Here is a 55,208-nt window from a genome sequence, read left to right as displayed (position 1 = left end):
CTCGGCGAGCGCGGCGTCGATCGCCGCCTGCCGGGCGGCGTCGAGCCCGCCCTCCGCCGGGGCCGAAGCCGGCGCCGCGGGCGGGCACGCGTCGCGCGCCGCCGGCGGAAGCAGGTCCGGGCCGACCGTCTCGCCCGGCTCCGACAGCGCGATCATCGCCCGCATCGCGCCCACGATCTCGCGGTGGTTGCCGGGCCAGGCGAAGGCCGCCATGCGCTCGACCGTCTCGGGCGCCAGCCGGCGCCCGCCGGTCGGCAGCGTCGCCCAGAGCGCGGCGAGCGCGGCGCGGCGGTCGGGCAGCTGGCGGAAGGCCGGCAGCTCGAAGGCGTATTGCGCGATCCGGTAATAGAGGTCGGCCCGGAACCGGCCGTCCGCGACCATCGCCGCGAGGTCCTGATGCGTCGCCGAGACCAGCCGCACGTCGATCGGGTGCGGCCGGCTCCCGCCGAGCGGCGTGACCGCGCGCTCCTGCAGCGCGCGCAGCAGGCGCGCCTGCAGCCCGAGCGGCATGTCCCCGATCTCGTCCAGCAGCAGAACGCCGCCGTCGGCTTCGCGCAGCAGGCCCTTGGAGCCGGCCCGGCGCGCGCCGGTGAAGGCGCCCTCCTCGTAGCCGAACAGCTCGGCCTCGATCAGCGTCTCCGGCAGGGCGGCGCAGTTCACGGCGACGAACGCCCTGTCGGCCCTGCGGCTCAGCGCGTGGACGGCGCGCGCGAACACCTCCTTGCCGGCGCCGGTCTCGCCGCGGATCAGCACGGGCACGTCGCCGTCGACCAGCCGCGCCGCGCGGGCGAGGTCGGCGCGGGTCGCCGCGTCGAAGGCGGGGCCCGCCTCGGCCCGCGCGGGCTCGGGCGTCGCGGCCGGGGCCGGCTTCGGCGGCGCGTCGAGCGTGACCCCGCCGACCGGCTTCGGGCCCGGCCGCAGCCGCGCGTGCAGCTCGACGCCCTCGCGCGACCGCAGCCGGGAGACCTGATCGAAGCGCTGGGGCGCGCCGTCGAACAGGTCGCGGAACGAGCGCGCGCCGAGCGCGTACCAGTCGATGCCGAGCAGCCGCAGCGCATGGCGGTTGGCGGCCACCAGCCGCGAGCCGCGGAAGGCGAGCAGCCCCTCCTGCGCGGTGCCGAGCAGCGCCGGATCGGCGTGCAGGCGGATCACCTCGGCGTCGGCGAGGCTCTCCTCGAACATGCGCCGTTCGATCTGGTCCACGGCGAGGCGCGTGAGCTCCAGCGCGTGGGCCGGCGGCGCCGCGGCGGGACCGGACAGGTCGATCGCCCCCAGCAGCGCGCCGTAGGGGTCGAAGATCGGGGTGGCCGCGCAGGTGAGGATGCGGTGCGGCTCGAAGTAATGCTCCGCCCCGCGCACCTCGATCGGGCGGCGCTCCAAGAGCGCGGCGCCGATGGCGTTGGTGCCGGTGGCGGCCTCGCTCCAGGCGACGCCCGGCCTGAGCGCGACGCCGGCGGCCTTGCCCGCGAAGCCGGCGTCGCCGGCGGCGTCCAGCACCACGCCGGCGGCGTCGGTCAGGATCGCGATCGCGCCGCTGTCGCGCGCCTCCCGCCTGAGCGCCGCGAGCTCCGGCCGGCTGGCGCGCAGCAGCCGCTCGTTGCGCTCGCGGTGTTCTTTCAGCCGCTCCATCGGCTCCGGCTCGATCAGGGGCCCGTGATGGCTGTCGAAGCCCCGCTCGGCGCAGCGCTGCCACGACTTGAGGATCGCGGGCGGCACGAGCCCGGACGGGGTGGCGCGGCGGCCGAAGAAGGCGTGGCGCGCGGCGAGCACGTCGGCGCGCGGAGCGTCGGACTCCATGGACGTCTGCTCTCCCTTGCGACGCAGGATGCGACAGGCGCCGCGTCCCGTTCTGTTGCTTTTCGCGACAGTTTTCCACAGGCCGCCGCCGTCCGTCCATCCCACCTTCGGGCGGTCGGGGCTCCCCGCGGGAATCCATGGGCCCGCTCAGGCGCTTGCCGCGACCGCGCTGGCGTGCTGCGGCGCAGCGCGGGCGGCTGGCACGGTCCCTGCGTCGAGGCCGGCGGCGACAAGACCACCTCTTCAGGGAGAGACGACGTGAACAAGCCGGAACGCCTGGAAGCCTTCACCAAGCACCCGTTCAAGGAGCGCTACGACAACTTCATCGGCGGCCGCTTCGTCGCGCCCGTCGGCGGGCGCTACTTCGAGAACACCAGTCCGATCACGGGGGCTAAGATCTGCGAGATCGCCCGCTCGCAGAAGGAAGACGTCGAGCTCGCCCTCGACGCCGCCCACAAGGCCAAGGACGCCTGGGGCCGCACCTCTCCGGCCGAGCGCGCCTCGCTGCTGCTCAAGATCGCCGACGTGATGGAGGAGAACCTCGACCTCATCGCGCTGGCCGAGACCTGGGACAACGGCAAGCCGATCCGCGAGACCACGGCGGCCGACATTCCGCTGGCGATCGACCACTGGCGCTACTTCGCGGGCTGCGTGCGCGCGCAGGAAGGCGCGCTGTCGGAGATCGACCACGACACCGTCGCCTACCACTTCCACGAGCCGCTCGGCGTCGTCGGCCAGATCATCCCGTGGAACTTCCCGATCCTGATGGCGGTGTGGAAGCTCGCGCCCGCGCTCGCCGCCGGCAACTGCGTGGTGCTGAAGCCGGCCGAGCAGACCCCCGCCTCCATCATGGTGGTGGCCGAGCTGATCGCCGACATCCTGCCGCCCGGCGTGCTGAACATCGTCAACGGCTTCGGCCTCGAGGCCGGCAAGCCGCTGGCCTCCTCCAACCGGATCGCCAAGATCGCCTTCACCGGCGAGACCACGACCGGCCGGCTGATCATGCAGTACGCCAGCCAGAACCTGATCCCGGTGACGCTGGAGCTCGGCGGCAAGTCGCCGAACATCTTCTTCTCGGACGTGACCGCGGAGGACGACGACTTCTTCGACAAGGCGATCGAGGGCTTCGTCATGTTCGCCCTCAACCAGGGCGAGGTCTGCACCTGCCCGAGCCGCGCGCTGGTGCATGAGAAGATCTACGACCGCTTCATCGAGCGGGCGATCCAGCGCGTGAATGCGATCAAGCTCGGCTCGCCGCTCGACCCCTCCACCATGGTGGGCGCGCAGGCCTCGTCGGAGCAGCTCGAGAAGATCCTGAGCTACATCGACATCGGCAAGCAGGAGGGCGCCGAGCTGCTGGCCGGCGGCGGCCGCAGCGAGCTCGGCGGCGACCTCGCCGGCGGCTACTACGTCAAGCCGACGGTGTTCAAGGGCCACAACAAGATGCGGATCTTCCAGGAGGAGATCTTCGGCCCGGTGCTCTCGGTCACGACCTTCAAGGACGACGACGAGGCGCTCTCGATCGCCAACGACACGCTCTACGGCCTCGGCGCCGGCGTCTGGACCCGCGACGGGACCCGCGCCTACCGCTTCGGCCGCGCGATCCAGGCCGGCCGCGTGTGGACCAACTGCTACCACGCCTACCCCGCCCACGCGGCCTTCGGCGGCTACAAGCAGTCCGGCATCGGCCGCGAGACCCACAAGATGATGCTCGACCACTACCAGCAGACCAAGAACATGCTGGTCAGCTACAACCCGAAGAAGCTCGGCTTCTTCTGATCCTCGACGCGCTCACGGCGAGACGACGGGAAAGGGCGGCTCCGGCCGCCCTTTTTCATGCCGATCACCGCCCCTTCACGAAGTCCACGAACGCCCGCAGCGGCGGGGGCATGTGGCGGCGGCCATGGTAGTAGAGCTGCGGGCCTGAAAACTCCTGCCACCAGTCCTCGAGCACGGGCGCGAGCGCGCCGCTCGCGAACGGGGCGGCCAGCGCCTCTCCAAAGTGCCCGACGATCCCGAGGCCCGCGACCGCCGCGGCGATCTGCAGCTCCAGGTTCGAGGCGACCAGCGGCCCCTCGGGCGGCACGAGAATGGGGCCTTCCTCGCTCTCGAACTCCCAGATCGCCAGCGCCTTGCTGCCGGGAAAGCGGTGTCCGATCCGGGCGTGCCCAAGCAGGTCGCGGGGATGGGCCGGGGCCCCGCGCGCCGCGAGATAGGCGGGGGCCGCGCCGAGTTCGAAGCGCTGGCGGCGCGGACCGATCGGAACCGCGATCATGTCGAGCGCCAGCCTCTCCTCGTAGCGGACGCCCGCGTCGCAGCCCTGCGCGAGCACGTCGACGAAGCTGTCGTCGGCGATCACCTCCATCCGCACCCCCGGGTGGCGCTTCAGGAACGCGGCCGCGATCGGCGGCAGGATGTGGCTCGCAAAAATCGTCGGCACGTTGAGCCGCAACGTCCCGGTCGGGCGGGCGGGATCCCCGGGGGCGCCGTCGAGCGCGGCCGCGATTTCGGCGAGAGCCGGACGAACCCGCTCCACGAGCCGGGCCCCGGCCTCGGTCAGCGTCACGCTGCGGGTGGTCCGGTTGAACAGGCGCGCGCCGAGCGCCTCCTCCAGCCGCCGGACGGCCTCGCTCAGGCTGGAGGCCGACGCCGCGCGGCTCTGGGCCGCCGCGCGGAAGCCGCCGGCGTCCGCCACGGCCACCAGACAGGCGGCGTCGTTCAGGTCGATCCGGGGCATCGTTCGAAATCCCGCACAGTCTGTCTGATAGAGACGGGATTATCGCACAGCTTCACCCGGTCCACATCGCCTCCGTCGCAACCGAACGGAGACGACCCGATGAAGACCCGCACACTCGGAACCGCTGGACCGGAGGTCTCGGCGATCGGCCTCGGCTGCATGAGCATGTCCGGCGCCTACGGCCCCGCCGACCGGCGGGAGAGCGTCGCCACCGTCCACGCCGCGCTCGACGCCGGCGTCACCCTCATCGACACCGGCGACTTCTATGGCATGGGGCACAACGAACTGCTGCTCGCCGAGGCCCTTCAAGGGCGACCGCGCGACGGCTACCAGCTCAGCGTCAAATTCGGGGCGCAGGTCGGACCGGACGGACGCTGGCTCGGCTTCGACGGGCGGCCGGAAGCGGCGAAGACGTCTCTGGCCTATTCGCTGAAGCGCCTCGGCGTCGATCACGTCGACATCTACCGGCCCGCGCGGCTCGACCCCCACGTTCCGATCGAGGAGACCGTCGGCGCGATCGCCGACATGGCGGCGGCGGGCTATGTCCGCCATATCGGCCTCTCCGAGGTCGGCGCCGAAACGCTTCGGCGCGCCTCGAAGGTTCACCCCATCGCCGACGTCCAGCTCGAGTACTCGCTGATCTCGCGCGGGATCGAGGACAAGGTCCTGCCCGCGGCGCGCGAGCTCGGCGTCGCCGTGACGGCCTACGGCGTGCTGGCGCGCGGACTGATCAGCGGCCACTACGACCGGGCGAAGCTCGGCCGGGCGGGCGACTTCCGCGGCATGAGCCCACGCTTCCAGGGCGAGAACCTCGACCGCAACCTCGCGCTCGTCGAGGCGCTTCGTGCGGTCGCGGACGAGCGCGGCGCGAGCGTCGCGCAGGTCGCGATCGCCTGGGCGCTGGCGCAGGGCGGCGACATCGTCCCGGTGATCGGCGCCCGCACGCGCGACCGGCTCGCCGAAGCGCTGGGGGCCGGCGATCTCGCCCTGTCGGCGGACGACCTCACGGCGATCGAGCGCGCCGTCCCTAAGGGCTCCGCCGCCGGCGAGCGCTATCCGGCCCAGCACATGGCGGCGCTCGACAGCGAGCGGTGACGCGTCGGAACGGCCGGGTGCGAACGCCTTCGCGTGCGGCCGTTCCCGCGCTATCTTCCCTCGCGGAGGAACCGCCCATGACCCAGAACGCGCCCCTGCGGATCACCGCGACCGACGCCGCGCTCGCGCTGATCGCGACGCTTCAGGCCGAGCATGGCGAGGTGCTGTTCCACCAGTCCGGCGGCTGCTGCGACGGCTCCTCGCCCATGTGCTACGCGGTCGGGGACTACATGCTCTCCGACGCCGACGTGAAGCTCGGGGAGGTCGGCGGCGCGGGCTTCTATATGAGTCCGTCGCAGTTCGAGTACTGGCGGCACACGGCGCTGACGCTCGACGTGGTGCCCGGCCGCGGCGGCATGTTCAGCCTGGAGAACGGCCGCGAGGTGCGGTTCCACATCCGCTCGCGCATCTTCTCCGACGCCGAGGTCGCGGCGCTGGAGGCGGCGGAGGCGCAGGCGGCCTGAGCCGCCGTCAGCCCAGCACCACCAGGCCGCCGTGGGCGGCGAGCGCCACGATCAGCGCCCCGAAGGCGAGCGTGACGAAGCGGTATTTCAGCCGGCAGAGGGCCGCGAGGTTCTGGGCGTTGTCGGCGTAGCTCGCGGCGATCGCGGCGCGGTCGGCGGCGGCCGTGATGCGCTCGACCTCCGGGCGGACGTCGGGCCAGGCGCCCCAGAACAGCGCCGCGCCCCCTCGGCGCCGGCGCGGCGTCACCACCGCGAGCGCGGAGGCCAGCGCCGTCAGCAGCGCCGCCACCAGCGCGAGCGACAGCAGCGAAGCGGCGCTCAGCTCCACCGCATGGCCGCGCCAGAAGAACAGCTTGCGCACGTCCGGCGACCACACCAGCAGGAAGACGATGATCGTCATGATGTAGGTCGCCTTCTGGTCGGCGACCTTGAGCTGGTCGTAGAAGACGTCGTTGATCTTCTGGAGATAGGCGAGATCGGCGGCGGGCTCTTTGGCGGTCTGGTCGGGCGTCATGCGTCTGTCCGGAGGGGGCCGGGCGGCCCGGCCGGCGGGCGGGCCATGCGGCGGCGCACTCTTTACGCCAAAACGCGGCGAACCACATCTCAGGACGACCACACGCCCTCAACGCCGCAGCGCCGGACGCGCCGGCGGCCGGCCCAAGGACCACGCCGATGCGCATCGACCTCACGGGCAAGACCGCCCTCGTCACCGGCTCCACGCTCGGCATCGGGCGGGCGATCGCGCTCGGCCTCGCCCGGACCGGCGCCACGGTGGTGGTGAACGGCCGCCGCCAGGAGGCGGTCGACACGGCCGTCGCCGCCATCCGCGCCGAGGTTCCGGACGCGAAGGTCGAGGGGATCGCCGCCGATCTCAGAACCGCCGAGGGCGTGGCGGAGCTGGTCGCGGCGCTGCCCTCCGTCGACGTGCTCGTCAACAATGTCGGCATCTTCAACCCGCAGGACTTCTTCGAGGTCCCGGACGAGGAGTGGTTCCGGTTCTACGAGGTCAACGTCATGTCCGGCGTCCGGCTGTCGCGCGCCTACGCGCCCGCCATGGCCGAGCGCGGCTGGGGCCGGATCGTGTTCATCTCGTCGGAGTCCGGGCTCAACATCCCAGTGGAGATGGTCCACTACGGCATGACCAAGACCGCCCAGCTCGCTATCGCGCGCGGGCTCGCCAAGCGGCTCGCCGGCACGGGCGTCACGGTGAACTCCGTGCTGCCCGGCCCGACGCTGTCGGAGGGCGTCTCCGAGATGCTGAAGGACGAGGTGGCGAAGACCGGCCAGAGCCTCGAGGAGGCCGGGGCGGCGTTCGTGCGGGCGCATCGCCCGTCCTCGATCATCCAGCGCGCGGCCACCGTTGAGGAGGTCGCCAACATGGTGGTCTACGCCTGCTCGAAGGAGGCCTCCGCCACCACGGGCGCCGCGCTGCGCGTCGACGGCGGCACGGTCGACACGATCTGAGGCCGGGGACTGGCGCAGCGGGGGGGCGGCTCTGCTATGAGGGAGGGATTCCTCCACCGCAGACCGCAGGATGGCACCAGTGTCCGGACCTCACCGCCCCCCGCTTGACGACGACGCCCTCGACACGCTGTTCCGCACGGCGCGGACCCACAACAGCTTCCGGCCCGAGCCGGTCTCGGAAGTGACGCTGCGGGCGCTGTTCGAGCTGCTCAAAATGGGCCCGACGAGCGCGAACGGCCTGCCGGGCCGCTTCCTGTTCGTCACCTCGGAGGAGGGCAAGGCCAAGCTGCTGCCGACGCTCTCCGAGAGCAACCGCGCCAAGACCGCGGCCGCGCCGGTGACGGCGATCGTGGCCCACGACCTGCGCTGGATCGACCACCTGCCGCGCTTCTTCCCGCATGTCGACGCGAAGGCCTGGTTCGAGGGCAACGAGGCCGCGATCGAAAGCGGCGCCCGGCTCAACGGCACCCTGATGGGCGCCTATCTCATCCTCGCCGCCCGGGCGCTAGGCCTCGACACCGGCGCGATGGCGGGCTTCGACCCCAAGGCGGTGGACGAGGCCTTCTTCGCCGGCACGACCTGGCGCTCGAACTTCCTCGTCAATATCGGCTACGGCGACGGCGAGAAGCTGTTCGAGCGCCTGCCGCGACCGGAATTCGACGAGTTCTGCCGGATCGTCTGACGGTCCCGCCATGCGCGTCCTAGCGATCGACACCGCCCTCGGCGCGGCGTCGGCCGCCGTCGTCGAGACCGGCGACGGGGCCGCGCCGGCGCTCGTGTTCTCCCGCGACATGGCGCGCGGCCACGCCGAGGCGCTGATGCCGCTGGTGGCGCAGGCGCTCGAAAGCGCCGGCGGGCTCGGCGCGATCGACCGCATCGCGGTGACGGTCGGGCCCGGCAGCTTCACGGGCCTCAGGGTCGGCCTCGCCTGCGCGCGGGCGCTCGCGCTCGCAGGCCCGACGCCGATCGTCGGCGTCTCGACGCTCGAGGCGCTGGCGGCGCCGTCGTTCGGGCGCGGAGCGGCGGTCGCGGCGGCGGTCGACGCGCGCCACGGCCGGGTGTTCGCCCAGGCCTTCGACGCCGGCGGCGCGCCGCTCGCGGCTCCGGCGCTGCTGCCGGCGGAGGAGTTCGCCCGCGCGCTGCCGGCGAATGCGCTGGTGGTCGGCTCCGGCGCGGACGCGGTGATCGCGGCCGTGGACGGCCTCCCGCTGCGAAAGGCTGACGCGCCGCACCACGCGCCGGACCCGATCGTTGTCGCGCGGCGGGGCGCGGCGTGCGATCCTGGCGACGCGACGCCGCGGCCGCTCTACCTCAAAGCCGCGGACGCGCATCCCCAGACGGGCGGACGCATCGCGCGCCGCCCGGACGAGAGCTGAAGAAGGCGGAGCGGCCTGACGCTCCGTAAGGCCTGCGCGCGATGTACTGGTATCTGTTCTGGCCCTGGAACGTGTGGGCGGCCCGTGAGCGGATTTGGGCCTGCGAACCGGCCGACGCGGGCCTCGCCGACGAGCTCGCGGCGATCCACGCCTCCTGCTTCGCCCGCGGCTGGAGCGTGGAGGAGATGGACCAGCTCCTCAGCGACGACGCCGTGGTCGCCTGCGCGCTCCACATGGAGGGCCGCGGACGGCCGGTGGGCTTCGCCGCGTCCCGGATCGCCGCGGACGAGGCCGAGGTGCTGTCGGTCGCGATCCGCCCGCGCTTCCGACAGGGCGGCGGCGGCTCCGCCCTGTTCGGCCACCACCTCGGACGGCTCGCGGCCAGGGGCGTGCGACGCGTGGTGCTGGAGGTCGACGAGGAAAACGCCTCCGCCATCGCGCTCTACGCGCGCTTCGGCTTCGTGCAGGTGGGCAAGCGAAAAGCCTATTACGCCCGCGCGGACGGCGGCCGCGGGTCCGCGAAGGTGCTGGCGCTCGAGATGCGCTGAGCCGTCCCGTGGATCGTTTACGGCCGGGCGGCGCGCTCCTATAAGCGGTCGAACACCGTCGCGCCGCGACCGGAGACCTCGGGAACGTGACAGACCTCAAGGCCGAACCGCTCGAACGCCTGTGCGCCGCCAAGGGCATGCGCATGACCGAGCAGCGCCGCGTCATCGCGCGCGTCGTCGAGAGCGCGGACGACCATCCCGACGTGGAGGAGCTCTACCGGCGCGCCTCGGCGGTCGATCCCCGCATATCGATCTCGACCGTCTACCGCACGGTGAAGCTGTTCGAGGACGCCGGCGTCATCGCCCGCGTCGACTTCCGCGACGGCCGCTCGCGCTACGAACCGGCGCCGGACGAGCATCACGATCATCTGATCGACCTGCGCTCGGGCAAGGTCATCGAGTTCCGGGACGAGGAGATCGAACGGCTGCAGGCCGAGATCGCGCGGCGGCTCGGCTACCGGCTGGTGGATCACCGGCTGGAGCTCTACGCCGTCCCCCTCGACGATCGCGAGAACTGACTTGGCGCTGAAAGCGATGCGGGCGGCGGTGAGCGTGGCGGCGCTGGTCGGCGCCGCCGCCGTCGGCGTTCCGGCGCAGCTCCTCGCGCTGAAGGCCGGCTTCGGCAAGGGCGGCGTGATTCCGCTGCTGTTCCACCGCTATGCGCTCGGGGTGGTCGGCGTCCGCCGGCGCGTCATCGGGCGTCCGGCCGCCGCCCGGCCGCTGCTGATCACCGCGAACCACGCCTCCTGGCTCGACATCGTGGTGCTGGGGGCCATCGCGCCGGTGTCGTTCGTGGCGAAATCCGAGATCGCGGACTGGCCGCTGTTCGGCCTGCTCTCGAAGCTGCAGCGCTCGATCTTCGTCGACCGCTCGCGCCGCACCGCGACGCGGGCGGTGAGCCGCGAGATGGCGGAGCGCATGACCTCGGGCCATCCGGTGGTGCTGTTCGGCGAGGGCACCTCCAGCGACGGCAACCGCGTGCTGCCGTTCCGCTCGGCGCTGCTCGGGGCCGCGGGCAAGGCGATCGCGGAGGGCGGCGCCGAGGCGGTCTACGTGCAGCCGGTCTCGATCGCCTACACCCACCGCAACGGCCTGCCGCTCGGGCTGCGGACGCGGCCCGCGATCGCCTGGTACGGCGACATCGAGATCCTGCCGCACATGTGGTCGATCCTGCGCGACGGCGCGATCGACGTGACCGTGACCTTCGGCGAGCCGATCCGGGTCGACGGCGCCACGGACCGCAAGGCGGTGGCGCGCCAGGCCGAGCGCGAGGTCCGGCGCATGACGGCGGAGGCGCTCAGAGGTGGAGCGCGCGAGATCGCGCAGCCGGAGCCCGCGCCCGAGGACCCGGACGTGGCGCTGGCGACCCAGCCGTCGCCCTCGGCTTAAAAGACGGGCCGCCTACTCCGCCAGCGCCGCGTCGATCAGCTTCAGCGCGTCGGGGCTCGCCCATTCCGCGGGACCCGGCAGATAGGCGATCTCGCAGCCCGCCTTGTCGATCAGCAGCGTGGTCGGCAGCCCGGCGCCGCGGCCGACCGCGCGCAGGTCACGGAACGCCTTGTTGGTGGGGTCGGCGTAGAAGGCCAGCCGTTCGACCCCGGTTTCCTTCAGGAAGGCCTTGGGCTTGTCGGCCGAGCCGAGGTCCATCGACACCGCCACCACGTCGAAACGGTCGCCGCCGCGCACGCCCTTCAGCTCGTCGAGCGCGGGCATCTCCTTGCGGCAGGGCGCGCACCAGGTGGCCCAGAGGTTGAGCAGCACAACCTTGCCCCGGAAACGGTCGAGCCCGACCTCGGCGCCGTCGGCGTCCCTGAAGGCGAGCGCCGGCAGGGGGCGCGGCCGGTCCGGCGTGACCACCGCGGCGACCTCGCCGGTCGCCGCCTGCTTCAGCGCGCGAAGCGTCGCGGGCGAGGCCGCGCAGGCGGCTTCAGCCTTGTCGCCGCCGCCGATCCCGTATAGGGCGAGCGCGGCGACGCCCGCGAGCGCCAGAACGCCGGGAACGCCGAAGCGGAGCCAGGATCGGCGCGGAGCGGGCGACGGTTCGGACATGCTTCTCGACCTTGCAGGACGCCGCGACGGGCGCGGCCTTGGGATTGGACCGACGGAATGAGCAATTCGATGTGGGGCGGGCGCTTCGCCGAAGGGCCCGACGCGGTGCTTGAGGCCATCAACGCCTCGATCGATTTCGACCGCCGCTTCTACGCCCAGGACATCCGCGGGTCCAAGGTCCACATCGCCATGCTCGCCGCCACCGGCATCGTGGCGAAGGAGGACGCGGCGGCGATCTTCAAGGGGTTGAACGACATCCTGGCCGAGATCGAGTCCGGACGCTTCACCTTCTCGCGAGCGCTCGAGGACATCCATCTCAACGTCGAGAGCAGGCTCGCCGAGCTGATCGGCCCCGTGGCGGGGCGGCTGCACACTGCGCGCTCGCGCAACGACCAGGTCGCGACCGACTTCAAGATGTTCGTGCGCGACGCCCTCGACGGCATCGACGTCAGCCTGCTCGCGCTGCAGCACGTGCTGGTGGAGAAGGCCGGCGCGCACGCCAAGACCATCATGCCGGGCTTCACCCACCTGCAGAGCGCGCAGCCCGTGATCCTGGGCCACCACCTGCTCGCCTATGTGGAGATGGTCGCCCGCGACCGCGGCCGGCTCGCGGACGCGCGCAAGCGGCTGAACGAGTGCCCGCTCGGCGCCGCCGCGCTCGCCGGCACCTCGTTCCCGATCGACCGCGACATGACCGCCCGCGGGCTCGGCTTCGACCGCCCGACCGCGAACTCGATCGACAGCGTCTCCGACCGCGACTTCGTGCTGGAGACGCTCGCCTTCGCCTCGATCTGCGCGGGGCACCTGTCGCGCTTCGCGGAGGAGATCGTGCTGTGGTCGACGCCGCAGTTCGGCTTCGTCCGGCTGTCCGACCGGTTCTCGACCGGCTCCTCGATCATGCCGCAGAAGCGCAATCCGGACGCCGCGGAGCTGGTGCGCGGCAAGACCGGCCGCGTGATCGGCGCCTTCGTCGCGCTGATGACGGTCATGAAGGGCCTTCCGCTCGCCTATTCCAAGGACATGCAGGAGGACAAGGAGGGCCTGTTCGACGCGCTCGACACGCTCGACCTCTGCATCGCCGCCATGACCGGCATGGTCCAGGACATGACCTTCGACGAGAAGGCGATGCGTCAGGCGGCGAGCTCCGGCTACGCCACCGCGACCGACCTCGCCGACTGGCTGGTGCGGGTGCTCGGCATGCCGTTCCGCGAGGCGCACCATGTCACCGGACGGATCGTCGCCGTCGCGGCCGAGAAGGGGCAGCCGCTCGAGGCGCTGCCGCTCGCCGACATGCAGGCGGTCGAGCCGCGGATCACCGACGAGGTGTTCGGAGTGCTCGGCGTCAACAAGTCGGTGGCGAGCCGCAACAGCTACGGCGGCACCTCGCCGCGTCAGGTCGCCGGCCAGACCTCGCGCTGGCGGAAGAGGCTTGCCAAGGAAGCCGCGGCCCTCGACAACAGCTCGACGCCCGACGCCTGAGACATCGACCGGGCCGCGGCGCCCGCGCCAGAGCTTGAGGAAACCGCATCCGTGCCGAGCCCGATCCGCGCCGCCGCCATCGCCGCCACGCTCGTCCTGGCGGTCGGCCTCTCCGCCTGCGGCCGTCGCGGGCCGCTGGAGCCGCCGCCGGGCGCGCCCACGACCACGGTGACCAAGTCGGACGGCACGACCGAGAAGAAGGTGGTGAAGCCCAACCGCCCCTTCGTCCTCGACGGCCTGCTGAACTGAGCTTGAGCGCCGCCTTCGCGGCGGCGGAGTCCCGATGCACCATTTCGCCTACGCCGACGGCGCGCTCCACGCCGAGGATGTTCCGCTCGCCGAGATCGCGGCCGAGGTCGGCACGCCGGTCTACGTCTATTCGACCGCGACGCTGACGCGCCACGTCCGGGTGTTCTCCGCCGCCTTCGCCGGCGTGGACCACCTCGTCTGCTACGCGCTGAAGGCCAACTCCAACCAGGCGGTGCTGACCACGCTGGCGCGGCTCGGCGTCGGCATGGACGTGGTGTCCGGCGGCGAGCTGCACCGCGCGCTGAAGGCCGGCGTGCCGGGCGAGCGCATCACGTTCTCCGGCGTCGGCAAGACGGAAGCGGAGCTCGCGGCCGGGATCGAGGCCGGCATCCTCGCCTTCAACGTGGAGAGCGAGCCGGAGCTTCGGCTTCTGTCGCAGGTGGCGGCCGACAAGGGCGCGACCGCCCACATCGCGCTGCGCGTCAACCCGGACGTCGACGCCAAGAGCCACGCCAAGATCTCCACCGGCTCGTCCGAGACCAAGTTCGGCGTGCCGATCGCCGACGCGCGCCGCGTCTACGCCGAGGCGGCGACGCTGCCGGGCCTGAAGGTGGCCGGCGTCGACATGCACATCGGCAGCCAGATCACCGAGCTCGACCCGTTCGACAGCGCGATCACCCGGCTCGTGTCCTTCGTGGGCGAGCTGCGCGCCGACGGCCACGCCATCGACCATGTGGACCTCGGCGGCGGGCTCGGCATCCCGTATCGCGACGACAACGAGCCCCCGCCCCACCCCGACGCCTACGCCGCGGTGGTGAAGCGCCTCACCGCCGACCTCAGGGCCAAGCTGGTGTTCGAGCCCGGCCGGCTGATCGTCGGCAACGCCGGGATCCTGCTCACCCGCGTGATCTACGTGAAGCAGGGCGCCGCCAAGACCTTCGTCATCGTCGACGCCGGCATGAACGACCTGATCCGGCCGACGCTCTACGACGCCCATCACGAGATCCGGCCGGTGGCGGAAGCCGGCGCGGACGCGCCGCGCCTGAGGGCCGACGTGGTGGGGCCGGTGTGCGAGACCGGCGACTATCTCGCGCTCGACCGCGACATGCCGGCGCCTGCGGCGGGCGACCTGCTGGCGGTGATGTCGGCGGGCGCCTATGGCGCGGTGCAGGCGACCACCTACAACAGCCGCCCGCTGGTTCCGGAAGTGCTGGTCGACGGCTCCCGCTACGCCGTGGTGCGCCCCCGGCCGAGCCTCGACGACCTCGTCGCGCTCGACCGCGTCCCGGACTGGCTCACGGCCGAGTGACGCGGCGGGGCCTGCGGAGGCTGGCCAAGCCGGCGCCGCGTGGTAGTCTCATGCTCTGACGCGCGAAAGGCGGGGGCCTGGACCACGCTGGAGACCGGCGTTTGAACGATGCTCCGACCGATCCGCGCGGCCAGCGCGGGCCTCTGATCGACCGTCTCGCCCGCAGGGCGGGCCTCGCGCTCGCCTGGGAAAGCGCCTGGCCGCCGCTCGCCGCCGCGCTCTGCGTCGCGCTTCTCTTCCTCAGCGTATCCTGGTTCGGCCTGTGGGACGCGCTGCCGCCGCTCGGGCGCATGGCCGGCGTGGCGCTGTTCGGCCTCGCCTTCCTCGCCGCGCTCACCCCGCTGCTGCGCGTCGGCGCGCCCGACCGTCGCGCCTCGCTCGCGCGCATCGACCGTGCGACCGGCCTCGCCCACCGGCCGGCCACCAGCCTCGACGACCGGCTGGCGCCGCTCGGCGACGATCCCTTCACGCAGGCGCTGTGGCGCGCGCATCGCGAACGCGCCGACGCCGACGCCCGCAAGCTGAAGGTCGGCGCGCCGGCGCCCCGGCTCGCGGCGCGCGATCCCTTCGCGCTCCGCTTCCTGGTCGGCCTCGTGCTGGTGGTCGCCTTCGCCGTCGCAGGCTCCGACCGCGGCGCCCGCGTCTCGGCCGCCTTCGACTGGACGACGCCGGCGGCCGAAACCGCCCCGGCCCGGATCGACGCCTGGGTGACGCCTCCGGCCTACACCGGCCGCCCGCCCGTCTTCCTGACCGCCGGCCGGCCCGGCGGCGCGAGCCCAGCCGACGCGCGGGCCGCGGCCGTTCCCCCGGCCGCGGAGGCCAGCGAGACGCTGCGCGCGCCCACGGGCTCGATCGTGGTGGTGCGCGGCTCCGGCGGCGCGGTCGAGGTCTCGGCCGTGGGCGCGCTCGAGCCGGTGGAGCTGACGGGCCGACCCGCCGACGGCGTGACCGAACGCCGGTACCGCCTCACCGGCGACGCCGAGCTCAAGGCCGGACCCGCCGGCGAGGCCGGACGAAGCTGGCGCTTTTCCGCGATTCCTGACGCTGCGCCCTCGATCACGCTCGACGGCCCGCCGCAGCGCAACGCGCGCGGCAGCGCGACCATTTCCTACGAGGTGAAGGACGATTACGGCGTCGCGTCCGCCGAGGCGCGCTTCGCGCTGAAGGAGAGCGCGCCGGCGAAGACGGCCGAGGGTGAGGAGCCGGCCGAGCGCCGCCCGCTCTACGAGGCGCCGAAGCCGCGGCTCGCGCTGCCGAAGGCGCGCGCCCGCGAGGGCAAGGCGCAGACCTCGCTCGACCTTGCCGAGCACCCCTGGGCCGGGGCCGAGGCGGTGATGACCCTCTACGCCCGAGACGAGGCGGGCCAGGAGGGCGCGAGCGCGCCGCAGCCGCTGCGGATCCCGTCGCGCGTCTTCACCAATCCGCTCGCCCGCGCGCTGGTCGAGCAGCGCCGCGAACTCGCGCTCGACGCCAACGCCAAGCCGCGCGTCGGCGAGGCGCTGCAGGCGCTGATGCTGTTCCCCGAGGAGTTCACGCCGCAGTCCTCGGTCTATCTCGGGCTGCGCACCGCCTACCGCCGGCTCGACATCGCCCGCAGCGACGACGAGCTGCGCGACGTCGCCGACTATCTCTGGGAGATGGCGCTCCGGCTCGAGGACGGCGACCTGCCGCAGGCCGAGAAGGAGCTGCGTCAGGCCGAGGAGGCGCTGCGCAAGGCGCTTGAGGACGGCGCCTCCGAGCAGGAGATCGCCAAGCTCACGCAGGACCTCAGGCAGGCGCTCGACAAGTTCATGAAGGAGCTCGCCCAGCGGGCGCAGCAGCAGCCGAACCAACAGGCCCAGCGCAGCCCGAACGGCGCGCAGGCGATCCGGCCGGACGACCTGCGCAAGATGATCGACCGCATGGAGCAGATGGCGAAGAGCGGCTCCCGCGAGGCCGCGCAGCAGGCGCTGAACGAGCTGCGGCAGATGCTCGACAACCTCCAGACCGCGCAGCGTCAGCAGGCCGACCCCAACGCGCAGGCGCAGCAGCAGCAGATGGACAAGCTGCAGGAGATGATCCGCGAGCAGAACAAGCTCAGGGACAAGACCTACCAGCAGTATCGCCAGCAGGAGCGGGCCCAGCAGAACCAGCGCCAGCCCGGCCGCCGCCAGCAGCAGCAGAACCAGCAGGGCCAGAACAGCGAGGAGATGCAGGCTCTCGCCGAGCAGCAGCGCGAGCTGCGCGAACGGCTCGACCAGATGATGCGCGACATGCCCCAGCAGGGCGAAGGCGAACAGGGCGCCGAGCAGCCCGGCCAACAGGGGCAGAGCGGCAAACAGCCGGGGCAGCAGGGTCAGGGCCAGCAGGGACGCCAGGGCCAAGGCCAGCAGGGTCAGCAAGGCCAGCAGGGACAGGGCCAAGGTCAGGGCGAGAACGCGCTGGGCGAGGCCGGGCGCAGCATGGGCGACGCCCGCGGGGCGCTCGGCCAGGGCCAGACCGGCCAGGCGCTCGACGATCAGGGCCGCGCGCTGGAGCAGCTCCGCAAGGGCGCGCAGGCGCTCGCCGAACAGATGCAGCAGCAGGGCCAGCAGGGCGGCCAGCCCGGGCAGCAGGGCCAGCCGGGACAGCAGGGCGCCGAAAACGGCGAGGACGGCCGCGACGACCCGCTCGGCCGCCCGGTGCGCCGCCGCGAGAGCGACGGGACCACCACCAAGGTGCCCGGCGAGATCGAAGCCCAGCGCGCGCGCCGCGTGCTGGAGGAGCTCCGCCGCCGGCTCGGCGAAAGCGAGCGCCCCCGCGACGAGCTCGACTATCTCGAGCGCCTGCTGACGCCGTAGCGCGGGGTTTGGCGGCCGGGGAGGCCGGTCGAAGTCTTGTTCGCGCGCCGTATGGTCCGGCTTGACCGGACCATCCATGTCAGACATGGCGCTCGACGCCGCAGCTGGGGTCCTCCGGTCGAGCCGTAGGACGACGGGCGGGAGGCGCTTCAAGCGGCTCTGGACGCGTTCTCCCCCTCGCCCCGCTTGGTTCGGGTGCTCCCGAACCAAGCCACCCGGGATGGCGAAGTCGGAAACATCCGACTTCGCCGGAGAGATGACCAGGCGGCGACGTGACGCCTATCGAAGGAGCGCGGAGCGGGCGCGAAGACGGCTCCGCCCCCGCCTCACTCCGCGGCGCGCAGCCTCGGGGGCGCTGCGGCGGCCTCGTCGCCGGGCTCGTCCTTCGGGCCGACGAAGCGGCCGAAGATCCGGACGAAGAGCCGGCGAAGGTCGTCCATGATGGTGAAGACGGCCGGCACGAACACGAGGCTGAGCACGGTCGAGGCCAGCAGGCCGCCGATCACGGCGATCGCCATCGGCGCGCGGAACGCGCCGCCCTCGCCGAGCGCCAGCGCCGAGGGCACCATGCCCGCGGCCATCGCGACCGTGGTCATCACGATCGGCCGGGCGCGCTTGCGGCCGGCGTCGACCAGCGCCGCGGTTCGGTCCACGCCGCGCGCGATCTCCTCGATCGCGAAGTCCACCAGCAGGATGGCGTTCTTGGTGACGATGCCCATCAGCATCAGGAAGCCGATGACGACCGGCAGGCTGACCGAATTGCCGGTGATCAGCAGCGCGATCAGCGCGCCGCCGATCGACAGCGGCAGCGACATCAGGATCGTCACCGGCTGCACCACGTCGGCGAACAGCAGCACCAGCACCGCGAACACCAGCAGCACGCCGGCGGCCATGGCGATCGCGAAGCCGGAAAACACCTCGTTCATGATCTCGACGTCGCCGAACTCCTTCAGCGTCACGCCCTCGGGCAGATTCTTGGCGGCCGGCAGCGCCTTCACCGCCTCGAGCGCGGTTCCGAGCGCGACGCCCGGCGCGAGGTCGCCCTCGAGCGCGACGCGGCGGTCGCGGTCGTAGCGGTCGAGGCTGGTCGGGCCCTTGCCGAAGCTCACCTCCGCCACCGCGGAGAGCGGCACGCTGCCGCCGGCGTCGCGCCGCACCCGCAGGTTCTCGAAGGTCGAGATGTCCGTGCGGGCGGCCTCGTCGAGCTGCACCCGGATCGGAATCTGCCGGTCGACGGCCGAGAACTTGGCGAGGTTCTGCTCGATGTCGCCGATGGTGGCGATGCGCACCGTCTCCGCGATCTGCGCCACGGAGACGCCGAGCTCCGCCGCCTCGTCGAGCTTGGGGACGATGCGGATCTCGGGCCGGTCGATCGCCGCGGTCGAGACCACGTTGAGCAGGCCGGGCACGGACGCCCGCGTCTGCTTCTCGAGCTCGACCGCCGCCTTCTCCACCGCCTCGCCGTCAGCGCCGGACACGATCAGCGAGAACTCGCGCTGGCCGCCGTCGTTGCCGAAATTGGTGCGGATGTCGGGGATCTTCGCGAGGTCGTCGCGGATCTCGGCCTCGAACCGCTTCTGGGTCAGGGCGCGCTCGGAGCGGGGCTTGAGGTTGATGATCAGCACGCCCTTGCGCACCTCGCCGGTCGCGACGACCATACCGCCGGCCGCGTCCGAGCCGATCGCGGCGTAGACCGAGGCGACCTCGGGCCGCGCCTTCAGCAGGGCGGTGATGCGCTGGCCGACCTCCTCCGACTGGGCGAGGGTCGAGCCCGGCGGCAGCTCGATCTTCAGGATCGAGCGCGAGGTGTCGTTCTCCGGCAGGAAGCCCGAGGGCAGCAGGCCCGCCAGCATGATCGAGCCCACGAACAGCGCCACGCCGGCCCCGACCGTCACGAAGCGCCACCGCACCGACCAGGCCAGCAGCCGCGTGTAGAAGCGCATGATCAGCCCGTCGCGCTCCTCCTGCGCGCCGTGGTCGCGCAGGAAATAGGCCGCGAGCAGCGGCGTGATGAGCCGCGCGACCAGCAGCGAGAACGCGACCGCCACCGCGACGGTGATGCCGAACTGCTTGAAGTACTGCCCCGCGATGCCGCCCATGAAGCTCACGGGCATGAACACCGCGATGATGGTGGCGGTGGTCGCGACCACGGCGAGGCCGATCTCGTCCGCGGCCTCGATCGAGGCGCGGTAGGCGGATTTGCCCGTGCGCATGTGGCGGACGATGTTCTCGATCTCCACGATCGCGTCGTCGACCAGGATGCCGGTGACGAGCGTGATCGCGAGCAGGCTGACGCCGTTGAGCGAGAAGCCCAGCGCCTCCATCACCCAGAAGGTCGGCAGGATCGACAGCGGGATCGCGAGCGCGGAGATCAGGGTCGCCCGGAAGTCGCGCAGGAACAGGAACACGACCACGACCGCGAGCGCCGCGCCCTCGATCAGCGTGTGCATGGCGCTCTCGTAGTCCGCCTTGGTGTAGCGGACCGTGGTGTCGATCAGCGTGAGCGCCACCTCGGGATGGGCGGCGGAAAACTCGTCGAGCTTCTTCTGCGCCGCTTCCGCCACCACCACGTCCGAGAAGCCCTTGGCGCGGTAGATGCCAAAGGAGACGATCGGCTTGCCGTCGAGGCGGGCCGCAGCGCGGGGCTCGGCGGCGCCGTCGCGCACCGTGCCGAGGTCGGAGAGCCGCACCTCGCGCCCGCCGGGGAGCGAGATCCGCGTGGCGGCGAGCCGCTCCACCGTCAGCGCGCCGGCGAGCGTGCGCACGGTCTGCTCCTGCGTGCCGACCTGCCCGCGGCCGCCCGCGAGATCGACGTTGGTGGCGCGGAGCTGCGCGTTGACGTCCGCCGAGGTGACGCCGAGCGCCTGAAGCCGAGCCGGATCGAGCGCGACCCGGATCTCGCGGTCGACGCCGCCCTCGCGCCTCACCTGAGAGACGCCGCGCACGCCCTGCAGCGCGCGGACGATGCGGTCGTCCACGAACCAGCTCAGCTCCTCGGGCGTCATCGCCGGCGCATAGGCGGCGTAGGTCGCGATCGCCATGCCTTCGACGTCGATGCGCTGGATCAGCGGCTCCTCGATCGACTGCGGCAGCTCGCTCCGTATCTTGGTGACGGCGTCGCGCACGTCGTTGACCGCGCGGTCGACCTCGGTCTCGAGCTGGAACTCGACCATCGTCATCGAGACGCCGTCGCTGATCGACGAGGTGATGTGCTTGACGCCCGCGAGCCCCGCGACGGTGGTCTCGACGCGCTTCGTCACCTGCAGCTCGAGCTCGGTCGGCGCCGCGCCGGTCTGGGTGATCGTGACGGAGACCAGCGGCAGGTCGATGTTCGGCATGCGCGTCACCGGCAGCGACGCGAACGAGAACAGGCCGATCGCCGTCAGCACCACGAACAGCACCAGCGGCGGGATCGGCTTGCGGATCGACCACGCGGAAACGTTGAGCGCCATCGCCGTCAGTTCCTCGCCGAGGCCGACACGGCTTGCGCCTCGACCGGCGCCACGCGGTCGCCGTCGCGCAGGAAGCCGCCCGCGCGGGCGATGACGGCCTCGCCGGCGGAGACGCCTTCGAGAATCTCGACGCCGTCGGTGTCCTGCAGGCCGAGCGTGACCCGGCGCTCGGACACCACGCCGTCCGTCACCACCTGCACGATCTCGCTGTCGGCGCCGTAGAGCACGGCGGATTGCGGCACGGTCACGCCCTGGCGGCGCGCGGTCTCGATCCGGCCGCGCGCGAACAGGCCCGGCCGCAGCGCGCCGTCGACCGGCAGCGCGACGCGGACGACGCCGAGTCGCGTCGCCGCGTCGACGGTCGGCTCCACCAGCCGCACCCGGCCCTCGAACGGTTTCGGCGATCCCGCCGCCGTCACCCAGGCCGGCTGGCCGGCGTTGATCGCGTGGAGGCGCGACTCCGTCGCCTCCGCCTTCAGCTCGATCTCGCCGTCGCGCACGATCTGGAACAGCGGCTCGCCGCCCATGCCGACGATCTGGCCGACGCGCGCGGTGCGGCTCGCCACCACCCCGGCCGTCGGCGCCCTCACCTCGGTGCGCGCGAGCCTGAGCGCGATCTCGCGCCCCTGCGCCTCGGCCAGCGCCTTGTCGGCCTGCGCCGCCTTGAGGTTCTGCCCCTGCGCGCGCACCCGCGCCGCGGCCACCTCGGACGCGGTCTGGCGCGCCTGCAGCGTCTCGCCGGTGACGTTGCCCGAGCTCCGAAGCTGCTCGGCGCGCTTCAGCGCGGCAATCGCCTCCACCTGCGAGGCCTCGGCCTCGGCGATAGCGGCCTCCACCTGCGCGATGGCGGCTTCGGCCTTGGCGATCGCGGAGGCGTTCTGCAGGGCCTGCGTCTCCAGCATGTCACGGTCGAGCCGCGCCAGCACCTGGCCCTGGGCGACCTGGTCGCCGACGTCGACGAGATACTCGTCGAGCCTAAGGCCGTCGATCTGCGGGCTCACCAGCACGTCGTCGCGGGCGACGAGCGTGCCGGTGACGGTCTCGATCTGCGCGATCTCGCGCCGCGTGGCGATGGCGACCGTTACGGAGATCGGCTTCGCCGCCGGCGCGGCGGGCTCGGCAGCCTGCGAGGGCGTCTGCCGTTCGGCGGCGTAGCGGGCGAACTCGTCCTTGAACAGGAAGGCCGCTCCCAGCGCCACGGCGAGGCCGAGCACGAGCCACGGCCATCGCCGCCGCCGTCGGACGGGCGGAGCGGCGTGCGCCGTCTCTGACACCGGCTGGCCGGCCGGGCGCTGGCGCATCGGGGCGTTCATCGTTCGGACCTCGCCGGAGCGGCGAGGAAGCTGCGCACCGCGCGCTCGAACATGCCCAGCAGATCGTCCACGCCGGCGATCCCCTCCAGTCCCATGCGCAGAAGGAGGCCGTCCGCGAGCGAAGACAGCAGGCGCACGGCCGCCGCCGCGTCGAGGGCGGGATCGATCTGCCCGAGCGTCTGGCCGCGCTGGATCACCCGGACGAGCAGGTCGTGGATCTCGCCTTCGCAGCGCTGCGTGATGGCGTTCACCTGCGGATTGCGCGCGGCTTCCGCGCAGAGCTCGATGAAGATCGGCATGCCGCCGGTCTGCAGGTTGCCGGTGAGGAAGTTCCTGCCCGCCTGCACCAGCGCGCCGACCACGTCGTCGGCTTCCAGCAGCGGGGCCAGCATCGCCGGCGCTTCGGCGCGGTCGCGCTCGACGATCGCCTCGATGATGGCTTCCTTCGACGGGAAGTAGCGGTAGAGCGCGCCCGGGCTCATGCCGGCCTCGGCGCAGATCGCCTGCATGCCGGTGGCGTGGAAGCCGCCTTGCGCGAAGCACGTCACCGCCGCGTCGAGAATCCGCCGCCGCTGGTCCTGCTGCCGGCGCGCGCGGGGGCCGATCACCGGGCTCATGTCGTTCACGGCGGATGTCCTGAAGAGAGCGAACGTTCGTTCGCATTTCATAGCGGAAGCGCGCCGCGCCGTAAAGGCGTGACCCGGCGGCGGTCGGACGTTGCGCTCGCCGAGGCCCGCCGAACGGAAAATCTCGCTGAATGGGAAGCGCGCCGAACGAGCCTCGTCGTCCTCCGGCTTGGCCGAAAGTTCCATCTTCGGCGCCGAGCTCCACGCCGGACATGGATGGTCTGGTCAAGCCGGACCATGACGAAGGATCAGGGAGCTAGTACGGCGCCTGCCGGAGCGGGGAGCGCTTCCGGGCCACGGGCCGCCGTCCGCGTCGGAATGAAGATGTGGAGACGCCGGCGGCGTCAGCGGACGATCGGTTCGTCCGGCAGCTCGTCGCCGACGCCGGGCTGCGGCGGCAGGGCGTCGGCGAGCGCCTCGCCGCAGCGCGCGACCGCCGCGACGATTCCGTCCGCGAGCCGCCCTTCCCGCGCCGCCTCGACCACCAGCGCCACTTCCTCGCGCCATGTCTCCGGCGCGACGGCGTCGTGCACGCCGAAATCGGCGATGACCTCGACCCGGCGGTCGGCGGCCGCGACATGGAGCAGGACGCCGGTGCGCCCCAGCGTGCGGCCGAGGCCGAGATCGTCGAAAGCCTGCTCGGCGGCGCGATGGGCCGCCCGGTGGGCGGCGATGCGTCCGACGCGGAGCGCGCGGCGGACATGGGAGGACGAGGCCAGCGCCGCGAGCAGCGCGAACACGAGCGCCTGACCAATCACGATCGCCTCGAGCCGCAGGCCCAGCCAGTCGAGAGGACCGGCCGCCGCGATCGCGACGCCGCCTGCCGCGATCAGCGCGATGGTGGCGTCGGCCTCCTCGCAGCTCGCGGTCTCGACCACCACGACGATCTCGGCGGAGGTGCGCGCTTCCGCGGCGCGCACGGCCGCCGTGATCCGGTCACGGTCGGAAGGGGACAGGACCGGCGTCACCATCCGCCCGAGGCCCCGCCGCCGCCCGAAGAGCCGCCTCCCCCGCCGGAGAACCCGCCGCCCGACGACGATCCGCCGGACCAGGAGCCGCCGCCCATCGGCGGTCCGCCGATGATCCACGGCGCGGCGCGCCGTCGACGGCCGACGCCGCTTCCGCCGCTCCGGATCGCGCGCCAGAACACGTAGAGGAAGAAGAGGATGAAGCAGAGGGTGATCGCCGACGAGATCAGCGACGCGGTCTCGTCCTCGCGTTCGAGCGCGGCGGCGCGGGCCTTGTAGTCGTTGGAATGGCCGGAGAACACCGCCATGACGTCGTCCGCGCCGCGCATGACGCCGCCGGGAAAATCGCCGGCGCGGAAGCGCGGCAGGATGGCGTTCTCGATGATGAGGCGGGAGACCGCGTCGGTGAGTTCGCCCTCGAGCCCGTAACCGACCTCGATGCGGACCCTGCGGTCGTTCGGCGCCACCAGCAGCAGCGCGCCGTCGTTGCGCGCCTTGTCGCCGAGGCCCCAGGCGCGGAACAGCCGGTTGGCGAAGTCCTCGACCGACGTCCCCTGCAGAGACGGCACGGTCGCGACCGCGAGCTGGCGGCCGGTCGTGTCCTGAAATGTCTTGAGTTTCTGGGTGAGCGCCGCCTCGGCCTCGGGCGGCAGGATGTCGGCCTGGTCGACGACGTAGCCGGAAAAGGGCGGGAACGAGAGTTCAGCCCACGCAGCGGTCGAGATGACCGCGCCGAGCGCGATCAGGACCGCCGCAACTAGCCGACCGGGAACGCGCGCAACCGCCATGGCGGCATTGGGACCACGCGAAAGCGGCGACGGCAAGGGCCGTCGCCCCAGCGTCAGGTGTTCATGGACTCGAAGAAGTCGGCGTTGGTCTTCGTCGACCGCAGCTTGTCCAGCAGGAACTCCATCGCGTCGACGGTGCCCATCGGGTTCAGGATGCGGCGGAGCACATACATCTTCTTGAGGGTGTCGGCCGGAACGATGAGCTCTTCCTTGCGCGTGCCCGAACGGGTGATGTCCATCGCCGGGAAGGTGCGCTTGTCCGAGACCTTGCGGTCCAGGATGATCTCGGAGTTACCGGTGCCCTTGAACTCCTCGAAGATCACCTCGTCCATGCGGCTGCCGGTGTCGATCAGGGCGGACGCGATGATCGTCAGCGAGCCGCCTTCCTCGATGTTGCGCGCCGCGCCGAAGAAGCGCTTCGGGCGCTGCAGCGCGTTGGCGTCGACGCCGCCGGTCAGCACCTTGCCGGACGAGGGCACCACGGTGTTGTAAGCCCGGCCGAGGCGGGTGATCGAGTCCAGCAGGATGACGACGTCGCGGCCATGCTCGACCAGGCGCTTGGCCTTCTCGATCACCATCTCGGCGACCTGCACATGGCGCTGGGCCGGCTCGTCGAAGGTGGAGGAGATGACCTCGCCCTTCACCGAGCGCTGCATGTCGGTGACCTCTTCGGGCCGCTCGTCGATCAGCAGCACGATCAGGTAGCACTCGGGATGGTTGGCGGCGATCGCGGTCGCGATGTTCTGCATCATGACCGTCTTGCCGGTGCGCGGCGGCGCCACGATCAGAGCGCGCTGGCCCTTGCCGAGCGGCGCGACGATGTCGATCACGCGGGTCGACATGTCCTTCTTGGTCGGATTGTCGATCTCCATCTTCAGCCGCTCGTCCGGGTAGAGCGGCGTCAGATTGTCGAAATGGACCTTGTGCCGGACCTTCTCCGGGTCGTCGAAATTGATCGTGTTGACCTTGAGCAGCGCGAAGTAGCGTTCGCCGTCCTTCGGGCTGCGGATCTGGCCCTCGACCGTGTCGCCCGTGCGAAGCGAGAAGCGGCGGATCTGGGAGGGCGAGATGTAGATGTCGTCGGGGCCGGGCAGATAGTTGGCGTCCGGCGAGCGCAGGAAGCCGAAGCCGTCCTGCAGCACCTCCACCACGCCGACGCCGATGATGTCGGTCTCGCGCGCGGCGAGCTGCTTCAGGATGGCGAACAGCAGCTCCTGCTTGCGCAGCGTGCTGGCGTTCTCGACCTCCAGCTCCTCGGCCTGGACGAGGATTTCGGTCGGCGACTTGGCCTTGAGATCGGAAAGCCTGACTTCGGGCATCGTGAGCCTTCGGGAGATTGAATCCGACGGGAAGCGGTGGTCGGAGAGCAGTCGCGTTGAGGAGGGGATTGGAGTTCAGGCGCTTCCGGCGCGCGGCGCCGAAACGTCGTCGCTTATTCGCCGTCATGCCGTTCGCCGAATGGCGGGCATGTATCCGCAGGCGGGTTTGTCCGGCCGCTGGACTGGACCGAACGCCTAGACTCTGCGTGGGAACGTCACCGTCTTAACCCATTCGCGGCGGCCGCGACAAGAGGCGGCCGCCCGAAATCGGCCGGACCGCGCGAGATTAGAACGGCTTCACGATCACAAGCACGACGATCGCGATCATGAGCAGCGTCGGAACCTCGTTCGCGACGCGGTAGAAGCGCGTCGAGCGTCGGTTGCGGTCGGCGGCGAAATCCTTGACCCAGCGCGACATCGCGCCGTGGAAGCCGGACAGCGCCAGCACCAGCGCGATCTTGCCGTGCAGCCAGCCCGAGCCGCCCCATCCGCCGAGCCACAGCAGCGCGAGGCCCGCGAGCCAGGTCACGATCATGGCGGGGGTCGCGATCGCCTTCAGCAGGCGGCGCTCCATCACCTTGAAGGTCTCGGAGGTCGGCGACCCGACAGGCTCCATCGAGTGATAGACGAACAGCCGCGGCAGATAGAGGCTCGCCGCCATCCACGCGATCACCGCGACGACGTGGAGCGCCTTGATCCAGGGGTAAAGGTCCATCGCCACGTCCTAGGCCTTCGGCGACCGCGCGTCGAGGGTCACCCCCGCCGCACCCGCGCGACCATTTGGGCGACATGCTCTGGCGGGGTCTCCTGCCGCACGCCGTGGCCGAGGTTCACGATCAGCGGCCCGTGGCCGAGATCGGCCAGGACGCCGTCCACGGCCGCGTCGAGCGCCGCGCCGCCCGCGACCAGAGCGATCGGGTCCACGTTGCCCTGCAGCGCGACGCCCGCCGGCACGGCGGCGCGCGCAGCGGTCCGGTTCTCAGCGGTGGCGAGCCCGAAGGCGTCGGCCGGGACGGCGGCGGCGAAATCGGCGAGCTTCGCGCCGGCGCCGCGCGCGAAGGCGATGACCTTCACCTCCGGCGCGGCCGCCTTCACCTTCACGCAGATCGCGCGGATCGGCTCCGTCGACCAGCGCGCGAATTCGGCCGGGGGCAGGTCGCCGCTCCAGCTGTCGAACACCTGCACCGCCTGCGCGCCCGCCCGGACCTGCGCCAGCAGATGCGCGACGGAGGCCTCGACCAGCCGGTCGATCAGCGCCTGGAACGTCTCCGGCTCGCGATAGGCGAGCTTGCGGGCGGCGGCCTGCTCGTCGCCGCCGCGGCCGCCGACCATGTAGGTCGCGACCGTGTAGGGCGCGCCGCAGAAGCCGATCAGCGCGACCTCCGGGTCGAGCGCGGCGCGCACCCGCGCCACGGTCTCGTAGACCGGCGCGAGGAAGCCGAGGTCGATCTCCTCGCGGAGCTGCGCGAACTCCGCCAGCGACGCCACCGGGTCGAGCCGCGGCCCTTCGCCCTCGACGAAGCGGACCTCCTGTCCGAGCGCGTGCGGCACCACGAGAATGTCGGAGAACAGGATCGCGGCGTCGAGCGCGAAGCGCCGGATCGGCTGCAGCGTGACCTCGGTCGCGAACTCCGGCGTGTAGCAGAGATCGAGGAAGCTGCCGGCTCTGGCGCGAAGCTCCCGATACTCTGGGAGATAACGACCGGCCTGGCGCATGAGCCAGACCGGTGGAACCGTCTGGACCTCGCCGGAGAGCGCTTTCAAGAAGCGGGATTCGGCGCCTGCGGCGGAGGTCGCCGGCCGGTTCGTCACAGCACCGCCCACCGGCCCTGCTCCTCTCTAGATTCTAGAATCGACTCTTCTGCTTCTTTTTCTAGGGGCGGGCATTACAGCCGTTCCGGCATGTCCACAAGCCGCCCACATCTTGGCCCGCGTTAACCATCCGTTAAGACCTGTGGCGGACGCTCGTCCGGCAGGGCGTTAACGAGTTCTTCACCATTTCCACGCGGACGGCCGCCGCCGCCGTCCCGGATGCGAGCGGTGTTGATGATTTCGGCCGTCTCGGCGAAAATCGGCGGGAGCCCGAGCGCGGCGGCCGGATCATCCACAGCCGTCCACCGCTCCACACACGGCCCGCCCCAATCCGAACGCCGCTTCGCGCGTCCGGTTCCTCCGCTTGCGAAAGCCCGTTCCGCCCCATGTCGCCGGACCGCCGTTCGTTCCATTTCCACCTCGTCTCGGACTCGACCGGCGAGACGCTGGTCGCGGTCGCCCGCGCCGCGGCGTCGCAATACGCCGACATCGCGAGCATGGAGCATGTCTATCCGCTGGTGCGTTCGTCCCGGCAGCTCGACCGCGTGCTGGGCGAGATCGCCGACGAGCCCGGCATCGTGCTCTACACGCTGGTGGACGAGGAGCTGATCGGGACGCTGGAGGCCCGCTGCCGCGAGCTCGGCTGTCCCTGCCTCTCGGTGCTGGAGCCGGTGTTCACGCTGCTCCGCTCCTATCTCGGGGCCGAGCAGAACAAGCTGCCGGGCGCGCAGCACGTGCTGAACGCGGACTACTTCAAGCGCATCGACGCCCTCAACTACACCATGGCCCATGACGACGGGCAGTACGCCGATGACCTCGGCGACGCCGACGTGGTGCTGCTCGGCGTCAGCCGGACCTCGAAGACGCCGACCTCCATCTATCTGGCGAATCGCGGGGTGAAGACGGCGAATATTCCGCTCATCCCCGATCTTCCGCCGCCGCCCGGGCTGCAGGGCCTGAGGAAGCCGCTGATCGTCGGGCTGGTGGCCTCGCCCGAGCGGATCGTCGCCATCCGCCACAACCGGGTGCTCGGCCTGGAAGGCGCCATGCCCGGACGGCTTCAGGACGGCTCCTATGTGGACCCGGAAGCGGTCGCAGCCGAGCTCAACGCCTCCCGCCGTTTCTGCGCCCGGCACGGCTGGCCGACCATCGACGTGACGCGGCGGTCGATCGAGGAGACCGCGGCTGCCGTGATCGCGATGCTGACGGAGCACCGCGCGAAACGCTTCGCCGAGTCGATCGCCACCACCTGACCCGTTCCGCCGCCTGCGCCTGTTTTCCTGATCCGGACCCGTTCATGACCCTCTGGCTGCCGTCGTCTCCGCTGCTGCTCGCGTCGAAGAGCGCGATCCGCGCCAAGGTGCTGAGCGACGCCGGCCTTGCCGTCGAGACAATGCCGGCCGACATCGACGAGCGCGCGGTCGAGGCGGAGCTGACGGGCGAAGGCGCGACGCCCGCCAACGTCGCCGGCGCGCTCGCGGCGGCGAAAGCCGTGAACGTGTCGCTCAAGGCGCCGGGCCGGCTCGTGGTCGGGGCGGACCAGACGCTGGCGCTGGGGTCGGAGCGCTTCACCAAGCCCGCGGACCGCGAGGCCGGGCGCCGCCAGCTCGCGCGTCTGTCCGGGCGCACGCACACGCTGTCCTCCGGCGTCGCGCTCGCCATGGACGGGGTCGCGCTCTGGACCGAGGTCGACGATGCGCGGCTGACGATGCGGACGCTGTCGGACGCGTTCATCGAGAGCTACCTCGACGCGGCGGGCGAAGGCGCGCGGACCAGCGTCGGCGGCTACCAGTTCGAGGGCGTCGGCGCGCATCTGTTCGAGCGCGTCGACGGCGACTTCTTCACGATCCTAGGCCTGCCGCTGCTGCCGCTGCTCGCGGCGCTCCGTCGGGCGAAAGCGGTCGCGGCGTGAGCGGTTTCCCCCGCGCCTGCGTGCTCGGCTGGCCGGTCAGCCAGTCACGCTCGCCTTTGATCCACAACCACTGGCTGGCGACCTACGGCATCGCCGGGGGCTACGAGCGGGCGGAGATCACGCCGGCTGATTTCGAAGGCTTCGTCCGCGGCCTCGGCGCGGCCGGTTTCGTCGGCGGCAACGTCACCGTGCCGCACAAGGAGGCCGCGTTCCGGCTCGTGGACGAGGCGGACGCCAGCGCCGCCGATCTCGGCGCGGTGAACACGCTCTGGTTCGAGGACGGCCGGCTGTTCGGCGGCAACACCGACGGCGTCGGTTTCCTGGCCAATCTCGACGAGGCGGCGCCGGGCTGGGAGGGCGAAAGAAAGCTCGCGGCCGTCATCGGCGCAGGGGGAGCCGCGCGGGCGGTGGCCCATGCGCTCGGGAAGCGGGGCTTCGAGCGGGTCGCCGTGGTTAACCGCACGCGGGAGAAGGCGGAGGCCATCGCCCCGCTCGCGGGCCGGGCGGGCGTCGCCGGCGGCCTGGACGACCTGTGGCGCTTCCTGCCGGACGCCGATCTCGTGGTGAACGCCACCTCGCTCGGCATGGCGGGCAAGGGCGCGCTGGAGGTCCATCTCGGCGAGCTGCCCGAACGGGCGGTGGCGACCGATCTCATCTATGTGCCGCTCGAGACGCCGTTCCTGGCGGACGCCCGCGCCCGCGGGCTCAGGACGGTGGACGGCCTCGGCATGCTGCTGCATCAGGCGGCGCCGGGGTTCGAACGCTGGTTCGGCGTCAGGCCCGAAGTGACCCCGGAGCTGCGCGCGCTCGTCGTGGCGGACATCGGGAGCTGAGCGGTGATCGTCATCGGCCTCACCGGCTCGATCGGCATGGGCAAGTCCACCACCGCGAGGCTGTTCGCGGAGGAGGGCGTTCCCGTGCATGACGCCGACGCCACCGTGCACGCGCTCTACTCCGGCGCCGCGGCGCCGCTGGTCGAGGCGGCGTTCCCCGGCGTGATCCGCGACGGCGTGGTCGACCGCAAGGAGCTGGGGACGAGGGTCATCGGAAAGCCCGAAGCGCTCGCGAAGCTGGAAGGGATCGTCCATCCTCTGGTGCGCGCGGCCGAGGCTGAATTTCTGGCGGCGCGGCGGGCCGAAGGCGCTACAGCCGTGGTGCTGGACATTCCGCTGCTGTTCGAAAGCGGCCGCGCCTGCGACGTGGATTTCGTCGCGGTGGTGAGCGCCGGCGCCGAGGAGCAGCGGCGCAGAGTTCTGGAGCGACCGGGAATGACCGAGGAGACGTTCCGCGCCGTGCTCGCGCGCCAGACGCCGGACGCGGAGAAGCGCGCCCGCGCTGACGTCGTGATCGACACCTCGCGCGGGGTGGAGGCGGCGCGCGAGCAGGTGCGCGCGCTGCTCGCCGGCCTCAACGACCGTCGGAAGGACTGAACAGCATGCGCGAGATCGTGCTCGACACCGAAACAACAGGCCTGGACCCGCTCAGGGGCGACCGGATCGTCGAGATCGGCTGCGTCGAGCTCCTGAACCGGATTCCGACCGGATCGCACTGCCACATCTATATCAATCCCGAGCGCGACATGCCGGAAGAGGCGTTCCGCGTGCACGGGCTGTCGTCGGAGTTCCTCGCGGACAAGCCGGTGTTCGCGGACGTGGTCGACGAGTTCCTGGCCTTCATCGACGAGGACGCGCTCGTCATCCACAACGCGGCCTTCGACGTCGGCTTCCTCAACGCCGAGCTGAAGCGCGTCGGCAAGCCCGAGATCGGCAACTACCGCGTCATCGACACGCTGGCGTTGGCGCGGCGCAAGAACGCCGGCGGCTCGAACTCGCTCGACGCGCTGTGCCAGCGCTACGGCATCGACAATTCGCGCCGGACCAAGCACGGCGCGCTGCTCGACAGCGAGATTCTGGCGGAAGTCTATCTGGAGCTGCTGGGGGGCCGTCAGGCCTCGCTCGGCCTGTCGCCGCTCGACGGCCGCGGCATGCGGGCGGGCGAGAAGCTCGCGCCGCGCCCGACGCCGCTCGCCCCGCGGCTGTCGGCGAAGGACATCGAGGAGCACCTCGCCTTCATCGCGACCTTCGGCAGCGAGCCGATCTGGCGGGAGTATCTCGAGTCGCCCGACGCCGTCGCGGCGGAGTGAGGCCAGAGGCCCCACGTCCAACCCTTCATCATGGTCCGGCTTGACCGGACCATCCATCTCCGCGCTGGCGCTCGGCGTCTCATCCGAGACTGACTTAAGCGCGATCCCGGCCCGCGTGGCGAGGCCGGGACGCCGTCATGCTCAGTTCGGAGCGCCCGCCTGCTCCTGCAGGGCGGCGGCCTCTTCGGCGCGGGCGCGGTAGAGCGCGGCGAAATCGACCGGGTCGATCATCAGCGGCGGGAAGCCGCCGTTGCGCACGGCGTCCGCAACGATCTGGCGCGCGAACGGGAACAGCAGCCGCGGGCATTCGATCATCACGACCGGATGGAGCTGCTCCTCGGGGATGTTCACCACGCGGAACACGCCGCCGTAGGACAGGTCGACCCGGAAGATCTGGGCGTCGCCGTCCTTGGCCTGGCCTTCGATCGCGAGCTCGACCTCGAAGTCGGTGTCGCCGACCTTGCGGGCGTTGACGTTGACCTTGATCTCGATGTTGGGCGAGCCCTGACGCGGCGCGAGCGAGCGGGGCGCGTTGGGGTTCTCGAAGGAGAGGTCCTTGGCGTACTGCGCGAGGACGTTGATCGCGGGCAGCTTGCTGGGATCCGGAGCGCCGTTGGTGTTCGCCATTTCGGTGGTCTCTCGCTGGCGGTGATGACTTCGACCGGCCGATCGACCAAGCCGCTTTTCAGACGCGGCGGCGTACCATGGCGGCGCGAGGGGCGGCAAGCGCGCGGAACCCTACGGAGCCGGACGTCCAGCTCCGTCTTCCGTCGTAGGAAGACCTCAGGCGCCGGGGCGTCGCGCCGGCTCGACCTCGCGCCATTCGCGCGCGTCGAGGTCGACCATGGCGTCGCCGGTGGGACGGGCCGCCGCGCGGGGGCGCGGGTCGGCCGGGACAGGCGCGCCGGCGAACAGCCGCCGGATGCGTCCGCGGAACTCGGGCACGAGCGCCAGCACGCCGATCGCGTCGGTGATGAAGCCCGGAACGGCGAACAGCAGGCCGGCGAGGCCCCGCATGCCCCTCGATCCGTCGAGCGCCAGCGTCGTCAGACGCCCGCCGCGCCTCAGCTCGGTGCGGGCTTCCGTGATCAGCGAACCGAGCATCGCGATGCCGATGGCGGAGAACGCCACCTGCAGCAGGATGGCCTTGCCGACGCCGATCATCGACGCGACGAGCGCGAAGGCGACGATCTCCAGCACCGGAAGCGCGAGAAGAAGTCCGAGAAGTCGAGGCATGACGTGTCCGTGAGGGTCCTTGTGCGGAAGGGCCGCGATCCGTCATGTGGGAACGCCTCGGCCGGTCGCCAAGGTTCCCGCCGTCCGCACGATTCCGTGGCCTGCGGGCTCACGTCTCCGTCACGTCGTCGCATTCGCCCCGCGCGACTGGATCGAAACGGCCGGACGTCACATATAGAAAGCGCCGGCGGCTCCGCCGGCCAAGGTCACACGAGCGCGAGACCCGATGAGCAGCGAAGGCTTCGACATCTACACGATCATCATTCTGGTGTTGGCCGTGTTCATCTTCGTCCGCCTGCGCTCGGTCCTCGGCACGCGCACGGGCAACGAACGGCGTCCCGATATCGCGCCGCGCTCGCCGCAGCCGGCGCCGGACGCTCCCGCCGACAACGTGACGCATCTGCCGCAGCGTCCGTCCGATCCCGCCCGGGACGCGGAGGCGTCCGCCGAGCCGGCGGCCGACCGCTGGGCCGGCGTCGCGTCGCCGGACAGCCCGGTCGCCCGCGGCCTCGACGAGATCGCCGCGGCCGAGCGCGGCTTTGACGCCCGCCAGTTCCTGACCGGCGCCCGCGCCGCCTACGAGATGATCGTCTCCGCCTTCGCCGCCGGCGACCGCAAGACGCTGAAGCCGCTGCTCGCCAAGGACGTCTTCGACAATTTCAGCGCCGCGATCGCCGACCGCGAGAGCCGTAGCGAGACGGTCGAGTCGAGCTTCGTCTCGATCGAGAAGGCCGAGTTCACCGGCGCCGAGGTCGTGGGCCGCAGCGCCCAGCTCACCGTGCGTTTCGTGTCGAAGCTGATCAACGCCACCCGCGACCGCGACGGAACGGTGATCGACGGCGATCCGACCGCGATCGTCGACATCGTCGACGTCTGGACCTTCGCGCGCGAGCTCAACTCCCGCGATCCGAACTGGCGCCTGATCTCGACCGAAGCGGTCTGATCGCGGCCTCGAGGCGGGGTATGGCTCCGCGCGCCAGGGCGGCGATCGTCGCCGTCGCGGCCGGCCTCGCCGGGCTGTCGTTCGCGAGCTCGACGCGGGCGGAGATCGGCGACGGGCTCGAGCCGGTCGCCTATTCCGAGCTCGACGGCTGGGCCGCGGACGATCACCTCGCGGCCTTCGGCGCGTTCCAGAAATCCTGCCGCGCCCTCGTCGACCGGGTTCCGCCGCTGCGGGCCGCGCTGCCGCCGCCGCCCGCGCTCGAGCCGATCTGCCGCGACGCGCTCGGCCAGGACGCGCCGGCGACGGCGGAGGACGCGCGGCGCTTCTTCGAAACGCGGTTCCGGCCGGTGCGCGCCGGGCGCGGGATCCTGACCGGCTACTACGAGCCGGAAGCGGCGGGCTCGCTCACCCGCACCGAGACCTTCGACACGCCGCTGCTCGCCCGCCCCGACGATCTCGTGGACCTCGCCGATGGCGCGGCGCGGCCCGAGGGCGTGCCCGACAACCTCACCGCGGCGCGTCAGACTGGCGGGCGGTTCGAGCCCTATCCGACCCGCGCGGAGATCGAGGACGGGGCGCTTGGGCCCCGCGCCCGGCCGCTCGTCTGGCTGTCGCGCGTCGACGCCTTCTTCGTGCACATCCAGGGCTCGACGCGGGTGAGGCTGCCCGACGGAAAGATCGTCCGCATCGCCTATGCCGGGCGCAACGGCCAGCCGTTCACGCCGATCGGTCGGCTGCTGGTGCAGCGTGGCGAGATGGCGAAGGACGTCGCCTCGATGCAGGCGCTGCGCGCCTGGCTCGCCGCGCGCCCGGCGGAGGGCCGCGCGGTCATGCGCGAGAACCGCTCCTACATCTTCTTCCGCGTCGACGACGCGCTGCGGCCGGAGGACGGCCCCCGCGGGGCCCAGGCCGCGCCGCTGACCGCCGGCCGCAGCATCGCGGTCGACCGGCAGCTCTGGGCCTATGGCCTGCCGTTCTGGATCGAGGGCCGGTTCCCCTCGACGGTGGGCGGCGGGCCGATCCGGCGCCTGACGATCGCGCAGGACACGGGATCGGCGATTCTGGGACAGGCGCGCGGCGATTATTTCGCCGGCTCAGGAGATGACGCCGGGGCGGTCGCCGGCGGCATGCGCGAACAGACGGGCTTCTTCGCGCTGCTTCCGCGCGACTCCGGACGGGACCAGTGACCGGCCGCGGCTCCCGACGCACCCGCCGCCTGAGCGAGGGCGAGCGGGCGTTGTGGGACGCGGTCGCGAAGACCGTTCGTCCTCTCGCGCCACGGCCGCCGGAGCCGGAGCCCGCGCCGCCGGCCGAGACCGCCCCCGAACCCGCGGCGAAGCCCAAGCCGGTCCCCGCCGCGGCGGCTCCTCGGGGCGTCGCCGCGCCCAGGACTCCCGCGCCCCCGCCGCTCGCGCCGCTCGAGCCGAAGCTGCGCCGCCGCCTGACCCGCGGGGTCGTCGCCATCGACGCGCGCATCGATCTCCACGGGCTGAGGCAGGACGAGGCGCATCGCCGGCTGGCGGCGTTCCTGGTCAGCGCGCAGGCCGGCGGATGCCGCGTCGTGCTGGTGATCACGGGCAAGGGGCGGCCGGACGACGGCGGCGACTGGTTCGGTCCGGAGCGCGGAGTCCTGCGCCGTTCGGTGCCGATGTGGCTGTCGTCGCCGGCGGCGCGTTCCGTCGTGGTCGGCTTCGAGACGGCGGACGCGGTCCATGGCGGCGTCGGCGCGCTCTATGTGCGCATCCGGAAAGCCGGCCCCCGGCGCTGAATTTGGTCGCGCGGCGGGGCCGCTGCTGATACATCGGAATTCTACTAAAGTTGAAGCTGGGGCGAGAGTGTCGTGAGCGCGGAACAGCCTCCTGCCGGCGCGCCGGTCATCCGCACGATCGCGATGCCCGCGGACACCAACCCTGCGGGCGACATCTTCGGCGGCTGGCTGATGGCGCAGATGGACCTCGCCGCGGGCAACGTCGCCGCCCGCGTCGCCCGCGGCCGCTGCGCCACCGTCGCGGTCGACCAGATGACGTTTTTGAGCCCGGTGCTGGTGGGCGACGAGGTCAGCTTCTACGGGACGGTGGTGAAACGCGGGCGCACCTCGATCCGCATCCACATCGAGGCGTGGCGTCGCCCGCGCGAGGGCGACGACCTGCAGCGGGTGACCGAGGCCACCTTCACCTTCGTCGCCATCGACGACGACCGCCGGCCGCGGCCGTTACCGGAGTGAGTTGAGGCAGCGCCCGTTCTTGTCCCGGCCTTGAGCCGGGACCCAGACACGGCAACCTCTGCTGGGAGTATGCGCGGCTCGCGCGCGGGCGGGCGCCGAACGTCGGGATTCTGGGTCCCGGCTCAAGGCCGGGACAAAGACGGCGCTGAGGGTGAAGGCGACCCGGCCGCTTACGCCGCTTCCTTGTGCGCGGTCTCGGCGATGCGGACGATGTCGGCCATGATCCGGGTGAGGTCGAAGTTCTTCGGCGTGTAGACCGCCGCGACCCCCATCGCCTTGAGCTGCGTCTCGTCCTCCGGCGGGATGATGCCGCCGACGATCACGGGCACGTCGTCGATGCCTTCCGCGCGCATGCGCTCCAGCACGTCGCGGACCAGCGGCACGTGGCTGCCGGACAAGATCGACAGGCCGACGACGTGGACGCCCTCTTCCAGCGCGGCGTTGACGATCTCGGCGGGCGTGAGGCGGATGCCCTCGTAGACGACCTCGAAGCCGCAGTCGCGCGCGCGCACCGCGATCTGCTCGGCGCCGTTGGAATGGCCGTCGAGGCCGGGCTTGCCGACCAGCAGTTTCAGGCGGCGCCCGAGGCGGGCCGAGGCGGCCTCGACCTCCTTGCGCACGCGCTCGATCTCCTCGCCGCCGGCGTCCGGCCGGACGGCGCGGCCGACGCCGGTCGGCGCGCGGAACTCGCCGAAGATGTCGCGCAGGGTCTGGCCCCATTCGCCGGTGGTGACGCCGGCCTTCGCCGCGGCGATCGACGGCTCCATGATGTTGCGGTCTTCCCTCGCGGCGGCGGCGAGGTCGGCCAGCGCCTTCTCCACCGCTTTGCCGTCGCGCTGCGCGCGCCAGGCGTTCAGCCGCTCGATCGCCTCCTGGCCGACGCTTTCCGGCACGGTCTGGATCGCGCCCGATCCGGTCGACAGCGGCGAGGGCTCGGTCTCCTTCCAGCGGTTGACGCCGACGACGATCTGCTCGCCGCTCTCGATCGCCGCGAGCCGCTTGGCGTTCGACTCCACCAGCCGGCCCTTCATGTAGCCAGACTGCACCGCGGCGATGGCGCCGCCCATCTCGTCGATGCGGGCGAGCTCGGCGCGCGCCTCCTGCTTCAGCTCCTCGACCTTGGCGTTCATGACCTCGGAGCCGTTGAAGATGTCGGCGTATTCGAGGATGTCGGTCTCATAGGCCAGGATTTGCTGGGCGCGCAGCGACCATTGCTGGTCCCACGGCCGCGGCAGGCCGAGCGCCTCGTTCCAGGCGGGGAGCTGCACCGCGCGGGCGCGGGCGTCCTTCGACAGCGTGACGGCGAGCGTTTGGATCAGGATGCGGTAGACGTTGTTCTCGGGCTGCGGCTCGGTCAGGCCGAGCGAATTGACCTGCACGCCGTAGCGGAAGCGGCGGCTCTTGGCGTCCTTGACGCCGTAGCGGTCGCGCGTGATCTCGTCCCAGAGATCGACGAAGGCGCGCATCTTCGCGATCTCGGTGATGAACTTCATCCCGGCGTTCACGAAGAACGAGATGCGCTGCACCGTCTGGGCGAACACCTCCTCGCTCGGGTTGGTCGCCTTGACCTCGTCGAGCACCGCGATGCCGGTCGCGAGCGCATAGGCGAGCTCCTGCACCGGCGTCGCGCCGGCCTCCTGCAGGTGGTAGGAACACACGTTCATCGGGTTCCACTTCGGCATCTCCTTCGTGGTGAAGGTGATGACGTCGCGGATCAGCCGGAGCGACGGCGCGGGCGGGAACACATAGGTGCCGCGCGACAGATATTCCTTGATGATGTCGTTCTGCGTCGTGCCGTTCAGCGCGGCCTTGTCGGCGCCCTGCTCCTCGGCCAGCGCCGCGTAGAGCGACAGCAGCCAGGCCGCCGTCGCGTTGATCGTCATCGAGGTGTTCATCTGGGCGAGCGGGATGCCGTCGAACAGCGCCCGCATGTCGCCGAGATGGGAGACCGGCACGCCGACCTTGCCGACCTCGCCGCGCGAGAGGATGTGGTCCGGGTCGTAGCCGGTCTGGGTCGGCAGGTCGAAGGCGACCGAGAGGCCGGTCTGTCCCTTGGCGAGGTTCGACTTGTACAGTCGGTTGGACTCCGCGGGGGTGGAATGGCCCGCATAGGTCCGGATCAGCCAGGGTTTGTCCGCCATAAATCCGCGCTCGCCTTGCCTCGTCGCAGGCGGTCGCTCCGCCCGCGACAGTCTTTAGCCCAGCGATGCTGCGCCGCAATGGGCAGATCGTCGAGCAGACTTTCGGTCAGACGCGCCGGAACAGCCCGATGATCAGCAGAAGAACGATCGCGCCGATCGTGGCGCCGATGATCTGGCCGAGCACGCCCGGACCGACGAAAATCCCGAGCTTCGCCAGCAGCCAGGCGCCGATCACCGCGCCAAGGATGCCGACGATCACGTTGCCGATGATTCCGAGGCCGTAGCCGCGCACCACGAGGCCCGCGAGCCATCCGGCGACGCCGCCGATCAGCAGGATGGCGAGGATTCCGTATCCGGCGAAGACTTCCATGGCGCGCTCCCGAGCCGTTCCGCGGGGCTTGTTCCCGCACTGCGCCGAAACTAGCGCGGCGCGCGCGTTAGACTATCTGGCGCCGCAACATGAGGCCATCGTCGCATTGCGTCCTTTCGAGCCGGCGTCATATTGCCCGGCGGATCGAACGGTTTTCTCTTGATTGCGAGAGACGAGAACATGGCCTCTTCCTCCGAGCGCAAAGACCTTTACGAGCTGGGCGAAGTCCCGCCCCTCGGCCACGTGCCGGCGAACATGTACGCCTGGGTCGTGCGCAAGGAGCGCCATGGCCCGCCCGAAAGCGCCAACGAGCTCGAGGTCGTGCCCGTCTGGGAGATCGGCGAGGAGGAGGTGCTGGTCTACGTCATGGCGGCCGGCGTCAACTACAACCACGTCTGGGCGTCGCTCGGCGAGCCGGTCTCCCCGCTCGACGTGCACAAGCTTCCGATCCACATCGGCGGTTCCGACGCCTCCGGCATCGTCTGGGCGGTCGGCTCCAAGGTGAAGCGCTGGAAGGTGGGCGACGAGGTCATCATCCACTGCAACCAGGACGACGGCGACGACGAGGAATGCAATGGCGGCGACCCGATGTTCTCGCCCTCGCAGCGCATCTGGGGCTACGAGACGCCTGACGGCTCCTTCGCCCAGTTCTGCCGGGTGCAGTCGCGCCAGCTCATGCCGCGGCCGAAGCACCTCACCTGGGAAGAGGCCGCCTGCTACACGCTGACCCTCGCCACCGCCTACCGCATGCTGTTCGGCCACGCGCCGCACAGTCTGAAGCCGGGCGACAACGTGCTGGTGTGGGGCGCCTCCGGCGGCCTCGGCGTGTTCGCGGTGCAGCTGATCGCGGCCTCGGGCGCGAACGCGATCGGCGTCATCTCCGACGAGTCGAAGCGCGACTACGTGCTGGGCCTCGGCGCCAAGGGCGTCATCAACCGCAAGGACTTCAACTGCTGGGGCCAGCTCCCGAAGGTGAACTCGCCGGAGTTCCACGCCTGGACCAAGGAGGCGCGCGCCTTCGGCAAGGCGATCTGGGAGATCACCGGCAAGGGCAACGACGTCGATATAGTGTTCGAGCATCCGGGCGAGGCGACCTTCCCGGTCTCCTGCCTTGTGGTGAAGCGCGGCGGGATGGTGGTGTTCTGCGCCGGCACCTCCGGCTTTAACATCACCTTCGACGCGCGCTACGTCTGGATGCGGCAGAAGCGCATCCAGGGCTCGCACTTCGCGCATCTGAAGCAGGCCTCGGCCGCGAACAAGTTCGTGCTCGACCGCCGCGTCGACCCCTGCATGTCGGAGGTGTTCACCTTCGCCGATATCCCGAAGGCCCACACCAAGATGTGGAAGAACCAGCACGCCCCCGGCAACATGGCGGTGCTGGTGAACTCCCCGCGGCCGGGCCTGCGGACGGTCGAGGAGGTCATCGAGGCCGAGCCGCTCCAGGCCGTCGCCAAGGCCGCCGCGGCCTGACGATGCAGCGCTTCGTCCGCGCCAAGCTGCACGGGCTCCGCGTCACCGGCGCGGACCTGAACTACCACGGCTCGATCACGATCGACGCGGAACTCTGCCGCGCCGCCGGGCTCGAGCCGCTGGAGTTCGTCGAGATCTGGAACAAGATGTCGGGCGCCCGGATCTCGACCTACGTGCTCTATGGCGACCCCGGCTCGCGCTGCTGCATCCTCAACGGCGCCGCGGCGCGCACCTGCCAGATCGGCGACGAGGTGATCATCGCCTCGTCCGAATGGGGCTCGTTCGAGGATGTCGCCGCCATCAGCCCCAAGGTGCTGACCTTCCGCGACGGCAACGAGATCGACGAGCGCATCGTCTACCGCGTGTTCCGCAACGCCGCCGGCGAGCGCGACATGGCGATCGAGACTGACGCCGGCGCGCCCCTCGCGGTGCGCGATCTGGTTGGGTGACTGAACAGGGACGTCACTGTCCGGCTTGGCCGGAGCGTCCATGCCCGGCGTAGAGCTTTGTCGGGCGCCCATCTTTCCCCCGCCTCGCAACCACCGGATTGCCTCTCCGCCGCCCCAACGCCTAGGGATGGGCTGAGGCGAATGGGTCATGGGGCACGGGATGCGCGCGGACGAAACCTCTGACGTCGCGGCGTCCATGGCGCGCGACACCATCGTCGCGGTGTCGACGGCTCCCGGGAAGGCGGCGGTCGCGGTGCTGCGGCTGTCCGGTCCGCAGGCTGGCGCGGCGCTCGACGCGATCGTCGGCGGACGCCCGGCGCCGCGGGTCGCGGCCTACCGCGCGCTCCGGAACCCGCCCACGGGCGAACTGCTCGACCGCGGACTGGCGCTTTGGTTTCCGGGACCGGCCAGCGCCACCGGCGAGGACGCGGCCGAGCTGCACGTCCATGGCGGGCGTGCGGTCGTCGCGGCCGTGCTCGACGCCGCGCTCGTTCTGCCCGGCCTCCGCGCGGCGGAGCCGGGCGAGTTCGCCCGCCGCGCCTTCCTCGCCGGCAAGCTCGACCTCGCGGAGGCGGAAGGCCTCGCGGATCTGATCGACGCGGAGACGGAAGCCCAGCGGCGCCAGGCGGCGCGGCAGAGCGAGGGTGCGCTGTCGGAGGTCGTGGACGGCTGGCGCGAGCGGCTGGTCGCCGCCATGGCGCTGGTCGAGGTCGGCATCGATTTCGTCGACGAGGACGACGTGCCCGCGGCCGCCCGCGAGCAGGCCTTCGGGGCCGTCGCTGAGCTGGCGGAGGCGTTGCGCGCGGCGCTCGCCGACACCCGCGCGGAGCGACTGCGCGACGGGTTCCGGGTCGCGATCGTCGGCGCGCCGAACGCGGGCAAGTCGTCGCTGCTGAACGCCCTCGCCCGCCGCGAGGTGGCGATCGTGACCGACGCGCCGGGCACGACGCGCGACGTGGTCGAGGTTCGCCTCGACCTCGGCGGCTATCCGGTGCTGGTCGCGGACACCGCCGGCCTGCGCGACGCCGCCGACGCCGCAGAGCGCGAGGGCGTGCGGCGCGCGCTGGTCCGGGCTCGGGAGGCCGATCTCGTGCTGTGGCTTCGGGACGCCTCCGCGGCCGGGCATGAGCCCGCGCCCGAGACCGGGGGATGGCTGTGGCGCGTGGCGAGCAAGATCGATCTGGTCGCGGCGCCGTCGGACGCCGATCACGGCGTATCGACCGCGAGCGGCGCCGGCGTCGACGCACTGATCGCGGCGATCGCCGAGGCGGCGCGCGACGCCCTTGGGGGCGCCGAGCATGCGGGATTGACGCGGGCGCGGCATCGCGAGGCGCTGCAGGCGGCGCTCGATGAACTGGACGCGGTGCTCGGAAGCTGGCCGTCGCTGGCGGACGAGCTGGTCGCGGAGGGGCTGCGCCGGGCCGCGACGGACCTTGGGCGCATCGCCGGCCGGGTCGGCGTCGAGGACGTGCTGGACCGACTGTTCGCAAGCTTCTGCATCGGCAAATGACGGAGGGGTTCGCCCGATGTTTCACGTGAAACACGGGGACGCGTTGCGACCCGGCGACGGGAGCGCTATGCGTGCGCAACTCTTCGCGTCAGGGATCGGATGAGATGCGGACGTCCTTCGACGTCATCGTTGTGGGCGGCGGCCATGCCGGCTGCGAGGCGGCCGCGGCCGCGGCGCGGACGGGGGCCGCGACCGCGCTCGTGACCCACCGCGCCGACACCATCGGCGCCATGTCCTGCAACCCGGCGATCGGCGGGCTCGGCAAGGGCCATCTCGTGCGCGAGGTCGACGCGCTCGACGGTTTGATGGGCCGGGTGGCCGACGCCGGTGGCATCCAGTTCCGCATGCTGAACCGGCGCAAGGGGCCGGCCGTGCGCGGACCCCGCGCCCAGGCCGACCGCAAGCTCTACGCCGCCGCGATGCAGGAAGCGCTGGCGGCGACCAAGGGCCTGACCATCGTCGAGGCCGAGGTCGACGACCTGATCGTCTCCGACGGCCGCGTCACAGGCGTCCTCCTCGCTGACGGGCGCTCCATGCCGGCCGGCGCGGTGGTGCTGACGACCGGCACCTTCCTGCGCGGGCTGATCCACATCGGCGACCAGACGACGCCGGCCGGCCGCGCGGGCGAGGCGCCGGCGCTCGGCCTGTCGAAGCGGCTGGAGGCGGCTGGCTTCGCGCTCGGCCGGCTCAAGACCGGAACCCCTCCCCGGCTCGACGGCCGCACGATCGACTTCGGGAGCCTTGAGGAGCAGCCCGGCGACGAGCCGCCGGAGCCGTTCTCGACGCTGACGCGGGCGATCACGACGCCGCAGACGGTGTGCCACATCACCCGCACCACCGCCGAGACCCACGCCATCATCCGAGCCGACATCGGCCGGTCGGCGATGTATTCCGGCCGGATCGAGAGCCGCGGGCCGCGCTACTGCCCGTCGATCGAGGACAAGGTGGTCCGCTTCGGCGACCGCGAGAGCCACCAGATCTTCCTCGAGCCCGAAGGGCTCGACGACCCCACGATCTACCCGAACGGGATTTCGACCTCGCTGCCGGCGGACGTGCAGCTCCGCCTCGTGCGGTCGATCCCCGGGCTGGAGCGCGTCGAGATCCTGCGGCCGGGCTACGCCATCGAATACGACCATGTCGATCCGCGCGAGCTGCAGCCGACGCTGGAGGCCAAGCGGCTTCCGGGGCTGTTCCTGGCGGGGCAGATCAACGGCACCACCGGCTATGAGGAGGCGGCGGCGCAAGGGTTGCTCGCCGGGCTCAACGCCGCCCGGCGCGCCGGCGGCTCCCACGGCGCCGTGTTCGATCGCGCCGAGGCCTATCTTGGCGTCATGGTCGACGACCTCGTCACCCGCGGCGTGACCGAGCCCTACCGCATGTTCACCTCGCGGGCGGAGTACCGCCTGAGCCTGCGCGCCGACAACGCCGACCTGCGGCTGACGGCGCGGGGCGAGGCGCTCGGCTGCGTCGGCGTCGCGCGCGCCGCCGCCTTCGCGGACAAGGCCGGCCGGCTGGCCGCCGCGACGGCGCTCGCCCGCTCGCTGTCGCTGACGCCCAACGAAGCGGAAAGCTTCGGCGTCGCGGTCAATCGCGACGGACGGCGGCGCAGCGCCTTTGACCTGCTGTCGCTGCCGGACGTGGGGACGGACGTGCTCGTCCGCATCTGGCCGGCGTTCCGCGAGATCGACGCCGCGACGCTGGCGCAGCTCGAGATCGAGGCGTCCTACGCCGTCTATCTGGACCGGCAGGAGACCGACGTCCGGCGCTACCGCTCCGAGGAAGCCGCCGCGATTCCCGCCGACATCGACTATGCCGGCCTGCCCGGCCTGTCGGCGGAGCTTCAGTCCAAGCTCAAGGCGGTCGCGCCGCGCACGCTCGGACAGGCCGGCCGGATCGAGGGCATGACGCCGGCGGCGCTGACGCTGATCGCAGCGCGGGCGCGCAGGGCCGGCGCCGGCAAGGCCGCGGGCTGATGGGGGTCGATCCGGCGGCGCGCGGAACGGACCGGGCCGCGGCGGAGCGGCTGGTCGATGTTTCACGTGAAACATGGACGCGGTGGGAAGCGCTGGTCGCCGCCCTCGACAAGTGGCAGGCGACCATGAACCTGGTCGCCCCCAACACGCTTGCCACGGTGTGGACACGCCACGTCGCCGATGGGGCGCAACTCCTCCCCCTCGCCCCGCAGGACGCCCGGATGTGGGTCGATCTCGGCTCCGGCGGCGGCTTTCCCGGCCTCGTCGTGGCCGCCGCGCTCGCGGGCCGCACGCAGGTCCATCTGGTCGAGAGCAATCTCAAGAAGGCGGCGTTCCTGCGCGAGGCGGCGCGCACCATGGACGTCGCCGTTACGGTCCACGCCGCGCGGGCGGAAGCCGTGCTCGGGCCGGTCGTGCCCCGGGCGGACGTCGTCAGCGCGCGGGCGCTGGCGCCGCTCGCCGATCTCATCGCCATGGCGGCGCCGCTGTTGAAAACCGGCGCCGTCGGCCTGTTTCCAAAGGGCGAGAAGGCCGAGGCCGAATTGACCGCGGCGGCGAAATCCTGGAACATTAACGCATCGTTTCACCCGAGCCTCACCGAGCCGGACGCCCGCATCGTGCGCGTCGACGGGCTGGCGGAGCGTCGGGGAGCCGAGTGATCCTGTTCCAAGGATGTTCGCCCCGGAGCTTCCGCCATGCTGTCGACCAAGTTCCCCGCCGGCGCGCCGCGGGTTCTGACCCTCGCCAATCAGAAGGGTGGCGTCGGCAAGACCACGACGGCGATCAACCTCGGCACCGCGCTGGCCGCGATCGGCGAAAGCGTGCTGATCGTCGATCTCGACCCGCAGGGCAACGCCTCCACCGGCCTCGGCATCGATCGCAGGGCGCGGCGGCTCTCGACCTACGACGTGCTGGTCGGCGAGGCGACGCTCGCCGAGACCATCCACGAGACGGTGGTGCCGCGGCTGCACCTCGCCCCGTCGACCATGGACCTGCTCGGCGTCGAGCTGGAGATCGCGTCGGAGAAGGACCGCGCCTTCCGCCTGCGCGACGCGATCCACGCGCTGCACGACGCCGGCGTCGAGAACCGCCGCTACACCTATGTGCTGGTGGACTGCCCGCCCTCGCTCAACCTGTTGACGATCAACGCCATGGCGGCCGCCAACGCCATCGTGGTGCCGCTGCAGTGCGAGTTCTTCGCCCTGGAGGGCCTCAGCCAGTTGCTGAAGACGGTGGAGCAGGTGCGCGTGTCGCTCAATCCGGGCCTCAGCATCCATGGCGTGGTGCTGACCATGTTCGATCCGCGCAACAACCTCTCCGGCCAGGTCGTGGCGGACGTGCGCGAATTCATGGGCGAGAAGGTCTATGAGACCATGATCCCCCGCAACGTGCGGGTGTCGGAGGCGCCGTCCTACGGAAAGCCGGTGCTGCTGTACGACCTGAAGTGCCACGGTTCGCAGGCCTATCTCCGCCTCGCCTCCGAGGTGATCCAGCGCGAGCGCACGTTGCGCGCGGCCTGACGCGCGCCAGGAGGCATCATGTCGGAAGAACCCAGCCGCTCGCGCCTCGGGCGCGGATTGGCCGCCCTGATCGGCGACGTCGGCGACGAGACGGCTGTGATGGAGCGCTCACGCGGCCAGCGGCGGGCGCCGATCGCGCACCTGCGGCCCTCGAAGGCCAATCCCCGCCGCCATTTCGACGAGGCCCATCTGGAGGATCTCGTCGCCTCGGTGCGCGAGAAGGGCGTGATCCAGCCGATCCTCGTCCGAAGGCTGCCGGGCGAGAGCGAGGCGTTCGAGATTATCGCCGGCGAACGGCGCTGGCGCGCGGCGCAGCGGGCCGGTGTGCACGACGCGCCGATCGTCGTGCTGGACGTGACAGAACGCGAGGCGCTCGAGATCGCCATCGTCGAGAACGTCCAGCGCGCCGATCTCAACGCCATCGACGAGGCCGCGGGCTATGACCAGCTCATGAGCCAGTTCGCCTACCGGCAGGAGGACCTGGCGCGCGTCATCGGCAAGAGCCGCAGCCACATCGCCAACACGCTGCGCCTGCTGAAGCTGCCGGACTTGGTGAAGAGCTATGTTGTGAAGGGCGCGCTCAGCGCCGGCCACGCCCGCGCGCTGCTCGCGCTGCCCGATCCCGAGACCGCCGCAAACAAGGCGGTGGCGAAGGGCCTGTCCGTGCGCGAGGTCGAGGCCATGGCCCGCGCGCCGGAGATCAAGTCGATGGACGGGCTCCGCAAACAGAAGCCCGCGAAGGACGCCGACACGCGCGCGCTCGAGGCCGCGCTGTCGGACGCGCTCGGCCTCGACGTCTCGATCACCGCGCGAGGCGCCGGCGGCGAGGTGACGGTGCGTTACCGCTCGCTTGAGCAGCTCGATCTGGTGGCGCGGCGTCTCAGGGGCTGATTTTCGTCCGCCGGACGCCGGGAAACACGCCCATGCGGCGCAGCGGCCTTCAGGAGGCCGCTGGCGGCTTGTCCGGTCCGCGGGTCGTATCCGCCCCGGCGATGTGCGAAAGCGCCGCCGGTGACTCTCCCTGCAGGTCGCGAAAATGCGCGCCGATTGCAACTCTTGCGCGAAAAGGCTCAGCGCATGAGCCGGCCGGCCTCGATCGCGATCGCGAGCAGCGCGCGTTCGGCGACCGCCTCCCCGATCGCGCCGGCTTTTCGACCGGCGGCCACCGCGTCGGCGAGCTTCGTCACGGCTTCGCCGAGCCGCTCGTTGGTCCAGGCGCCCAGCGCCCGCTCCACCGCGGCCTTGCGGCGGAAGTGGAACAGAAAGCCGTTGGCCTCCATCACCGCCCGCGCGCTGCGGGCGGCGTCGACGTCGCCGCGCAGCCGATGCAGCGTCAGCGCATGGCGGAGCGCGCCGCCGGCCACCACGGATGCGGGCATGCCGCCCGCGCGCAGCGTCTTGAGCGCGGCGGTCATGTCGGCGGCGCGGCCGGCGAAGGCGGCGTCGATCGCGACGTCCATGCCGACGTCGCCGGCGTCGGCGACCACCGCCTCCACGTCGTCGGCGTCGATGCGGCCCTTGTCCATAGCGTAGAGGCAAAGCTTGCGCACCTCGCCGCGCGCGGCGAGCCGGTCGGGCCCAAGGTGCGCGGCGAGCAGGGCGCGTGCGTCGGGCGAGATCGAGAGGCCGGCCTCGCGCGTCTCCTCGTCGATCAGCCGGTCGCGCGCGCCGGCTTCGTCCGGAAAGCACGGCAGCGCGGCGGCGCGCGGGCTTTTCTCGCACAGGGCGCGCAAGGGGTTGTTCTTCTTGAGGTCGCCCGCTTCCAGGATGACGAGCGACTCGGGCTCGGGTCCCGACAGCAGGCCCTCGGCGGCCAGGACCATGGCGCGCCCGCCGACGCGGACGCGGATCACGCGCTTGCCGCCGAACAGGGCGATGGTGCGGGCCTCGTCCGCCAGCCGTCCGGGATCGGAGGCGAGGTCGTCGCCCTCGAGGCGCACCAGCGCGAACGGGTCGTCCGAGCCTTCGAGCGCACGGGCGGCGAGCCGCTCGCATCGCTCGGACACCAGCCCGGAATCGGGGCCGTAGATCAGGACGGCGAAGACGCCCGCCTGAGGCTTGGCGAGGAAGGCGTCGACGCCGGAGGTTTTGATCGCGACCATGGCCGAGTTGTCGCGGGAGGCGGGCCCGGGGTCAACGCCGAAGGGGTCGGACGCGACCTTCTTGTCCCGGCTCAAGGCCGGGACAAGAGCCGCGGTCAATACGGCACGGCGCGCGCGGGCGTGATCCCTGTGGTCAGCGGCTCGGTCTCCGCCGTCTGCGGCAGCTCCGGCTCGCGGAAATCGACCGGGACGCCCGGCGCGACGAGGTGCGCGAGCTCGTTCGCGTCCCAGTTCGTCAGGCGCACGCAGCCATGGCTGTTGGTCTTGTCGATCTTGGAGGGCTCGGGGGTGCCGTGCAGGCCGTAGGTCGGCTTGTCGAGGCCGATCCAGACCGAGCCGACCGGCGCGTTCGGTCCCGGAGGCAGCCGCAGGGCCTTGGTGTTCTCGCCCTGCTGGAAGTTCACCTTGGGCCGGTACCAGTATTCCGGGTTGATCGCGATCGCCTTCACCGCGTGCACGCCGGTCGGCGACGGCAGATCGGCGCTGCCGATGGTGGCGGGGTAGGACGCGACGAGGCGGCCGGCGAGATCGTAGGCGAAGATCTGCCGCCGGCCCTTGTCGGCGACGATGCTCGCGACCTTGGCCTTTTGGGGCGAGCCGGGATTGGCGACCGTGATGACCGAGCCCGCCATCGTGAAATCGACATCAGGATTTAGCCGGCGAAGGAATCCTTCGTCCATGTGGAAGCGCTCAGCCAGCATCTCCACAGGGTCCCGGTAGCCTGCGGCCGGCAGCTGGGCCTGCTCGGCATAATCAGCCGGCAAAACAGGAGTGAACGGACCCGCGACGTCCTTCTCCGTGAGCTCGTAGGAGACCAGCACAGGTTCGCTCGACACGCTTTCGAGCCGCGCCCACAGCTCGGCGTCCATGACGCCGTCGACGGGGTGGCCGATCATCATCTCGAAGGCCGCGATCGCCTTGGCCACGTTGCCGCCGTTGATGCCGTCGATCACGCCGGGCGAGGCGTGGGCGCGGTCGAGCAGCACCTGCAGCTTGATCATGCGGGGGTCGGCGTGCTGCCCCTTCGGATAGGGCGCGTCGGAATAGACCGCGTCGTTCGCGAGCGCGATCAGCAGGTCGACGGGATAGGCCTCCGCGACCGGGGCGGGCCGGGCGGGTTTCGGCGCCGGCCTGCGGGCGGTCGCCGGCGGAACGGGCTCCGCGGGACGCACGCCCTCGAGCGGCAGGCGGTGAGGTTCGGCGTCGACGCTGCCGGTGGTCTCGGGGATCGACAGCATCTCCCCGATGGCGTCCACGGGACGCTCGTCGTCGAAAGGAGCGCCTTGCGCGGCCGCCTCGCCCACGGCCAGAGCGGCCGCGAGCGTCAGCGCGATTGCGAGCTTGCCGTCACCCACGCGACGATCTCCCAGAGCTTCGGCGGCCCGAGAGGGGGCCGGCTTGCGTCTGGAGGATCGCCCAGCAGGGTAAACAAAAGGCGCCGCGCGGGCCTTCCGCCCGCGGTTCGCGGCGTCAGCGCCCGGTGGCGAAGTACCCCTGCAGCCGGGTGCGGATCTTCTCGGCGATCTGCTGCGCCGCCCGGTCCTCGGCGTCGCGCTGGGCGCGGATGTCGGCGAAACGCTGCAGCGAGTAGTTGTAGGACGCGGTCGCGAACTCCTGGCCCTTGATGATGGGGTCGAGACGTCCGGCGGGCTTCAGGATGTAGTCCGCGGTCAGCGACACCGTGCGGGTCTCGGGCTGGCCGGTGAACGGGTCCACGATCGGCGACTGGCCGCGCTGGCTCAGCGCGACGTCGAGCCGGTAGGCGATCGGTCCCGCGGCGTCGCCGCCGCGCAGCAGGAAGATCAGCTCGTTGCGCATCTTCAGGCCGACGCGGCCCTCGATCGGCGTGACGTCGACGCGCTTGAGGTTGACTGCGACCGGCCCCGCGTCGCCCGTCGCCGACGGCGACTCGGGCGCGTAGACCGGCCGGAAGCAGCCGGCGAGGGCGAGCGACAGGCCGGCGGCGAGGCCGGCACGGATCAGGGTGCGGCGCGCGGGCCGGAACTCGATGTCAGGCGACGACATTCACGATCCTCTGCGGCACGACGATGATCTTGCGGATCGGCTTGTCGCCGACGGCCTTTGCGACGGCTTCGAGCTCGCGCACGGCCTTTTCGATCGAGGCGGCGTCCGCCTCGCGCGCGACGGTGATCTCGTCGCGCTTCTTGCCGTTGACCTGCACGGGCAGGGTGACGACGTCGGAGGCGAGCAGCGCGGGATCAGCCTTCGGCCACGGCGTCTCGGCGACGAGAACGGCATGTCCGAGCGCCGCCCACGACTCCTCGGCCAGATGCGGCATGAAGGGAGCCACGATCTGCACGAGGATTTGGGCGGCCTCGCGCAGCGCGAAGGCCATGTCGTCGGAGGCGTCGGCCTGCAGCGCCTGTCCCAGCGCGTTGGCGAGCTCGTAGGCCGCCGCGACGCAGCGGTTGAACCGCAAGCGCTCAATGTCCTCCTCGACGCGAGCGAGCGCGCCGTGCGCCGCGCGCCGCAGCGTCTCGGCCGCAGGGCCGACGTTCGCCGGCGCCGCAGCTCCGGACGGCGCGCCCCGCGCGGCGGCCTCGTTCACGAGACGCCACACGCGCTGCACGAAGCGGCTCGCGCCCTCGACGCCGGCCTCGGTCCAGATCACGTCGCGCTCGGGCGGGCTGTCGGACAGCATGAACCAGCGGGCGGTGTCCGCGCCGTAGGATCCGAGAATGTCGTTGGGGTCGACGACGTTCTTCTTCGACTTCGACATCTTTTCGATCGCGCCGATCTCGACGGCGGAGCCGTCCGAAAGGCGCGTCGCGGCGCGGGCGCCGCCGTCTTCGGAGATCCGGATGTCGGCCGGCGCGACCCATTGGCCGTCCGCGTCCTTGTAGGTCTCGTGGACGACCATGCCCTGCGTGAACAGGCCGGCGAAGGGCTCGTCGAGGCCGACATGGCCGGTCGCCTTCATCGCGCGGGTGAAGAAGCGCGAATAGAGCAGGTGCAGGATCGCGTGCTCGACGCCGCCGATGTACTGGTCGACCGGCAGCCAGCGGTCCGCGGTCGCCTTCACGGTCGGGGAGGCGGCCTTCGGGTCGGTGAAGCGGGCGTAGTACCAGGACGAGTCCACGAAGGTGTCCATCGTGTCGGTTTCGCGCCGCGCCGGACCGCCGCACTGCGGGCAGGGCACGTTGCGCCACGCGTCGTGCCGGTCGAGCGGGTTGCCCGGCTGGTCGAAGGTCACGTCGTCGGGCAGGCGCACCGGCAGCTGGTCGTCCGGCACGGGGACCACGCCGCAGGCGTCGCAATGGATGACCGGGATCGGGCAGCCCCAGTAGCGCTGGCGGGAGATGCCCCAGTCGCGCAGACGCCAGTTGACCTTGCGAGCGGCGACCGGACGGCCGTTCAGCTCCGCGGCCTCCAGCTGGCGCGCGACCTCCTGGAAGGCGGCGGCCGGGCTCAGGCCGTCGAGGAAGCGCGAATTGATCATCACGCCGTCGCCGTCATAGGCGACGTTGTCGATCGCGACCGAGGTGGGGTCCGCGCCCTCAGGCGCGACGACCGGGGTCACCGGCAGGCCGTAGGCGCGCGCGAAGTCGAGGTCGCGCTGGTCGTGCGCCGGGCAGCCGAAGATGGCGCCCGTGCCGTAGTCCATCAGCACGAAGTTCGCGACGTAGACCGGCAGCTCCCAGGACGGGTCGAACGGATGCGCGACGCGCAGGCCGGTGTCGTAGCCCTTCTTCTCCGCGGTCTCGAGCGCGGCGACGCTGGTGCCCGCGCGGCGGCACTCCTCGACGAAGCTCGCGAGCGCGGGATTGCTCTCGGCCAGAGCCCGGGCGATCGGATGGTCGGCCGACAGCGCGACGAAGCTCGCGCCGAACAGCGTGTCCGGCCGCGTGGTGTAGACCTCGACCTCGGAGGCGTCGTTCGCGCCCGCCACGGCGAACCGCACCGTCAGCCCTTCCGAGCGGCCGATCCAGTTCTTCTGCATGGTCCGGACCTTCTCCGGCCAGCGCGTCAGCCCGTCGAGCGCCGACAGCAGGTCCTCGGAGAAGTCGGTGATTTTCAGGAACCACTGGGTCAGCTCGCGCTGCTCCACCGGCGCGCCCGAGCGCCAGCCGCGGCCGTCGATCACCTGCTCGTTGGCGAGCACGGTGTTGTCGACCGGGTCCCAGTTCACCTTGGACTTGCGGCGGTAGGCGAGGCCGGCCTTCAGGAAGTCCAGGAACAGCTTCTGCTGCTGGGCGTAATAGTCCGGATCGCAGGTCGCGATCTCGCGGCTCCAGTCCAGCGACAGGCCGATCGCCTTCAGCTGGTCGCGCATGGTCGCGATGTTGTCGTAGGTCCAGGCCTTGGGATGGACCTTCTTCTCGATCGCGGCGTTCTCCGCCGGCAGGCCGAAGGCGTCCCAGCCCATCGGGTGCATGACCGCGAAGCCCTTGGCGCGCTTGTAGCGCGCGACGACGTCGCCCATCGCGTAGTTGCGCACGTGCCCCATGTGGATGCGCCCCGACGGATAGGGGAACATCTCCAGCACGTAGTAGTTCGGCCGCGGGTCCCCGGCGTCGGTCTGGAACAGCTTGCGCTCGTCCCAGCTCTTCTGCCAGCGGGGCTCGGCCTCTCGCGCGTCGTAGCGCTCGGTGGTCATGGGGATGTACGCCAGGTCTCGTAGGGTCACGCGATGCGACGGCGCAGGCCGCAGGGGCGCGCACGGTCGCGCGGACATTCGCCCGAACGGCCGTCCCGGGTCAACCGAAGCGCGCCGCGCGGCCTTGAGAACGTCGGCGTCGCGTCCTATTGGCCACCCTTGGACGCTCACGGGACCCGATCATGACCGACGCATCGAACGCCCCCGCACGACTGGCCGCGGTCCGCGCCGCGCTCGCCAAGGCCGAACGCGCGGCCGGACGGCCGGAGGGCGACGTTGGGCTGGTCGCGGTGTCGAAGACCTTTCCGGCCGAAGACGTTGCGCCGGTGCTCGAGGCCGGGCAGCGGCTGTTCGGCGAGAACCGCGTGCAGGAGGCCAAGGCCAAGTGGCCGGCGCTGCGCGAGCGCTTCCCCGGCGTGGAGCTGCACCTGATCGGGCCGCTGCAGTCGAACAAGGCGGCGGAGGCGGTGGCGCTGTTCGACGTGATCCACACCGTCGACCGGCCGAAGATCGCGCAGGCGCTCGCCAAGGAGATCGCGGCGCAGGGGCGCGCGCCGCGACTCTATGTGGAGGTGAACGTCGGCGGCGAGGCGCAGAAGGCCGGCGTCCTCCCGGAGGAGACCGACGCGTTCCTCGCGCGCTGCCGCGACGAGTTCGGCCTGACGATCGAGGGGCTTATGTGCATCCCGCCGTTCGACGAACCGCCGGTGCCCTACTTCGCGCTGCTCGACAAGATCGCTCGCCGCAACGGGCTGAAGGGCCTGTCGATGGGCATGAGCGCGGACTTCACCGACGCCGTGCCCTTCGGCGCGACGCTGGTGCGGGTGGGAAGCGCGATTTTCGGGAGCCGGCCGAAGCCGTGACGCGAACCGGAGCGGGAGAAGGGTCGCTCGGGGTTGGAAAACGCCCCTCTCCCGTCCGATCGGATGCCGGTACGCTGAAACCTGATCCGGCGATGACGTCCGCAGCAAGCGGCGCGCCAGTCGTGGTGAACCACCCTTAACGCTAGCAGTAGCGTCCGGGCGGTGGCGACGCCCCAGATATCGATCGCTCCGCCGTGGGCGTTTCGCATCGGGCGTCGCAATTTGCGAGCGCGCTCGCATTTTGCGAGACCTGTCGCCCGGTCCGGCCGGTCGGGCCGCCGACGCTTCGAGGAGAACGCCATGTTCGTCGCCATGAATCGCTTCAAGGTCTTCGCCGCCGAGGCCGAGGCGTTCGAGACCGTGTGGCGCGAGCGCGACCGCCATCTCGGCGAGGTGCCGGGCTTCGTTGCGTTCCACCTGCTCAAGGGGGCGGCCGACGGCGACACCGTGCTCTACGCCTCCCACACCATCTGGCGCTCGCGCGAGGACTTCGAGGCCTGGACGCGGTCGGAGGCGTTCCGCGCGGCGCATCGCAACGCCGGCCAGAACAAGCCGATGTACGCCGGCCATCCCCAGTTCGAGGGTTTCGAGGCCGTGCTTGAGGAGAAGGCGGGCCGGGAGGCCGCCTGAGAGTCAGGCCGCGGGCCGGGCGGCCTTCTGCGGCTTCGCAGGGCCTGCGCCTGCGCGGGCCTTGAGGCTCTGCACGAGCGCGAGGTTCGCGCGCACGCTCTCGCCGGCCTTAGGGCTCTGGGCGGCCATCGCGAGCGTCTGTTCGGCGCGGGCCAGATCGTTGTTCAGCGCGTAGGACAGCCCGAGGTTGGACAGCACCGAAGGTTCGCCCGGCGCGATCTTGAGCGCGGACTCGTAATAGGCGCGGGCTTCCGCGGACCGGCCGAGCTGGTCCAGCGCCGCGCCCTGCGCGTTCAGGATCCGCCAGTCGGGCTGCTCGGGGGTGTGGGCGTTGGCGAGCGCGTTCAGCGCGTCCTGATAGCGGCCGGCGTCGACCAGCGCGCGCCCATAGGCGCCGACGATCTGCTTCTGCTGCGGGTGCTTGATGCTCGCGCTTTCGAGCACCGCGAGCGCCTGGGCCCGCTGGCCGAGCGCGCGCAACGTGGTTCCGTAGGCGAAGGCCGTCGCGGCGTCGTTGGGGTTGCGCTGGTAAGCGGCGGCGTATTTCTCGGACATCTGCCGCAGCCGCGCCTCGCGCGTCTCCGGCGTCGCCACCGAACGGGAGGCGCTGGTCGGCATGATGGACCCGGTGACGCCGCGATCGGCCATGCAGCCGGCGAGGGCGGCGGCGAGCGTCGCCACGGCGATGAGGCGGCCGGCCTTGGCGCGCGCGCTGGACGTCATGACGAAGGCACCCCTAAGGTCGCAAGGTCCGGCGGGACCCCATGCCCCGGTCATAAATGGTTAACCCTAAGAGCAGGTTAACGGCCTTCGTCCTGAGGAGATTCGTGCGCGTTCCGATCGCCCGCCTCGCCGCCGTTTCGGTCCTGCTGGCGCTGGCCGTCCCGGCGCCGGCGGAGGAGGCGGCCGCGCGATTCGACCGTGCTCCGCCGGAGATCGCGAGCGGCTTCTCTCCGAAGCCGCTGGTCCGCGCCGAGCGCTGGATGGCCGTGACGGCGCATCCGCTGGCGAGCGCCGCCGCCGCCGACATCCTGCGCGCGGGCGGCGACGCGGTCGACGCGGCGGTCGCGGCGCAGCTCGTGCTGGGGCTGGTCGAGCCGCAGTCCTCCGGGCTCGGCGGCGGCGCGTTCGCGCTGGTGTGGCGGGCGGAGGAACGGCGGCTGACGACGCTCGACGGCCGCGAGACCGCGCCGGCGGCCGCGACGCCCGAGCTGTTCCTCGACGACGACGGCAAGCCGCTCGGCCGGCTGGAGGCCATGATCGGCGGCCGCTCGGTCGGCGCGCCGGGAACGCCGCGCCTGCTCGAGGCGCTGCATGCCAAAGGCGGGAAGCGGCCATGGGCGGAGCTGTTCGCGCCCGCGATCCGTCTGGCGCGGGAGGGCTTCGCGGTGACGCCGCGGCTCGCCGCGCAGGTCGCGGCCGACGCTTCGCGGCTCGCGC

General features: G+C 71.5%; 52 protein-coding genes and 1 pseudogene (2 of these 53 cut by a window edge). 32 read left to right on the top strand and 21 right to left on the bottom strand.

The window, feature by feature from the left end; all coding sequences use genetic code 11:
• Positions 1-1,629: the 5' portion of a sigma-54-dependent Fis family transcriptional regulator gene (locus tag ACFSCV_RS09610; protein WP_378799331.1), read on the bottom strand. The gene continues 42 nt to the left of window position 1, outside the view; the window shows 1,629 of its 1,671 coding nt (coding positions 1-1,629); the start codon lies at positions 1,627-1,629; its stop codon lies beyond the left edge, outside the window.
• 426 nt (positions 1,630-2,055) lie between these two features.
• Here ACFSCV_RS09610 and adh point away from each other — a divergent pair, with 426 nt between their 5' ends.
• Positions 2,056-3,576 (top strand): aldehyde dehydrogenase, encoded by a 1,521-nt coding sequence (adh, locus tag ACFSCV_RS09605; RefSeq protein WP_378799297.1) that lies wholly within the window; start codon positions 2,056-2,058, stop codon positions 3,574-3,576.
• 64 nt (positions 3,577-3,640) lie between these two features.
• On the opposite strand, the gene ACFSCV_RS09600 is transcribed toward adh, so the two are convergent.
• Positions 3,641-4,534 (bottom strand): LysR substrate-binding domain-containing protein, encoded by an 894-nt coding sequence (locus ACFSCV_RS09600; RefSeq protein WP_378799296.1) that lies wholly within the window; start codon positions 4,532-4,534, stop codon positions 3,641-3,643.
• 99 nt (positions 4,535-4,633) lie between these two features.
• Here ACFSCV_RS09600 and ACFSCV_RS09595 point away from each other — a divergent pair, with 99 nt between their 5' ends.
• Together ACFSCV_RS09595 and ACFSCV_RS09590 are read left to right on the top strand one after the other, a co-directional pair.
• The gene (locus tag ACFSCV_RS09595; RefSeq protein WP_378799295.1) at positions 4,634-5,629 is read left to right on the top strand and encodes an aldo/keto reductase; all 996 of its coding nucleotides are present in this window, start codon (positions 4,634-4,636) and stop codon (positions 5,627-5,629) included.
• 77 nt (positions 5,630-5,706) lie between these two features.
• A complete protein-coding gene (locus ACFSCV_RS09590; RefSeq protein WP_378799293.1) occupies positions 5,707-6,093 on the top strand; it encodes a DUF779 domain-containing protein in 387 nt (128 codons plus the stop codon).
• Between the two features lie 7 nt (positions 6,094-6,100).
• Here ACFSCV_RS09590 and ACFSCV_RS09585 read toward each other — a convergent pair whose 3' ends face one another.
• The gene (locus ACFSCV_RS09585; RefSeq protein ID WP_378799292.1) at positions 6,101-6,607 is read right to left on the bottom strand and encodes a Pycsar system effector family protein; all 507 of its coding nucleotides are present in this window, start codon (positions 6,605-6,607) and stop codon (positions 6,101-6,103) included.
• A gap of 158 nt (positions 6,608-6,765) precedes the next feature.
• Between ACFSCV_RS09585 and ACFSCV_RS09580 the strand changes: the two genes are divergently transcribed.
• From ACFSCV_RS09580 to olsA, 6 genes are all read left to right on the top strand, one after another.
• Positions 6,766-7,557, top strand: a complete 792-nt coding sequence (locus tag ACFSCV_RS09580) for an SDR family NAD(P)-dependent oxidoreductase (protein ID WP_378799290.1) — start codon at positions 6,766-6,768, stop codon at positions 7,555-7,557.
• Positions 7,558-7,627: 70 nt separating this feature from the next.
• Positions 7,628-8,239: a malonic semialdehyde reductase gene (locus tag ACFSCV_RS09575; RefSeq protein ID WP_378799288.1), complete on the top strand. Its 612-nt coding sequence runs from the start codon at positions 7,628-7,630 to the stop codon at positions 8,237-8,239.
• 10 nt (positions 8,240-8,249) lie between these two features.
• A complete protein-coding gene (gene tsaB / locus ACFSCV_RS09570) occupies positions 8,250-8,933 on the top strand; it encodes a tRNA (adenosine(37)-N6)-threonylcarbamoyltransferase complex dimerization subunit type 1 TsaB (protein WP_378799286.1) in 684 nt (227 codons plus the stop codon).
• A gap of 41 nt (positions 8,934-8,974) precedes the next feature.
• On the top strand, positions 8,975-9,481 hold the full coding sequence (locus ACFSCV_RS09565) for a GNAT family N-acetyltransferase (protein WP_378799284.1): 507 nt from the start codon (positions 8,975-8,977) through the stop codon (positions 9,479-9,481).
• 137 nt (positions 9,482-9,618) lie between these two features.
• Positions 9,619-9,999, top strand: coding sequence for a Fur family transcriptional regulator (locus ACFSCV_RS09560; protein WP_378799329.1), 381 nt, complete (start codon positions 9,619-9,621; stop codon positions 9,997-9,999).
• Between the two features lies 1 nt (position 10,000).
• Positions 10,001-10,870: a lyso-ornithine lipid O-acyltransferase gene (gene olsA / locus ACFSCV_RS09555; RefSeq protein WP_378799282.1), complete on the top strand. Its 870-nt coding sequence runs from the start codon at positions 10,001-10,003 to the stop codon at positions 10,868-10,870.
• A 12-nt stretch (positions 10,871-10,882) separates the two neighbouring features.
• Here the strand turns inward: olsA and tlpA are convergent, their stop codons facing one another.
• On the bottom strand, positions 10,883-11,530 hold the full coding sequence (gene tlpA, locus ACFSCV_RS09550; protein ID WP_378799280.1) for a thiol:disulfide interchange protein TlpA: 648 nt from the start codon (positions 11,528-11,530) through the stop codon (positions 10,883-10,885).
• Between the two features lie 57 nt (positions 11,531-11,587).
• Between tlpA and argH the strand changes: the two genes are divergently transcribed.
• The 4 genes from argH (at position 11,588) to ACFSCV_RS09530 (ending at position 17,386) form a co-directional block, all read left to right on the top strand.
• Positions 11,588-13,009 (top strand): argininosuccinate lyase, encoded by a 1,422-nt coding sequence (argH, locus tag ACFSCV_RS09545; RefSeq protein ID WP_378799279.1) that lies wholly within the window; start codon positions 11,588-11,590, stop codon positions 13,007-13,009.
• 51 nt (positions 13,010-13,060) lie between these two features.
• Positions 13,061-13,258, top strand: a complete 198-nt coding sequence (gene lptM / locus ACFSCV_RS09540; protein ID WP_378799277.1) for an LPS translocon maturation chaperone LptM — start codon at positions 13,061-13,063, stop codon at positions 13,256-13,258.
• Positions 13,259-13,292: 34 nt separating this feature from the next.
• Positions 13,293-14,567, top strand: a complete 1,275-nt coding sequence (gene lysA / locus ACFSCV_RS09535) for a diaminopimelate decarboxylase (RefSeq protein WP_378799275.1) — start codon at positions 13,293-13,295, stop codon at positions 14,565-14,567.
• A 101-nt stretch (positions 14,568-14,668) separates the two neighbouring features.
• Positions 14,669-17,386 (top strand): TIGR02302 family protein, encoded by a 2,718-nt coding sequence (locus ACFSCV_RS09530; protein ID WP_378799273.1) that lies wholly within the window; start codon positions 14,669-14,671, stop codon positions 17,384-17,386.
• A gap of 326 nt (positions 17,387-17,712) precedes the next feature.
• Here the strand turns inward: ACFSCV_RS09530 and ACFSCV_RS09525 are convergent, their stop codons facing one another.
• The 8 genes from ACFSCV_RS09525 to hemE all read right to left on the bottom strand — a co-directional run bounded on the left by ACFSCV_RS09525 (position 17,713) and on the right by hemE (position 27,676).
• Complete coding sequence (locus ACFSCV_RS09525; RefSeq protein ID WP_378799271.1) at positions 17,713-20,838, bottom strand: efflux RND transporter permease subunit; 3,126 nt, start codon at positions 20,836-20,838, stop codon at positions 17,713-17,715.
• A 5-nt stretch (positions 20,839-20,843) separates the two neighbouring features.
• The gene (locus ACFSCV_RS09520; RefSeq protein ID WP_378799269.1) at positions 20,844-22,151 is read right to left on the bottom strand and encodes an efflux RND transporter periplasmic adaptor subunit; all 1,308 of its coding nucleotides are present in this window, start codon (positions 22,149-22,151) and stop codon (positions 20,844-20,846) included.
• Entirely contained in the window at positions 22,148-22,768 is a 621-nt protein-coding gene (locus tag ACFSCV_RS09515; protein WP_378799327.1) for a TetR/AcrR family transcriptional regulator, read from the bottom strand. The genes ACFSCV_RS09520 and ACFSCV_RS09515 overlap by 4 nt, the downstream gene beginning before the upstream one ends.
• Positions 22,769-23,121: 353 nt before the next feature.
• Positions 23,122-23,748 (bottom strand): TPM domain-containing protein, encoded by a 627-nt coding sequence (locus ACFSCV_RS09510; RefSeq protein WP_378799267.1) that lies wholly within the window; start codon positions 23,746-23,748, stop codon positions 23,122-23,124.
• A complete protein-coding gene (locus ACFSCV_RS09505) occupies positions 23,742-24,533 on the bottom strand; it encodes a TPM domain-containing protein (protein ID WP_378799265.1) in 792 nt (263 codons plus the stop codon). Before ACFSCV_RS09505 ends, ACFSCV_RS09510 begins: the two co-directional genes overlap by 7 nt.
• Before the next feature lie 53 nt (positions 24,534-24,586).
• Positions 24,587-25,852, bottom strand: a complete 1,266-nt coding sequence (rho, locus tag ACFSCV_RS09500; RefSeq protein ID WP_271202045.1) for a transcription termination factor Rho — start codon at positions 25,850-25,852, stop codon at positions 24,587-24,589.
• Positions 25,853-26,138: 286 nt separating this feature from the next.
• The gene (gene hemJ / locus ACFSCV_RS09495; RefSeq protein ID WP_378799263.1) at positions 26,139-26,567 is read right to left on the bottom strand and encodes a protoporphyrinogen oxidase HemJ; all 429 of its coding nucleotides are present in this window, start codon (positions 26,565-26,567) and stop codon (positions 26,139-26,141) included.
• 38 nt (positions 26,568-26,605) lie between these two features.
• Positions 26,606-27,676, bottom strand: coding sequence for a uroporphyrinogen decarboxylase (hemE, locus tag ACFSCV_RS09490; RefSeq protein ID WP_378799261.1), 1,071 nt, complete (start codon positions 27,674-27,676; stop codon positions 26,606-26,608).
• A 374-nt stretch (positions 27,677-28,050) separates the two neighbouring features.
• Here hemE and ACFSCV_RS09485 point away from each other — a divergent pair, with 374 nt between their 5' ends.
• The 5 genes from ACFSCV_RS09485 to dnaQ are packed head-to-tail and all read left to right on the top strand — an operon-like array spanning position 28,051 to position 31,719.
• The gene (locus ACFSCV_RS09485; protein ID WP_378799259.1) at positions 28,051-28,917 is read left to right on the top strand and encodes a pyruvate, water dikinase regulatory protein; all 867 of its coding nucleotides are present in this window, start codon (positions 28,051-28,053) and stop codon (positions 28,915-28,917) included.
• 44 nt (positions 28,918-28,961) lie between these two features.
• Complete coding sequence (locus ACFSCV_RS09480; protein ID WP_378799257.1) at positions 28,962-29,576, top strand: Maf family protein; 615 nt, start codon at positions 28,962-28,964, stop codon at positions 29,574-29,576.
• Positions 29,573-30,409 (top strand): shikimate dehydrogenase, encoded by an 837-nt coding sequence (locus ACFSCV_RS09475; protein ID WP_378799255.1) that lies wholly within the window; start codon positions 29,573-29,575, stop codon positions 30,407-30,409. The genes ACFSCV_RS09480 and ACFSCV_RS09475 overlap by 4 nt, the downstream gene beginning before the upstream one ends.
• A 3-nt stretch (positions 30,410-30,412) precedes the next feature.
• Positions 30,413-31,006 (top strand): dephospho-CoA kinase, encoded by a 594-nt coding sequence (gene coaE / locus ACFSCV_RS09470; RefSeq protein WP_378799253.1) that lies wholly within the window; start codon positions 30,413-30,415, stop codon positions 31,004-31,006.
• Positions 31,007-31,011: 5 nt separating this feature from the next.
• Positions 31,012-31,719 (top strand): DNA polymerase III subunit epsilon, encoded by a 708-nt coding sequence (gene dnaQ / locus ACFSCV_RS09465; RefSeq protein WP_378799251.1) that lies wholly within the window; start codon positions 31,012-31,014, stop codon positions 31,717-31,719.
• Positions 31,720-31,860: 141 nt separating this feature from the next.
• Here dnaQ and secB read toward each other — a convergent pair whose 3' ends face one another.
• Both secB and ACFSCV_RS09455 read right to left on the bottom strand, forming a co-directional pair.
• The gene (gene secB / locus ACFSCV_RS09460; RefSeq protein WP_378799249.1) at positions 31,861-32,346 is read right to left on the bottom strand and encodes a protein-export chaperone SecB; all 486 of its coding nucleotides are present in this window, start codon (positions 32,344-32,346) and stop codon (positions 31,861-31,863) included.
• A gap of 156 nt (positions 32,347-32,502) precedes the next feature.
• Positions 32,503-32,955, bottom strand: coding sequence for an FxsA family protein (locus ACFSCV_RS09455; protein ID WP_378799247.1), 453 nt, complete (start codon positions 32,953-32,955; stop codon positions 32,503-32,505).
• Positions 32,956-33,181: 226 nt separating this feature from the next.
• Here ACFSCV_RS09455 and ACFSCV_RS09450 point away from each other — a divergent pair, with 226 nt between their 5' ends.
• From ACFSCV_RS09450 to ACFSCV_RS09435, 4 genes are all read left to right on the top strand, one after another.
• Positions 33,182-33,898, top strand: coding sequence for a Tim44/TimA family putative adaptor protein (locus ACFSCV_RS09450; protein WP_378799246.1), 717 nt, complete (start codon positions 33,182-33,184; stop codon positions 33,896-33,898).
• A 20-nt stretch (positions 33,899-33,918) separates the two neighbouring features.
• Positions 33,919-35,085 (top strand): murein transglycosylase A, encoded by a 1,167-nt coding sequence (gene mltA / locus ACFSCV_RS09445; RefSeq protein ID WP_378799244.1) that lies wholly within the window; start codon positions 33,919-33,921, stop codon positions 35,083-35,085.
• Positions 35,082-35,666, top strand: a complete 585-nt coding sequence (locus ACFSCV_RS09440) for a Smr/MutS family protein (protein ID WP_378799242.1) — start codon at positions 35,082-35,084, stop codon at positions 35,664-35,666. The genes mltA and ACFSCV_RS09440 overlap by 4 nt, the downstream gene beginning before the upstream one ends.
• Before the next feature lie 123 nt (positions 35,667-35,789).
• Positions 35,790-36,122 (top strand): acyl-CoA thioesterase, encoded by a 333-nt coding sequence (locus ACFSCV_RS09435; protein ID WP_378799325.1) that lies wholly within the window; start codon positions 35,790-35,792, stop codon positions 36,120-36,122.
• 170 nt (positions 36,123-36,292) lie between these two features.
• Here the strand turns inward: ACFSCV_RS09435 and ACFSCV_RS09430 are convergent, their stop codons facing one another.
• Positions 36,293-38,314, bottom strand: a complete 2,022-nt coding sequence (locus ACFSCV_RS09430) for a methylmalonyl-CoA mutase family protein (protein ID WP_378799323.1) — start codon at positions 38,312-38,314, stop codon at positions 36,293-36,295.
• Positions 38,315-38,369: 55 nt separating this feature from the next.
• Positions 38,370-38,633, bottom strand: a complete 264-nt coding sequence (locus ACFSCV_RS09425) for a GlsB/YeaQ/YmgE family stress response membrane protein (RefSeq protein WP_378799240.1) — start codon at positions 38,631-38,633, stop codon at positions 38,370-38,372.
• 180 nt (positions 38,634-38,813) lie between these two features.
• Here ACFSCV_RS09425 and ccrA point away from each other — a divergent pair, with 180 nt between their 5' ends.
• The 7 genes from ccrA to ACFSCV_RS09390 all read left to right on the top strand — a co-directional run bounded on the left by ccrA (position 38,814) and on the right by ACFSCV_RS09390 (position 46,446).
• Positions 38,814-40,103 carry a crotonyl-CoA carboxylase/reductase gene (gene ccrA, locus ACFSCV_RS09420; protein WP_378799238.1) on the top strand — a complete coding sequence of 430 codons (1,290 nt, stop codon included), beginning with the start codon at positions 38,814-38,816 and terminating at the stop codon, positions 40,101-40,103.
• A gap of 2 nt (positions 40,104-40,105) precedes the next feature.
• The gene (gene panD / locus ACFSCV_RS09415) at positions 40,106-40,552 is read left to right on the top strand and encodes an aspartate 1-decarboxylase (protein ID WP_378799236.1); all 447 of its coding nucleotides are present in this window, start codon (positions 40,106-40,108) and stop codon (positions 40,550-40,552) included.
• 196 nt (positions 40,553-40,748) lie between these two features.
• Positions 40,749-42,062 (top strand): tRNA uridine-5-carboxymethylaminomethyl(34) synthesis GTPase MnmE, encoded by a 1,314-nt coding sequence (gene mnmE, locus ACFSCV_RS09410; RefSeq protein WP_378799234.1) that lies wholly within the window; start codon positions 40,749-40,751, stop codon positions 42,060-42,062.
• A 104-nt stretch (positions 42,063-42,166) separates the two neighbouring features.
• Positions 42,167-44,035, top strand: coding sequence for a tRNA uridine-5-carboxymethylaminomethyl(34) synthesis enzyme MnmG (mnmG, locus tag ACFSCV_RS09405; RefSeq protein ID WP_378799232.1), 1,869 nt, complete (start codon positions 42,167-42,169; stop codon positions 44,033-44,035).
• Positions 44,035-44,694, top strand: a complete 660-nt coding sequence (rsmG, locus tag ACFSCV_RS09400; RefSeq protein WP_378799230.1) for a 16S rRNA (guanine(527)-N(7))-methyltransferase RsmG — start codon at positions 44,035-44,037, stop codon at positions 44,692-44,694. The genes mnmG and rsmG overlap by 1 nt, the downstream gene beginning before the upstream one ends.
• A gap of 36 nt (positions 44,695-44,730) precedes the next feature.
• Positions 44,731-45,555, top strand: a complete 825-nt coding sequence (locus ACFSCV_RS09395; RefSeq protein ID WP_378799228.1) for a ParA family protein — start codon at positions 44,731-44,733, stop codon at positions 45,553-45,555.
• An 18-nt stretch (positions 45,556-45,573) separates the two neighbouring features.
• Entirely contained in the window at positions 45,574-46,446 is an 873-nt protein-coding gene (locus ACFSCV_RS09390; RefSeq protein ID WP_271202064.1) for a ParB/RepB/Spo0J family partition protein, read from the top strand.
• Between the two features lie 179 nt (positions 46,447-46,625).
• Here the strand turns inward: ACFSCV_RS09390 and holA are convergent, their stop codons facing one another.
• The 4 genes and pseudogenes from holA to leuS all read right to left on the bottom strand — a co-directional run bounded on the left by holA (position 46,626) and on the right by leuS (position 52,275).
• On the bottom strand, positions 46,626-47,657 hold the full coding sequence (gene holA, locus ACFSCV_RS09385; protein WP_378799226.1) for a DNA polymerase III subunit delta: 1,032 nt from the start codon (positions 47,655-47,657) through the stop codon (positions 46,626-46,628).
• Between the two features lie 170 nt (positions 47,658-47,827).
• Positions 47,828-49,012, bottom strand: a pseudogene (locus ACFSCV_RS09380) (L,D-transpeptidase family protein); the annotation flags it as partial.
• A 115-nt stretch (positions 49,013-49,127) separates the two neighbouring features.
• Positions 49,128-49,682 (bottom strand): LPS assembly lipoprotein LptE, encoded by a 555-nt coding sequence (lptE, locus tag ACFSCV_RS09375; protein ID WP_378799222.1) that lies wholly within the window; start codon positions 49,680-49,682, stop codon positions 49,128-49,130.
• A complete protein-coding gene (leuS, locus tag ACFSCV_RS09370; RefSeq protein WP_378799220.1) occupies positions 49,669-52,275 on the bottom strand; it encodes a leucine--tRNA ligase in 2,607 nt (868 codons plus the stop codon). Before leuS ends, lptE begins: the two co-directional genes overlap by 14 nt.
• A gap of 182 nt (positions 52,276-52,457) precedes the next feature.
• Here leuS and ACFSCV_RS09365 point away from each other — a divergent pair, with 182 nt between their 5' ends.
• Positions 52,458-53,138, top strand: coding sequence for a YggS family pyridoxal phosphate-dependent enzyme (locus ACFSCV_RS09365; protein ID WP_378799218.1), 681 nt, complete (start codon positions 52,458-52,460; stop codon positions 53,136-53,138).
• Between the two features lie 300 nt (positions 53,139-53,438).
• Complete coding sequence (gene hmuQ / locus ACFSCV_RS09360) at positions 53,439-53,768, top strand: antibiotic biosynthesis monooxygenase family protein (protein WP_271202070.1); 330 nt, start codon at positions 53,439-53,441, stop codon at positions 53,766-53,768.
• 3 nt (positions 53,769-53,771) lie between these two features.
• Here hmuQ and ACFSCV_RS09355 read toward each other — a convergent pair whose 3' ends face one another.
• Complete coding sequence (locus ACFSCV_RS09355) at positions 53,772-54,491, bottom strand: tetratricopeptide repeat protein (protein ID WP_378799215.1); 720 nt, start codon at positions 54,489-54,491, stop codon at positions 53,772-53,774.
• A gap of 56 nt (positions 54,492-54,547) precedes the next feature.
• Between ACFSCV_RS09355 and ggt the strand changes: the two genes are divergently transcribed.
• Positions 54,548-55,208 carry the beginning of a gamma-glutamyltransferase gene (gene ggt / locus ACFSCV_RS09350; protein ID WP_378799213.1) on the top strand. Its footprint extends 1,145 nt past the window's final position, so 661 of the gene's 1,806 nt are visible here — the first part of the coding sequence; its start codon is at positions 54,548-54,550; its stop codon lies beyond the right edge, outside the window.

Source organism: Methylopila henanensis (assembly GCF_042681025.1).
Taxonomy (GTDB): Bacteria; Pseudomonadota; Alphaproteobacteria; order Rhizobiales; family Methylopilaceae; genus Methylopila; species Methylopila henanensis.
The sequence above is the reverse complement of the archived record's forward strand: the minus strand, read 5'-3'. Positions and strand labels throughout refer to the sequence as shown.

Excerpts from the sequence above, each read along its gene's own strand:
- ACFSCV_RS09600 (WP_378799296.1), bottom strand. The coding sequence starts at position 4,534 with ATGCCCCGGATCGACCTGAACGACGCCGCCTGTCTGGTGGCCGTGGCG.
- ACFSCV_RS09595 (WP_378799295.1), top strand. The coding sequence starts at position 4,634 with ATGAAGACCCGCACACTCGGAACCGCTGGACCGGAGGTCTCGGCGATC.
- ACFSCV_RS09590 (WP_378799293.1), top strand. The coding sequence starts at position 5,707 with ATGACCCAGAACGCGCCCCTGCGGATCACCGCGACCGACGCCGCGCTC.
- ACFSCV_RS09585 (WP_378799292.1), bottom strand. The coding sequence starts at position 6,607 with ATGACGCCCGACCAGACCGCCAAAGAGCCCGCCGCCGATCTCGCCTAT.
- ACFSCV_RS09580 (WP_378799290.1), top strand. The coding sequence starts at position 6,766 with ATGCGCATCGACCTCACGGGCAAGACCGCCCTCGTCACCGGCTCCACG.
- ACFSCV_RS09575 (WP_378799288.1), top strand. The coding sequence starts at position 7,628 with ATGGCACCAGTGTCCGGACCTCACCGCCCCCCGCTTGACGACGACGCC.
- tsaB (WP_378799286.1), top strand. The coding sequence starts at position 8,250 with ATGCGCGTCCTAGCGATCGACACCGCCCTCGGCGCGGCGTCGGCCGCC.
- ACFSCV_RS09565 (WP_378799284.1), top strand. The coding sequence starts at position 8,975 with ATGTACTGGTATCTGTTCTGGCCCTGGAACGTGTGGGCGGCCCGTGAG.
- ACFSCV_RS09560 (WP_378799329.1), top strand. The coding sequence starts at position 9,619 with ATGCGCATGACCGAGCAGCGCCGCGTCATCGCGCGCGTCGTCGAGAGC.
- tlpA (WP_378799280.1), bottom strand. The coding sequence starts at position 11,530 with ATGTCCGAACCGTCGCCCGCTCCGCGCCGATCCTGGCTCCGCTTCGGC.
- argH (WP_378799279.1), top strand. The coding sequence starts at position 11,588 with ATGAGCAATTCGATGTGGGGCGGGCGCTTCGCCGAAGGGCCCGACGCG.
- lysA (WP_378799275.1), top strand. The coding sequence starts at position 13,293 with ATGCACCATTTCGCCTACGCCGACGGCGCGCTCCACGCCGAGGATGTT.
- ACFSCV_RS09525 (WP_378799271.1), bottom strand. The coding sequence starts at position 20,838 with ATGGCGCTCAACGTTTCCGCGTGGTCGATCCGCAAGCCGATCCCGCCG.
- ACFSCV_RS09520 (WP_378799269.1), bottom strand. The coding sequence starts at position 22,151 with ATGAACGCCCCGATGCGCCAGCGCCCGGCCGGCCAGCCGGTGTCAGAG.
- ACFSCV_RS09515 (WP_378799327.1), bottom strand. The coding sequence starts at position 22,768 with ATGAGCCCGGTGATCGGCCCCCGCGCGCGCCGGCAGCAGGACCAGCGG.
- ACFSCV_RS09510 (WP_378799267.1), bottom strand. The coding sequence starts at position 23,748 with ATGGTGACGCCGGTCCTGTCCCCTTCCGACCGTGACCGGATCACGGCG.
- ACFSCV_RS09505 (WP_378799265.1), bottom strand. The coding sequence starts at position 24,533 with ATGGCGGTTGCGCGCGTTCCCGGTCGGCTAGTTGCGGCGGTCCTGATC.
- rho (WP_271202045.1), bottom strand. The coding sequence starts at position 25,852 with ATGCCCGAAGTCAGGCTTTCCGATCTCAAGGCCAAGTCGCCGACCGAA.
- hemJ (WP_378799263.1), bottom strand. The coding sequence starts at position 26,567 with ATGGACCTTTACCCCTGGATCAAGGCGCTCCACGTCGTCGCGGTGATC.
- ACFSCV_RS09485 (WP_378799259.1), top strand. The coding sequence starts at position 28,051 with ATGTCGCCGGACCGCCGTTCGTTCCATTTCCACCTCGTCTCGGACTCG.
- ACFSCV_RS09480 (WP_378799257.1), top strand. The coding sequence starts at position 28,962 with ATGACCCTCTGGCTGCCGTCGTCTCCGCTGCTGCTCGCGTCGAAGAGC.
- dnaQ (WP_378799251.1), top strand. The coding sequence starts at position 31,012 with ATGCGCGAGATCGTGCTCGACACCGAAACAACAGGCCTGGACCCGCTC.
- secB (WP_378799249.1), bottom strand. The coding sequence starts at position 32,346 with ATGGCGAACACCAACGGCGCTCCGGATCCCAGCAAGCTGCCCGCGATC.
- ACFSCV_RS09455 (WP_378799247.1), bottom strand. The coding sequence starts at position 32,955 with ATGCCTCGACTTCTCGGACTTCTTCTCGCGCTTCCGGTGCTGGAGATC.
- ACFSCV_RS09450 (WP_378799246.1), top strand. The coding sequence starts at position 33,182 with ATGAGCAGCGAAGGCTTCGACATCTACACGATCATCATTCTGGTGTTG.
- mltA (WP_378799244.1), top strand. The coding sequence starts at position 33,919 with ATGGCTCCGCGCGCCAGGGCGGCGATCGTCGCCGTCGCGGCCGGCCTC.
- ACFSCV_RS09435 (WP_378799325.1), top strand. The coding sequence starts at position 35,790 with ATGCCCGCGGACACCAACCCTGCGGGCGACATCTTCGGCGGCTGGCTG.
- ACFSCV_RS09425 (WP_378799240.1), bottom strand. The coding sequence starts at position 38,633 with ATGGAAGTCTTCGCCGGATACGGAATCCTCGCCATCCTGCTGATCGGC.
- ccrA (WP_378799238.1), top strand. The coding sequence starts at position 38,814 with ATGGCCTCTTCCTCCGAGCGCAAAGACCTTTACGAGCTGGGCGAAGTC.
- panD (WP_378799236.1), top strand. The coding sequence starts at position 40,106 with ATGCAGCGCTTCGTCCGCGCCAAGCTGCACGGGCTCCGCGTCACCGGC.
- mnmE (WP_378799234.1), top strand. The coding sequence starts at position 40,749 with ATGGCGCGCGACACCATCGTCGCGGTGTCGACGGCTCCCGGGAAGGCG.
- mnmG (WP_378799232.1), top strand. The coding sequence starts at position 42,167 with ATGCGGACGTCCTTCGACGTCATCGTTGTGGGCGGCGGCCATGCCGGC.
- rsmG (WP_378799230.1), top strand. The coding sequence starts at position 44,035 with ATGGGGGTCGATCCGGCGGCGCGCGGAACGGACCGGGCCGCGGCGGAG.
- ACFSCV_RS09395 (WP_378799228.1), top strand. The coding sequence starts at position 44,731 with ATGCTGTCGACCAAGTTCCCCGCCGGCGCGCCGCGGGTTCTGACCCTC.
- ACFSCV_RS09390 (WP_271202064.1), top strand. The coding sequence starts at position 45,574 with ATGTCGGAAGAACCCAGCCGCTCGCGCCTCGGGCGCGGATTGGCCGCC.
- holA (WP_378799226.1), bottom strand. The coding sequence starts at position 47,657 with ATGGTCGCGATCAAAACCTCCGGCGTCGACGCCTTCCTCGCCAAGCCT.
- lptE (WP_378799222.1), bottom strand. The coding sequence starts at position 49,682 with ATGTCGTCGCCTGACATCGAGTTCCGGCCCGCGCGCCGCACCCTGATC.
- leuS (WP_378799220.1), bottom strand. The coding sequence starts at position 52,275 with ATGACCACCGAGCGCTACGACGCGCGAGAGGCCGAGCCCCGCTGGCAG.
- ACFSCV_RS09365 (WP_378799218.1), top strand. The coding sequence starts at position 52,458 with ATGACCGACGCATCGAACGCCCCCGCACGACTGGCCGCGGTCCGCGCC.
- hmuQ (WP_271202070.1), top strand. The coding sequence starts at position 53,439 with ATGTTCGTCGCCATGAATCGCTTCAAGGTCTTCGCCGCCGAGGCCGAG.
- ACFSCV_RS09355 (WP_378799215.1), bottom strand. The coding sequence starts at position 54,491 with ATGACGTCCAGCGCGCGCGCCAAGGCCGGCCGCCTCATCGCCGTGGCG.